The 57,671-nt window shown below is 71.8% G+C and carries 48 protein-coding genes (2 of these 48 only partly in view); 19 read left to right on the forward strand and 29 right to left on the reverse strand.

The window, feature by feature from the left end; genetic code table 11:
- From ACIBSV_RS39585 to ACIBSV_RS39610, 6 genes are all read right to left on the reverse strand, one after another.
- Nucleotides 1-1,270 carry the 5' portion of a replication-associated recombination protein A gene (locus tag ACIBSV_RS39585; protein WP_395871931.1) on the reverse strand. Its footprint begins 95 nt before the window's first position, so the window shows 1,270 of its 1,365 coding nt (coding positions 1-1,270); it begins with the start codon at nucleotides 1,268-1,270; the stop codon falls past the left edge of the window.
- A gap of 935 nt (nucleotides 1,271-2,205) precedes the next feature.
- Entirely contained in the window at nucleotides 2,206-3,018 is an 813-nt protein-coding gene (locus tag ACIBSV_RS39590; RefSeq protein WP_395871933.1) for a vWA domain-containing protein, read from the reverse strand.
- 106 nt (nucleotides 3,019-3,124) lie between these two features.
- Nucleotides 3,125-3,637 (reverse strand): hypothetical protein, encoded by a 513-nt coding sequence (locus ACIBSV_RS39595; RefSeq protein WP_395871935.1) that lies wholly within the window; start codon nucleotides 3,635-3,637, stop codon nucleotides 3,125-3,127.
- Between the two features lie 762 nt (nucleotides 3,638-4,399).
- The gene (aspS, locus tag ACIBSV_RS39600) at nucleotides 4,400-6,202 is read right to left on the reverse strand and encodes an aspartate--tRNA ligase (protein ID WP_395871937.1); all 1,803 of its coding nucleotides are present in this window, start codon (nucleotides 6,200-6,202) and stop codon (nucleotides 4,400-4,402) included.
- Nucleotides 6,199-7,458, reverse strand: coding sequence for a histidine--tRNA ligase (hisS, locus tag ACIBSV_RS39605; RefSeq protein WP_395871938.1), 1,260 nt, complete (start codon nucleotides 7,456-7,458; stop codon nucleotides 6,199-6,201). The genes aspS and hisS overlap by 4 nt, the downstream gene beginning before the upstream one ends.
- Before the next feature lie 14 nt (nucleotides 7,459-7,472).
- A complete protein-coding gene (locus ACIBSV_RS39610) occupies nucleotides 7,473-8,168 on the reverse strand; it encodes an MBL fold metallo-hydrolase (RefSeq protein WP_395871940.1) in 696 nt (231 codons plus the stop codon).
- A 313-nt stretch (nucleotides 8,169-8,481) separates the two neighbouring features.
- Here ACIBSV_RS39610 and ACIBSV_RS39615 point away from each other — a divergent pair, with 313 nt between their 5' ends.
- The 3 genes from ACIBSV_RS39615 (at nucleotide 8,482) to ACIBSV_RS39625 (ending at nucleotide 11,686) form a co-directional block, all read left to right on the forward strand.
- On the forward strand, nucleotides 8,482-9,318 hold the full coding sequence (locus ACIBSV_RS39615; protein WP_395871942.1) for a peptidylprolyl isomerase: 837 nt from the start codon (nucleotides 8,482-8,484) through the stop codon (nucleotides 9,316-9,318).
- Nucleotides 9,319-9,423: 105 nt separating this feature from the next.
- Nucleotides 9,424-10,653: a DUF349 domain-containing protein gene (locus tag ACIBSV_RS39620; RefSeq protein ID WP_395871944.1), complete on the forward strand. Its 1,230-nt coding sequence runs from the start codon at nucleotides 9,424-9,426 to the stop codon at nucleotides 10,651-10,653.
- Between the two features lie 427 nt (nucleotides 10,654-11,080).
- Nucleotides 11,081-11,686, forward strand: coding sequence for a DNA-binding response regulator (locus tag ACIBSV_RS39625; RefSeq protein WP_395871946.1), 606 nt, complete (start codon nucleotides 11,081-11,083; stop codon nucleotides 11,684-11,686).
- 29 nt (nucleotides 11,687-11,715) lie between these two features.
- Here the strand turns inward: ACIBSV_RS39625 and ACIBSV_RS39630 are convergent, their stop codons facing one another.
- Nucleotides 11,716-12,984, reverse strand: a complete 1,269-nt coding sequence (locus tag ACIBSV_RS39630; RefSeq protein WP_395871948.1) for a sensor histidine kinase — start codon at nucleotides 12,982-12,984, stop codon at nucleotides 11,716-11,718.
- Between the two features lie 358 nt (nucleotides 12,985-13,342).
- Between ACIBSV_RS39630 and ACIBSV_RS39635 the strand changes: the two genes are divergently transcribed.
- The 14 genes from ACIBSV_RS39635 (at nucleotide 13,343) to ACIBSV_RS39700 (ending at nucleotide 29,293) form a co-directional block, all read left to right on the forward strand.
- On the forward strand, nucleotides 13,343-14,176 hold the full coding sequence (locus ACIBSV_RS39635; protein WP_395871950.1) for a phytanoyl-CoA dioxygenase family protein: 834 nt from the start codon (nucleotides 13,343-13,345) through the stop codon (nucleotides 14,174-14,176).
- A gap of 93 nt (nucleotides 14,177-14,269) precedes the next feature.
- Complete coding sequence (locus tag ACIBSV_RS39640) at nucleotides 14,270-15,133, forward strand: isocitrate lyase/phosphoenolpyruvate mutase family protein (RefSeq protein WP_395871952.1); 864 nt, start codon at nucleotides 14,270-14,272, stop codon at nucleotides 15,131-15,133.
- Complete coding sequence (aepY, locus tag ACIBSV_RS39645; RefSeq protein ID WP_395871954.1) at nucleotides 15,112-16,272, forward strand: phosphonopyruvate decarboxylase; 1,161 nt, start codon at nucleotides 15,112-15,114, stop codon at nucleotides 16,270-16,272. The genes ACIBSV_RS39640 and aepY overlap by 22 nt, the downstream gene beginning before the upstream one ends.
- Before the next feature lie 13 nt (nucleotides 16,273-16,285).
- Complete coding sequence (locus tag ACIBSV_RS39650; protein WP_395871956.1) at nucleotides 16,286-16,867, forward strand: TetR/AcrR family transcriptional regulator; 582 nt, start codon at nucleotides 16,286-16,288, stop codon at nucleotides 16,865-16,867.
- A 234-nt stretch (nucleotides 16,868-17,101) separates the two neighbouring features.
- Complete coding sequence (locus ACIBSV_RS39655) at nucleotides 17,102-17,983, forward strand: aminotransferase class IV (protein WP_395871958.1); 882 nt, start codon at nucleotides 17,102-17,104, stop codon at nucleotides 17,981-17,983.
- Entirely contained in the window at nucleotides 17,980-18,780 is an 801-nt protein-coding gene (locus ACIBSV_RS39660; RefSeq protein WP_395871961.1) for a transketolase, read from the forward strand. Before ACIBSV_RS39655 ends, ACIBSV_RS39660 begins: the two co-directional genes overlap by 4 nt.
- The gene (locus ACIBSV_RS39665; protein WP_395871963.1) at nucleotides 18,773-19,774 is read left to right on the forward strand and encodes a transketolase family protein; all 1,002 of its coding nucleotides are present in this window, start codon (nucleotides 18,773-18,775) and stop codon (nucleotides 19,772-19,774) included. The genes ACIBSV_RS39660 and ACIBSV_RS39665 overlap by 8 nt, the downstream gene beginning before the upstream one ends.
- An 11-nt stretch (nucleotides 19,775-19,785) precedes the next feature.
- A complete protein-coding gene (locus ACIBSV_RS39670) occupies nucleotides 19,786-21,033 on the forward strand; it encodes a hypothetical protein (protein WP_395871964.1) in 1,248 nt (415 codons plus the stop codon).
- Nucleotides 21,030-21,854, forward strand: a complete 825-nt coding sequence (locus ACIBSV_RS39675; protein ID WP_395871966.1) for an SDR family NAD(P)-dependent oxidoreductase — start codon at nucleotides 21,030-21,032, stop codon at nucleotides 21,852-21,854. Before ACIBSV_RS39670 ends, ACIBSV_RS39675 begins: the two co-directional genes overlap by 4 nt.
- Nucleotides 21,854-22,339, forward strand: a complete 486-nt coding sequence (locus ACIBSV_RS39680; protein WP_395871968.1) for a 4'-phosphopantetheinyl transferase superfamily protein — start codon at nucleotides 21,854-21,856, stop codon at nucleotides 22,337-22,339. The genes ACIBSV_RS39675 and ACIBSV_RS39680 overlap by 1 nt, the downstream gene beginning before the upstream one ends.
- Nucleotides 22,333-22,629, forward strand: coding sequence for an acyl carrier protein (locus ACIBSV_RS39685; RefSeq protein ID WP_395871970.1), 297 nt, complete (start codon nucleotides 22,333-22,335; stop codon nucleotides 22,627-22,629). The genes ACIBSV_RS39680 and ACIBSV_RS39685 overlap by 7 nt, the downstream gene beginning before the upstream one ends.
- Nucleotides 22,629-25,766, forward strand: coding sequence for a hypothetical protein (locus tag ACIBSV_RS39690; RefSeq protein WP_395871972.1), 3,138 nt, complete (start codon nucleotides 22,629-22,631; stop codon nucleotides 25,764-25,766). Before ACIBSV_RS39685 ends, ACIBSV_RS39690 begins: the two co-directional genes overlap by 1 nt.
- Before the next feature lie 87 nt (nucleotides 25,767-25,853).
- The gene (locus ACIBSV_RS39695; RefSeq protein WP_395871974.1) at nucleotides 25,854-26,912 is read left to right on the forward strand and encodes a glycine cleavage T C-terminal barrel domain-containing protein; all 1,059 of its coding nucleotides are present in this window, start codon (nucleotides 25,854-25,856) and stop codon (nucleotides 26,910-26,912) included.
- A gap of 20 nt (nucleotides 26,913-26,932) precedes the next feature.
- Entirely contained in the window at nucleotides 26,933-29,293 is a 2,361-nt protein-coding gene (locus ACIBSV_RS39700) for a beta-ketoacyl synthase N-terminal-like domain-containing protein (RefSeq protein ID WP_395871976.1), read from the forward strand.
- A gap of 514 nt (nucleotides 29,294-29,807) precedes the next feature.
- Here the strand turns inward: ACIBSV_RS39700 and ACIBSV_RS39705 are convergent.
- The 10 genes from ACIBSV_RS39705 to ruvC form a co-directional block, all read right to left on the reverse strand.
- Nucleotides 29,808-30,581, reverse strand: a complete 774-nt coding sequence (locus ACIBSV_RS39705; RefSeq protein WP_395871978.1) for an ABC transporter permease — start codon at nucleotides 30,579-30,581, stop codon at nucleotides 29,808-29,810.
- Nucleotides 30,571-31,476, reverse strand: coding sequence for an ABC transporter ATP-binding protein (locus ACIBSV_RS39710; RefSeq protein ID WP_395871980.1), 906 nt, complete (start codon nucleotides 31,474-31,476; stop codon nucleotides 30,571-30,573). Before ACIBSV_RS39710 ends, ACIBSV_RS39705 begins: the two co-directional genes overlap by 11 nt.
- A 1,107-nt stretch (nucleotides 31,477-32,583) precedes the next feature.
- The gene (locus tag ACIBSV_RS39715; RefSeq protein ID WP_395871982.1) at nucleotides 32,584-35,328 is read right to left on the reverse strand and encodes a RelA/SpoT family protein; all 2,745 of its coding nucleotides are present in this window, start codon (nucleotides 35,326-35,328) and stop codon (nucleotides 32,584-32,586) included.
- 154 nt (nucleotides 35,329-35,482) lie between these two features.
- A complete protein-coding gene (locus ACIBSV_RS39720) occupies nucleotides 35,483-36,025 on the reverse strand; it encodes an adenine phosphoribosyltransferase (protein WP_395871984.1) in 543 nt (180 codons plus the stop codon).
- Nucleotides 36,025-37,197: a protein translocase subunit SecF gene (gene secF, locus ACIBSV_RS39725; protein ID WP_395871986.1), complete on the reverse strand. Its 1,173-nt coding sequence runs from the start codon at nucleotides 37,195-37,197 to the stop codon at nucleotides 36,025-36,027. Before secF ends, ACIBSV_RS39720 begins: the two co-directional genes overlap by 1 nt.
- A complete protein-coding gene (secD, locus tag ACIBSV_RS39730; protein ID WP_395871988.1) occupies nucleotides 37,197-38,900 on the reverse strand; it encodes a protein translocase subunit SecD in 1,704 nt (567 codons plus the stop codon). Before secD ends, secF begins: the two co-directional genes overlap by 1 nt.
- A gap of 237 nt (nucleotides 38,901-39,137) precedes the next feature.
- Nucleotides 39,138-39,593: a preprotein translocase subunit YajC gene (gene yajC / locus ACIBSV_RS39735; protein ID WP_395871990.1), complete on the reverse strand. Its 456-nt coding sequence runs from the start codon at nucleotides 39,591-39,593 to the stop codon at nucleotides 39,138-39,140.
- Nucleotides 39,594-39,743: 150 nt separating this feature from the next.
- Nucleotides 39,744-40,832 (reverse strand): Holliday junction branch migration DNA helicase RuvB, encoded by a 1,089-nt coding sequence (gene ruvB, locus ACIBSV_RS39740; RefSeq protein ID WP_395871992.1) that lies wholly within the window; start codon nucleotides 40,830-40,832, stop codon nucleotides 39,744-39,746.
- A gap of 100 nt (nucleotides 40,833-40,932) precedes the next feature.
- Nucleotides 40,933-41,541 carry a Holliday junction branch migration protein RuvA gene (gene ruvA, locus ACIBSV_RS39745; protein WP_395871994.1) on the reverse strand — a complete coding sequence of 203 codons (609 nt, stop codon included), beginning with the start codon at nucleotides 41,539-41,541 and terminating at the stop codon, nucleotides 40,933-40,935.
- Nucleotides 41,542-41,613: 72 nt separating this feature from the next.
- Nucleotides 41,614-42,162, reverse strand: coding sequence for a crossover junction endodeoxyribonuclease RuvC (gene ruvC, locus ACIBSV_RS39750; protein ID WP_395871996.1), 549 nt, complete (start codon nucleotides 42,160-42,162; stop codon nucleotides 41,614-41,616).
- A 301-nt stretch (nucleotides 42,163-42,463) separates the two neighbouring features.
- On the opposite strand from ruvC, the gene ACIBSV_RS39755 reads away from it, so the two are divergent.
- Nucleotides 42,464-43,765, forward strand: a complete 1,302-nt coding sequence (locus ACIBSV_RS39755) for a mannosyltransferase family protein (RefSeq protein ID WP_395871998.1) — start codon at nucleotides 42,464-42,466, stop codon at nucleotides 43,763-43,765.
- Between the two features lie 86 nt (nucleotides 43,766-43,851).
- On the opposite strand, the gene ACIBSV_RS39760 is transcribed toward ACIBSV_RS39755, so the two are convergent.
- From ACIBSV_RS39760 to pgsA, 7 genes are all read right to left on the reverse strand, one after another.
- Nucleotides 43,852-44,607: a YebC/PmpR family DNA-binding transcriptional regulator gene (locus ACIBSV_RS39760; protein ID WP_395872000.1), complete on the reverse strand. Its 756-nt coding sequence runs from the start codon at nucleotides 44,605-44,607 to the stop codon at nucleotides 43,852-43,854.
- A 75-nt stretch (nucleotides 44,608-44,682) separates the two neighbouring features.
- On the reverse strand, nucleotides 44,683-45,294 hold the full coding sequence (pdxT, locus tag ACIBSV_RS39765) for a pyridoxal 5'-phosphate synthase glutaminase subunit PdxT (RefSeq protein WP_395872001.1): 612 nt from the start codon (nucleotides 45,292-45,294) through the stop codon (nucleotides 44,683-44,685).
- Nucleotides 45,295-45,410: 116 nt separating this feature from the next.
- Nucleotides 45,411-46,355 carry a pyridoxal 5'-phosphate synthase lyase subunit PdxS gene (pdxS, locus tag ACIBSV_RS39770; protein ID WP_395872003.1) on the reverse strand — a complete coding sequence of 315 codons (945 nt, stop codon included), beginning with the start codon at nucleotides 46,353-46,355 and terminating at the stop codon, nucleotides 45,411-45,413.
- Between the two features lie 87 nt (nucleotides 46,356-46,442).
- Nucleotides 46,443-46,979, reverse strand: coding sequence for a hypothetical protein (locus ACIBSV_RS39775; protein ID WP_395872092.1), 537 nt, complete (start codon nucleotides 46,977-46,979; stop codon nucleotides 46,443-46,445).
- A 377-nt stretch (nucleotides 46,980-47,356) separates the two neighbouring features.
- Entirely contained in the window at nucleotides 47,357-48,478 is a 1,122-nt protein-coding gene (locus ACIBSV_RS39780) for a glycosyltransferase family 4 protein (protein WP_395872005.1), read from the reverse strand.
- Nucleotides 48,475-49,401 carry a phosphatidylinositol mannoside acyltransferase gene (locus tag ACIBSV_RS39785; protein WP_395872007.1) on the reverse strand — a complete coding sequence of 309 codons (927 nt, stop codon included), beginning with the start codon at nucleotides 49,399-49,401 and terminating at the stop codon, nucleotides 48,475-48,477. The genes ACIBSV_RS39780 and ACIBSV_RS39785 overlap by 4 nt, the downstream gene beginning before the upstream one ends.
- On the reverse strand, nucleotides 49,398-50,102 hold the full coding sequence (gene pgsA, locus ACIBSV_RS39790; protein ID WP_395872009.1) for a phosphatidylinositol phosphate synthase: 705 nt from the start codon (nucleotides 50,100-50,102) through the stop codon (nucleotides 49,398-49,400). Before pgsA ends, ACIBSV_RS39785 begins: the two co-directional genes overlap by 4 nt.
- A 290-nt stretch (nucleotides 50,103-50,392) precedes the next feature.
- On the opposite strand from pgsA, the gene ACIBSV_RS39795 reads away from it, so the two are divergent.
- On the forward strand, nucleotides 50,393-52,552 hold the full coding sequence (locus tag ACIBSV_RS39795) for an elongation factor G-like protein EF-G2 (RefSeq protein WP_395872010.1): 2,160 nt from the start codon (nucleotides 50,393-50,395) through the stop codon (nucleotides 52,550-52,552).
- Between the two features lie 271 nt (nucleotides 52,553-52,823).
- On the opposite strand, the gene ACIBSV_RS39800 is transcribed toward ACIBSV_RS39795, so the two are convergent.
- The 5 genes from ACIBSV_RS39800 to thrS form a co-directional block, all read right to left on the reverse strand.
- Nucleotides 52,824-54,164 carry a hypothetical protein gene (locus ACIBSV_RS39800; protein WP_395872012.1) on the reverse strand — a complete coding sequence of 447 codons (1,341 nt, stop codon included), beginning with the start codon at nucleotides 54,162-54,164 and terminating at the stop codon, nucleotides 52,824-52,826.
- A 290-nt stretch (nucleotides 54,165-54,454) separates the two neighbouring features.
- Nucleotides 54,455-55,708 (reverse strand): glycosyltransferase 87 family protein, encoded by a 1,254-nt coding sequence (locus ACIBSV_RS39805; protein ID WP_395872014.1) that lies wholly within the window; start codon nucleotides 55,706-55,708, stop codon nucleotides 54,455-54,457.
- Complete coding sequence (locus tag ACIBSV_RS39810) at nucleotides 55,705-56,052, reverse strand: thiol-disulfide oxidoreductase DCC family protein (protein WP_395872016.1); 348 nt, start codon at nucleotides 56,050-56,052, stop codon at nucleotides 55,705-55,707. The genes ACIBSV_RS39805 and ACIBSV_RS39810 overlap by 4 nt, the downstream gene beginning before the upstream one ends.
- Nucleotides 56,053-56,212: 160 nt before the next feature.
- Entirely contained in the window at nucleotides 56,213-56,773 is a 561-nt protein-coding gene (locus tag ACIBSV_RS39815; protein WP_395872018.1) for an HIT family protein, read from the reverse strand.
- Between the two features lie 79 nt (nucleotides 56,774-56,852).
- Nucleotides 56,853-57,671: the 3' portion of a threonine--tRNA ligase gene (gene thrS, locus ACIBSV_RS39820; RefSeq protein WP_395872020.1), read on the reverse strand. 1,161 nt of this gene lie beyond the right edge of the window; the window shows 819 of its 1,980 coding nt (coding positions 1,162-1,980); its start codon lies beyond the right edge, outside the window — the gene reads right to left on this strand; the stop codon is at nucleotides 56,853-56,855.

Here is a 57,671-nt window from a genome sequence, read left to right on the forward strand (position 1 = left end):
CGTAGTAGGTACGGCCGTGGATGGCGTCGGGGGCGTACTGCTGCGCGGCCACGCCGCCGGGGACGTCGTGGGGATAGACGTACCCCTGGGCGTGGCCGAGTTTGGCGGCGCCCTTGTAGTGGCCGTCGCGCAGGTGCGGCGGTACCGGACCGGCCAGGCCCTTGCGGACGTCGGCGAGCGCGGCGTCGATCGCCAGGTACGCCGCGTTCGACTTCGGTGCCAGGGCCAGGTGGATCGCCGCCTGGGACAGCGTGATCCGCGCCTCGGGGAAGCCGATCAGCGCGACCGCCTGCGCGGCGGCCACCGCCACCTGGAGGGCGGTGGGGTCGGCCATCCCGATGTCCTCGCTCGCCGAGATCATCAACCGCCGGGCGATGAAGCGCGGGTCCTCCCCCGCGTCGATCATCCGCGCGAGGTAGTGCAGCGCCGCGTCCACGTCGGAGCCCCGGATCGACTTGATCAAGGCGCTCGCCACGTCGTAGTGCTGGTCCCCGTCCCGGTCGTACCGCACCGCCGCGCGATCCACCGCGCTCTCCAGCGTGGCCAGCGTGATCGTGTCCTCGCCCTTGTCCGCCGCCGATCCCGCGCCCGCCTCCAGCGCGGTCAGGATCCGTCGCGCGTCGCCACCCGCGATGCGCAGCAGGTGCTCCTCGGCATCCGGGTCGAGGGTGAGCGTGCCCTTGAGCCCGCGCTCGTCGGCGAGTGCGCGGTGCACCACCTCGCGCAGGTCGTCGTCGGTCAACGACTCCAGGGTCAGCAACAACGAGCGGGAGAGCAGCGGGCTGATGATCGAGAAGTACGGGTTCTCGGTGGTCGCCGCGATCAGGGTCACCCAGCGGTTCTCCACGGCGGGCAGCAACGAGTCCTGCTGGGCCTTGGAGAAGCGGTGGATCTCGTCCAGGAACAGCACCGTGTCGCGCCCCTGGGCACCCGCCTGCCGCCGCGCGTCCTCGATCACCGCGCGTACTTCCTTGACGCCCGCCGTGATCGCAGACAACTCCACGAAACGCTGCTTGGTGACGTGGCTGACCACGTAGGCGAGCGTGGTCTTGCCGGTGCCGGGCGGCCCCCACAGGATCACCGAGGACGGCGCGGTGACCCGGCTCTCCGACGACACCAACCGGCGCAGCGGCGATCCCTCACCCAACAAATGCCGCTGACCGAGCACCTCGTCCAGATCGCGCGGTCGCATCCGCACGGCAAGCGGCGCGAGCGAGGGGTCCTTGGCCTGCCGGGCCTCGGCGGCAGCGGTAAAGAGATCGGAATCCACTCCCCGACCCTAACCCCCACCCCCGACGCCCGACCGTCCCGGGAGCTCCCCACCGCACGCCCCGGAGCCCCCACCGACCGCCCCACCGCACTCCCCACGACACGCCGCCGCCGCCGAACGAGAAACGGCGCACCGCCGCCGCCGAACGAGTAAACGGCGCACCAGGAGACGGTCGGCACACCAACAGGCGGCGGAGCGCACCCACCCAACAGCCCCGTGCCCGCCGCCCGACACCACCGCCCCGACTCGGGACCACCACACGACACCGCGCCCCGCGCCACTGCCGCCGACTCTGGACCGGCCAGGGACACGGCCCGGAGCCCCCACCCGACCGCTCTCGCACACAACGCGCCGTCGCCGAGCGGGAGGCGGCGCAGCAACGAGCGGTAGGCAATCTCGTCGGGCGGCACTGCGCCCTGCCGCCCGAGCCCCTGGCCCCGCCACTCGACACCGCACCCGCGCAGCACCGGCATCCAACCGTCCCGGGACACGGCCCCAAGCGCCCGCCGACCGGCCCCACCCGCACCCACAACGACGCGCCGTCGCCGGGCGGAACGCGGCGCACCAAGCGCCAAGCACTCACGAGACAGTCAGCGCGCCCGCCGGGCAGCATTGCGCCTCGCCGCCCGATACCACGGCCCCACGACTCGACACCACACCACACGCCACCGCGCCGACGACCCCCGACCGGCCGACGCGGGACGCCACCCGGAGCGCCCAACCGCCGGCCATGCGCCTTCGCCGAGCCAGGCGCGGCACCAAAAAACAACCGGCGCACCCACCAGGCAGCATCGCGCCTCACCGCCCGAGACCACGAAGCGACACCGCGCCCCGCACCACCGCCACACGATCTCCGCCGACCCGCCCAGCCCAGCCCAACCGCGCGGACGCAGCCCCCATCGCCCGTGCGGCTCACCTCCCCCGAAGGGCTCGGGTCAGCGCAGTACCCCGGCCGCCTTGGCCGTCTGGAGCCATTCGGGGAATTCGTTCATCAGGTTGTCGAAGAGTTCGGCGTCGGGCATGCGCCTCGGGTCCGCGCCCGCCTCGAAGAAGCCCGCGTTGTCGACCACGCGGTGCTTGGGCGCGGGCAGGTCGTCCAAGCGGTGCAGGAAGCGGAACTCGTCCCGGCCGAAGCCGATGAACTGCCAGAAGATCGGCAGCCCGGCCGCCTGGCAGATCGCCTTCTCGGCGGCCTTCGCGTTGTTCGGCGCGCCGTCCGTCTGGAAGATCACGAAGGCCGGATCGGTCGCCCCGCACGACCGGTAGTGCGCGATCACCGCTTCCATCGCCGACACGTAGTCCGTGGTGCCCATGTGGCCCAGCTTCTTGTGCAGCGCTGCGATCCGGCCGCCGTAGTTGTCCAGCGAGATCTCCTCGGCCTCGTGCGCCTTCGTGTCGAAGAAGATCACCGGCACCGAGCCGTCGTCGTCGAAGTGCGCGGCAGCGGCCAACACCCGGTCGGCGAGCGCCTGTACGCTGCCGTTCTTGTAGAACGGCGCCATGCTGCCGGAGCGGTCGAGCACGAGGTAGACGGCGGCGCGCACACCCGCGAGCCGGTTCTTCTCCAGGCTCACCCCGGCCGCCTTGTACAGGCTGACCAACCCGGGTGCGGAGCGCTCGATCTTGGCCAGCGAGACCGCCGAGCCGCTCCCGCTGCGCACGGTGGCCGGGGGTGCGGCGGCGGGCGGTGCGGCGGCCGTCGAGGAGTCCGGGTTCGACTTCTTGCGACCGAACAGCGAGAAGGGCATGGCGAGGGCTCCCAGCAGTCGAACGAGTCGGGTGGCCGCCCCCTCCCGGGGGCTTCACCGGCCTACGCTCCCAGATCGCCCGCCCCCACGAACAGGGGCAGATCCCTCAGGAATCGGCCATGTCGCAGCCCACCCGTAGCTTCCGCAACCCGTCCGGCGTCAGCCCGGGCGGCACCACCACGACATCACCGATGTCGCCGGCCCACATCACCTGCGGCCCGAACGCCTCGGCCAGCGCCACCACCGCCCGTTCCGCCGCGCCCGGTCCCGGGGCCCGGAAGGTCAATCCGGACACCGGCTCGTCGGCCCCGATGCGTTTCCGCTCGCCCGCGACCGCGACCGCGAACCCGCCCAGGTGGTCGCCGTCACCCGCTCCGGGTCGCTCCGGCAACGGGTTCGGCACCTCCGCGCCGTCCACCCACAGGGTGAACCAACAGCGCGCGGACAGCCCTTCGCCCCGCAACACGGCCAGTACCTCGCCGACTCCCGGGTAGGACACGGCACGTGCCTCCTCCAGCAGGTCGGCCGGCACCGGCGTGCCGAACGACTCGACGAACTCCAGGCCACCCTCGCCATCGGTGAACCAGCGCAGCGGATTGATGTGCACGGTGTGGCTCATGCGACCTCCCCTTTCGAGCCCGAAACCCGGCCCACCCCAGCATCCCGCTCGGCTCCGACATCCGCGCCGCCGGCGACGCCCCCACCGGCGTCACCGCCGCCGGGCGCAACGGGCCCACCACCTGCGCGTGTTCCACCGCCCACGCCGGCCGTCCGCGCCGACAAGCCACCCCGCACGACGCCCCCGGCCCCGCTCCCCCGCTCCGCCGTCGCGGCCCGCCGTCGGCGCGACGCGAAGTACCACTCCTGCCACTCGCGCGTGCCCTCGATCGCCCGCACCCGCGCCATCGCGTACAACCTGGTCGGCGGCGACCCGCGATATCGCATGTTGGCCACCGTGCCGTCCGGCTCGGCCAGGAATCGTGCGATGGCGCCCTGCGTCCAGCCGCGCCCCTGCACGACGGACCGCGTCACGTACTCCGCCGGCACCCGCCGCTTCGTCAAATCCACCGCCATGTCGGCCTCCCCGAGGTCATCCGAACCGGTGCGGCACCGGCTCGACTTCCAAGGTAGGCAGACCCGGGTCCGTGCGCTCCGACCCTGTGCAGAAGCGTTTCGGCTACCCCCACGAGTCGACAAAGTCCGGCAACGCCGAAGGGCGGCCGAGCCATTGGCTCGACCGCCCTGATCCCCGCACGTGCGGGGCCGACGGGAGGGCGGACAGGATCCGAGACGTCATCGCCGGACCATCCCCGCACGGAGCATGCCGGAGGGCGGGGCCACTCGCACGCCCACCGTCCCGACGACATCCACCCGCCGGCGGTTACGCCTTCTCCGCACCCTCGCCCGGGACACCGTCACCGGAGTCCGACTTGGCCTTCGGCTTCGCGTCGATCCCCGCCTCACGCCGCTGCTGCACCGTGATCGGCGACGGAGCCCCGGTCAACGGGTCGCCACCGGAAGCGGTCTTCGGGAAAGCAATCACGTCCCGAATGGACTCGGTTCCGCCCAAAAGGGCCACCAACCGGTCGAGACCGAGCGCGATCCCGCCGTGCGGCGGCGGCCCGTACGCGAACGCGTCCAGCAGGAACCCGAACTGCGACTGCGCCTCCTCCTCCGACATCCCGATCGCCGCGAACGCCCGCTCCTGCACGTCCCGACGGTGGATACGGATCGAACCGCCACCGATCTCGGTCCCGTTCAGCACGATGTCGTACGCGTTCGACAGCGCCTCGCCCGGATTCTTGTCGAAGCCGTCGAGCCACTCCGCGGTCGGCGCGGTGAAGGGGTGGTGGATCGCGTGCCATCCCTGGTGGTTGCCGGCCGCGTCCTCGATCGGCTCGAACATCGGGAAGTCGACGACCCAGAGGAAGTTCCACCGCGACTCGTCGATCAGCGAACCCCGACGCGCGATCTCCAGCCGGGCCGCGCCCAGCAGTTCCAGCGAGGCCGTACGCCGACCCGCCGCGAAGAAGATGCAGTCGCCCTTGGCCGCGCCGGTCGCCTCGACCAGGCCGGCCAGGTGCTCCTCGGACAGGTTCTTGGCCACCGGGCCGCGCAGTTCGCCGGTCTCCGCGTCCACCAGCACGTACGCGAGCCCGCGCGCGCCGCGCGCCTTGGCCCAGTCCTGCCAGCCGTCGAGCTCCTTACGGGTCTGCGCGGCGCCGCCGGGCATCACCACCGCGCCGGTGAACTCGGCCTGGAACACCCGGAACGAGGTGCCCTCGAAGTAGGCCGTCAGGTCGACCAGTTCGCAGCCGAAGCGGGTGTCCGGCTTGTCCGAGCCGTAGCGCGCCATCGCCTCGGCGTAGGCCAGTCGGGGCAGCGGCAGCGGGATCTCCACGCCGTGCACCTCGCGCCACACGCGCGCGATCAGCTTCTCGGTCAGCGCCAGGATGTCCTCGGCGTCGCAGAAGGACATCTCGACGTCCAACTGGGTGAACTCGGGCTGCCGGTCGGCCCGGAAGTCCTCGTCCCGGAAACAGCGCGCGATCTGGTAGTAGCGCTCCATGCCGGCGACCATGAGCAGCTGCTTGAACAGCTGCGGCGACTGCGGCAGCGCGTACCACGAACCCGGCTGGAGCCGCACCGGCACCAGGAAGTCGCGGGCGCCCTCGGGCGTGGACCGGGTCAGGTACGGCGTCTCGATGTCGAGGAAGTCGTGGTCCTCCATCACCTCGCGGATCACCCGGGTGACCTTGGAGCGCAGCCGCAGGTTGCGGGCCATCGGCGCGCGCCGCAGGTCGAGGTAACGGTGCTTGAGGCGCACCTCCTCGTTGACCGTGCCCGGCGTGTACTCCTCGATCGGGAACGGCAGCGGGGCCGCCTCGGAGAGGATCTCGAAGTCGTCCACGACGACCTCGATCGCACCGGTGGGGATCTCGGTGTTCTCGTTGCCGTCGGGGCGCACCCGCACGTCGCCGGTGATCCGCACGCAGAACTCGGAGCGGAGGTTGTGCACGGTCTCCAGGTCGCGGAAGACCACCTGTACGGTGCCCGACGCGTCCCGCAGGTCCACGAACGCCACGCCGCCGTGGTCGCGCCGCCGGGCGACCCACCCGGCGAGCGTCACGGTGTGGCCGGCGTGCTCGGCGCGGAGCGTCCCGGCGTCATGGGTGCGGATCACTGAAGCTTCTCCTTCAAGACGGTGACGACCTGGTCGAGCGGGACCGGGGTCTGGTCCCCGTTCGACAGGTCCTTGATCTGGGCGACGCCCTCGGTGAGGTCGCGGTCGCCGACGACGATGGCGTAGCGGGCGCCGGATTGCGACGCGGCCTTCATGGCGCCCTTGAGCTTCTTCCCGCCGAAGGCCATGTCGGCGGGGATGTCCTCGATCCGCAGCTGGGTGATCATGCCGAACACCGCGCGGCGGGCCGCGTCGCCGATCGCGACGCCGTAGACGTCGCAGTCGGCCGGGGTCTCCACGGTCTGGCCCTCGGCCTCCATCGCGAGCATCGTGCGGCCGATGCCCAGCGCCCAGCCCACCGAGGGCAGGTCGGGGCCGCCGAGGTCCTCGGAGAGGCCGTCGTAGCGCCCGCCGCCGCCGATCGCCGACTGCGCGCCGAGGCCGTCGTGCACGAACTCGAACGTGGTCCGGTTGTAGTAGTCCAGCCCGCGGACCAGCCGGGGCGTGTCCTCGTAGGAGATCTCCAGCTCGTCGAGCATGCCGCGGACGAACGTGTGGTGTTCGGCGCACGCCTGGCACAGGTGGTCGGTGATCAGCGGGGCGTCGGCGATCAGCGCCTGCACCTCGGGGCGCTTGTCGTCGAGCACGCGCAGCGGGTTGATCTCGATCCGCGCGTGCGTCTCCGCGTCCAGGTCGAGCGCGCGCAGGAACTCCTGGAGCTTGGTCCGGTAGACCGGACGGCACTCGCGGCAGCCGAGCGAGTTGAGCAGCAACCGGAAGTCGCGCAGGCCCAGCTTCGTGAAGCCCTCGGCGGCGAGCGCGATCATCTCGACGTCGACCAGCGGGTCGTCGCTGCCGATCGCCTCGGCACCGACCTGGGTGAACTGGCGGGTGCGGCCCGCCTGGGGGCGCTCGTAGCGGTAGTACGAGCCGAAGTACCACAGCTTGACCGGCAGCCGGCCGGCGTACAGGTTGTGCTGGAGTACCGAGCGCATCACGGCCGCGGTGCCCTCGGGGCGCAGCGTCAGCGAGCGGCCGCCGCGGTCCTCGAAGGTGTACATCTCCTTGGTCACGATGTCGGTGGACTCGCCGACGCCACGCAGGAAGAGGCCGGTCTCCTCGAAGGTGGGGGTCTCGATGTACTGGAAACCCGCGTCGCGCAGCTCCAGGCCGAACTGGATCCGGATCCGGTTGAACGTCTCCGAGTACGGCGGAAGCATGTCGAAGGTGCCCTTGGGGGCGTTGAAGGTACTCACGGTATGAAAATCCGTCACATTCCTCGGTGCGGTCCCGCGGGCGGCGTCAGCTCTTGCAGATAAGGGTTGCTCGCGCGCTCGCGGCCGATCGTCGTCTGGGGGCCGTGGCCGGACAGCACGACGGTCTCGTCCGGCAGGGGCAGACACACCCGGGACAGCGAGCGCAGCATCTGCGCGTGGTCGCCGCCGGGCAGGTCGGTGCGTCCGATGGAGCCGGCGAAGAGCAGGTCACCCGAGTACAGGATGGGCGGGATGTCCGCGCTTCCCTGGGTGCCGAACGCCACCGACCCCTGTGTATGGCCGGGCGCATGATGGACCGTCAGTTCGAGGCCGGCGAGGTCGAGCACGGCGCCGTCGGTGAGCAGGCGCACGTCCTCGGGTTCGGTGAAGGTCATCCCGCCGAACAGTTGTTGCCCCACGCCCAGCGACAGGCCCTTGGCCGGGTCGGAGAGCAGGTCGCGGTCGTCGGGGTGGATCCACGCGGGCACCTTGTGCTCGGCGCAGACCGGCACCACGGAGAACATGTGATCGATGTGCCCGTGGGTCAGTACGACGGCCACCGGGCGCAGCCGGTGTTCGCGGATGATGTCCTGTACGCCGTCGAAGGCGTCCTGCCCGGGGTCGACGATGACGCATTCCTCGCCGGCGGCAGGGGCGACCACGTAACAGTTGGTCTGGAAGGACCCTGCGGGGAACCCGGCGACGATCACGTTCGTCCTCTCGGTCTCGGGGTCTTCCGGCGGCGGGGCAAGCACGGAAGTATGCGGCGGACGTGGGAATCAGGTACGAGACTACCGGCGCGCGGGGGCGGATCGCGAACCGGTTCAGGGGGTGCGTGCCTAGACTGTGCGCGAGCTGCGGTCGGTTCCGGGCCTGTGGGATCACCGCAGGTCGGGGCCGGTGCACGGATCCCGTCACGGCCGCCGGTTTCCGGTTCCGGCGCCGGGAGCCCTCGCCCGCTGGTCGGGTGTCCCGGGTCGAGTCCATCCACATCGAGTCCGTTCGAATCCAGGAGAGCACGCGGTGGTCACCAAACAGCAGCGCCAGCGGCAGCTCGCGCGCGAGAAGTTCGAGCGCCAGCAGGAGCGACGCGGAACCGCGCAGGCACGTCGGCGCAGGCGCAACCAGGTCATCGCCGCGGTCGCCGCGGTGGTCGTCGTGGCCGGTGGCGGCGCCTGGCTCGCGGTGGCGGCGGGTGATGACGACGACAAGAAGACGACGAACGCGTCGGACACGCCGTCCACGCAGCCCTCGGCCCCGCAGTCGCCGGCTCCCGAGCCCAAGCCGAAGACGTGCGCGGCGCCGGCTCCGGGTGAACCGACCAAGGAGCAGTTCCCCACCGAGCCGGCGATGTCGATCGACACGAACGCGGCGTACACGATGACCCTCAAGACCACGTGTGGCGAGGTGAAGGTCGCGCTGGAGGCGAAGAAGGCGCCGCACACAGTGAACTCGTTCGCGTTCCTGGCGGGCAAGAAGTTCTTCGACCACACCAAGTGCCACCGGTTGACCACGGGTGGTCTGGCCGTGCTCCAGTGCGGCGACCCGACGGGCACCGGCACAGGTGGGCCCGGCTACAAGTTCGTGGACGAGAATCTGGGTACGGCGGGCCCGGACGGCTCGGCCGCCTACCCGGCGGGCACCGTGGCGATGGCGAACTCGGGCCCGGGCACCAACGGAAGCCAGTTCTTCCTGGTCACCGCGGACAGCAAGCTTCCGCCGAACTACACCCCGTTCGGCAAGGTCACGGCCGGGATGGACGTCCTGGCGAAGATCGCCGCCGCGGGCACCGAGGACGGCGGCTCGGACGGCGCGCCGCGCGAGAACGTCGTCCTCGACAGCGTGACCGTGGCCAAGTAGCAACCGACCGGACGCATGTTCCACGGCGACTCCCGGGGCACGGCCCGGCCCGTGCCCCGGGGTCCTGTGTAAAGTGCGCCGCATTCAGCATCGAAGGAGGCCGCTGTGAGCAGCGACCCGTGGGGCCGCGTGGACGAGCAGGGAAACGTCTTTGTCAAGACGGCGGACGGTGAGCGCTCCGTCGGTTCGTGGCAGGCGGGTTCCCCGGACGAGGCCCTGGCCTACTTCCGGCGCAAGTACGAGGGGCTCGCCGTCGAGGTGGAGTTGCTCGCGCGGCGGGTACGGACCACCGACCTCGCTCCCAAGGACGCCCACCACGCGATCGAGCGCCTGCGCGCGAGCATCGTCGACGCGAACGCGGTCGGCGATCTCGAATCGCTCGTCAAGCGCCTGGACGCGTTGGTGACCGTGGTGGACTCCAAGCGCGAGGAGCGCAAGGCCACCCGCGCCAAGGCGCAGGAGGAGGCGCAGGGCGCCAAGGAGCGGATCGTCGCGGAGGCCGAGCAGCTGGGCCAGAGCACCGATTGGCGGCCGGCCGGCGAGCGGCTGCGCGCGCTGGTGGACGCCTGGAAGGCCGTGCCGCGGCTGGACCGCAAGGCGGACGACGAACTGTGGCACCGGTTCTCGCAGGCCCGGTCCAATTTCGCCAAGCGCCGCAAGGCGCACTTCGCGGAGCTGGACGGTCAGCGCGACAGTGCCAAGCGAGTCAAGGAGAAGCTGGTCGAGGCGGCCGAGGCGCTGTCCACGTCCACCGACTGGACCGACACCGCGGCGCGCTACCGCGATCTGATGAACGACTGGAAGGCCGCGGGCCGGGCCCAGCGCGATGTCGAGGAAGAGCTGTGGCAGCGCTTCCGGGCCGCGCAGGACGTGTTCTTCGCGGCCCGCAGCGAGGTGTTCGCCGAGCGCGACTCCGAGCAGCGGGAGAACCAGGCCGCGAAGGAGGTGCTGCTCGTGGAGGCCGAGACGATCGTGCCGGTGACCGACGTCAAGGCGGCGCGGGCGGCGCTGCGCTCGATCAACGATCGCTGGGAGGCCATCGGCCACGTCCCGCGCGACGCCCGGCCGAAGATGGAGGCCCGGCTGCAGAGCGTGGAGCGGGCGATCCGCGAGGCCGAGGAAGAGTTGTGGAAGCGCACCAACCCGGAGGCGCGGGCGCGGGCGCAGGCGGCGGTGGACCAGATCCAGGCGTCCATCGACAAGCTGACCCAGCAGGCGGAGAAGGCCCGGGCGGCCGGGAACGAGCGCAAGGTGCGCGAGGCCGAGGAGTCGATCGCGGCGCGCGCGGAGTGGCTGGCCGAGGCGAACAAGGCGCTGGAGGAGTTCTCCGGCTGAGCCGGAGAGGTGTTCCGGCTCGGCCTCTCCGGCTCGGTCGGGGAGCCGCGCGCGTGACGCGCGTACGCACACGCTCCCGCGTGCGCGCGGTCGCGAGGCGGACGATGTGACGGGGGAGCCGCCGCGTCCGCGCGGCGCCGCGACGAGGAACGGGCGGATCCGGGTATCGGCGAGTTGCCGACCCGGGTCCGCCCGTTTTCTCGTGTACGGCGTCGCGCGGAGGCCCGCGGCGTGCTCGGAGCGGCCCCGCGCCGGTGTTCGGACGCGGTCGGCGATCGGGTTCGTTCGTCGGCGTTCGATCCGTGTGCAATTTGCTCTATTGGGCCGCCGAACTCCTCCTGCATAATCGGCATCTTGATACGGGGGATCACCGACGAACTTCGACGCCGGGGAGATCGGTGTCGGGATTCGGGATGAGGGGGAGTCCTTGATCAAGGTCCTGATTGCCGAGGACATGAAATTACTGCGCAGGGCGCTGGTGTCGTTGTTGAGTCTGGAGCCGGACATCGACGTGGTCGCCGAAGTCGAGTCCGGTACCGACGTGGTGCCGCGCGCTCGCGCGGTGCGTCCGGACGTCGCGGTGCTGGACATCGGCCTGCCGGGTATCGACGGGATCGAGGCCGCCGCGGCGCTGCGCGTGGCGCTGCCGGAATGTCGCACGCTGATCCTCACCGGCATGAACGCGCCGGGCCATCTGCGCCGCGCCGCGGCGGCGAACGTGTCCGGGTTCCTGCTCAAGAACTCGGACCCGGATCGGTTCAGCGGCGCGATCCGCGAGATCGCCGCCGGTGGTCGGGTGATCGACGCCTCGGTGGCGCTGGCCGCGATCGACGGTGGTCCCTCGCGGTTGACCACCCGCGAATTGCAGGTGCTGCGCGCGGCGGCCGACGGCAATCGGGTCGCGGACATCGCCGACCAGATGTGGGTGTGCGCGGGCACCGTGCGCAACCACCTGAACTCGGTGGTGGCCAAGCTCAACGCGCGTAACCGGGTGGACGCGATTCGGATCGCCCGGGACGAGGGGTGGTTGTGACCCGTCGGGTCGCGTAGCGCGTTCGCGCCTCAGCCGGCGACGGGAGTTCGGGCCGGCTCGCACGGTTCCCCGGTGGGGTCGGGGACCGTGCCGGCGTCGGGGACCGCGGTGGGGTCGGCGACCGCGGCGAGGTCGGGAAGCGCGGCGGCCTCGGCGAACACGGCGGGGTCGGGGAGCACCGCGAGGTCCGGGGGCACCGCACGGTCGGCGGCCGCCGCGGGATCCGGAGCCAGTGGAACCAGCGCGACCAGACGGAACCAGCCGCCGCCGTCGGTACCCACGTCCAACCGCCCGCCGATGCCCTCGACCCGCGCGGCCAGGCTGGCCAGCCCGGTACCGCCCTGACGATCCGCGCCGGTTCCCCGGGGGCGGACGACGCAGGCCCCGTCGTTGCCCACCCCGAACCGGACGAATTCTCCGTCGCGTTCGGCGCTGATCACGCACTGGGTGGCCGAACTGTGCCGCATCATGTTGGCGAGCCCCTCGCGCAACACGGTGGCCAGCACCGTCTCGGTGGCCCCGTTCAGTGCCTCGACGCCGATCCGGGTGGTGGCCCGCACCCCGATCGAGGCGAGCAGCGACTCGGCCGCGGCCACCTCGGCGACCAGCGACATCCCCCGGTAGCGGTGCACCACTTCGCGCATGTCGGTGGCGGCCTGCTGGGTGATGGTCACGATCTCCGCGAGCTCGGTGCGCGCCTGCTCGACGTCGTGCGTGAGCAGGCGCGCGGCCAGCGAGGTCTTGACCCCGATGGTGGCCAGGCTGTAACCGAGCAGATCGTGCAGGTCGCGGGCGAACCGGTGCTGCTCGCGCACGATCGCCTGCCGGGCCAACTCCAGTCGGGACCGGTGCATTTCCGCGAGCAGTTCGGTGATGCGCATCAGCGCGTACAGCACGAGCCCGGTCGAGGTGCTCGCCACCACCGCGTAGGGCACGTCGTCGTAGTCGTCGGCCAGGTGAAACGTCATCACCCCGGTGGCGATCATCAGCGTGCCGAACGCCCACCAGGCGCGCTTCTGCGGCAGGAACAGCAGCAGCGAGCCCGCCAGGAATCCGGGCGCGGCGGTCCAGGTCCCCGGGCAAGCGAACGAGGGAATCAGCGCCAACACCGCCTGGCAGAGCAGGAGTCGGTGGCCGGGGCGGGGTAACCACCGCAGCCGGCCGGGCAGGGAATGCGCGCATTGGATCACCGCGACCGCGGTGACCGCGACCAGTGCGGCGGCCATTCGCCAGGCCGCGACCGGGAATGTGATCAACGACAGCACCGAAGCCGCGTGACAACTCAGGAGAACCACCACCGTGATCACGGTGGGAATGCGAAGAGCGCGGGAGTCCACGGAGTTCACCGGAACCTGAGCGGCGTGAGGCAAGAGACGGCCCTCTTCGATCGCGACTGCTGCATGGTGATGGCGACTGCTGGAAGAAGTTCCGGGACCCGATTCCGGGCCCATCCGCCGATGCTACAACGCGGGAATCCGCGGATGTCCCCGTGCGGAGAGACCGGGAAAGATGCGGAAAGCGGATATGGATCATGTGTTTCGCATGGGTACCCCGCCCGGAACACACGCCCGGCGTGGTGGACCGACACTGGCCGCCGTCCTAAACGGCTGTGAAGCTGAGGGCAATGCGCGAACACGACCGAACGGAGGCCCACCGGTGGGGGAATCACCCGAGGGAATACTCGGGAGCCTGCGCGAGCAGTGGAATCAAAACGGCTATATTCACATCAGAAAGGCGCTTTCCGCCGCCGACGTGGAACGCGCCTTGGCGGGCGTCGACTTCGCGGTCCGGCAACAGGACCTGGTGCGCACCGCGCACATCAGCTATCGCAACGACCAGGAACATTCGGTACGGGTGCGCAACGCCGCCGCGGCGAGCCCGGCGCTGCTGGAACTGGTCGACCATCCCGGCGTGTTGCCGACCCTGGTCGAACTGCTCGGGCCGGATCTGCACGTGCTGGGCAGCGAGGCGTTCGTCCGCGAGGGCGGCGACGCGCCGTTGGAGGGCTGGCACACCGACGGCGGCGCTTCGCTGATGGGGATCGTGCTGGATCCCGCGAGCCGGGCACTGCAACTGAAGGTGCAGTACTTCCTCACCGACGTCAGTCGGCCCGACTCGGGGAACTTCACCGTCATTCCCGGTAGTCACCGCATCCGCCCGGAGCGGCTGGACGACGACTGCTACCTGCCCGAGCCCAACGACTACTGGCGGCGCGGCGAGATGCCGCCGAACGCGGTGCAGATCCTGGCCGAGCCCGGCGACGCGGTGGTCTTCCCGTACAACCTGTGGCATGCGGTGGCGCCGAACTCCGCTGGCAGGACCCGCCGTTCGGTGATCATCCGGTACGGGCACCTGTGGTGCCGACCGCTCGACTTCCACCGCATGCCCGCCGAGGTGGTGGCCTCGATGACCGAACGTCAGCGACTGATGTTCGGCGAACTCGGCGACGAGGCGCATCCCACCGACTTCTACAAGCTCGTCATGCGATGAGGCCGGTTCGCGCCCGGAGCACCCGCCGGCCCGAACCGCCCGGCGCCTCCCCCGCCCCCTGCCCGACCCTTCGAACCGGATAGGAGATCGTCAGTGCTCAGGACTGCTCTCGCAGCGCCGTTCCGGGCGGTTCTCGATCAACACGACCTGGTGCGCGTCGCCGGCGCGCACGACGCGCTGGGCGCGGTGTTGGCCCAGGAGGCCGGCTTCCAGGCCGTGTGGTCCTCCAGCCTGGAGGTGTCCGCGGCCCGGTGCCTGCCGGACGCCAGTCTGCTCGGGATGACCGAGTACCTCGAAGCCGCCGTCAACATGCAAAAGGCGCTGTCCATCCCGGTGGTCGCCGATTGCGACACCGGGTACGGCAACAATCTCAACATCGCGCACATGGTGCACGAGTACGAGGCCGGCGGCATCACGGCGGTGTGTGTCGAGGACAAGATGTTCCCGAAGATCAACAGCTTTGCCGCCGTCGATCACACGCTGCTCGACATCAACACCTTCGCGCGCAAGATCGAGGTGGCCAAGAACGCCCAGCAGACCCCGGACTTCTTCCTGATCGCCCGGACCGAGGCGTTGATCAGCGGACTCGACGTGGACGAGGCGCTCAAGCGCTGCTCGGCCTACGCCGACGCGGGCGCGGACGCGGTGCTCGTGCACTCCAAGATCCGCACCAGTGAGCAGATCACCCGTTTCCTGGACGGCTGGAGCGGCGCGGTGCCGGTCGTGGTGGTGCCCACCACCTACCCGGACTGGGACGCGAAGGCGGCCGCCGCGGCCGGCGTCTCGGTGGTCATCTACGCCAACCAGGGCCTGCGGGCCACGGTCAGTTCGCTGCGCGACACCTACGGCGCGATCTTCCGCGAGGGCAGCTCGGTCGAGGTGGAGGATCGGATCGCGAGTGTGCAGGAGGTGTTCCGGCTGCAACGGCTGGATGCGTGGAAGGCGTTGGACTGGTGATCGGGTCGGACGACTTCTGCGCCGCGCTGGCCGACTTCGGCGTGGAGTTGGTGACGGGCGTGCCGTGTTCGTACTTCTCCGCGCCCATCGCGCGGTTCACCCGCGAGGGCCGGTACGTGCCGGCCGCGAACGAGGGCGCGGCGCTGGCCATCGCGGCCGGGGCCGCGGTCGCCGGCACCCGGGTCGCGGTGGTGGCGCAGAACTCGGGGCTGGGCAACCTGATCAACCCGTTGACGTCGCTGCTGATGACCTACGACATCCCGGCGTTGGTGTTCACCAGTCTGCGCGGGTGGCCGGATCCGGCCGGAGACGAACCGCAGCACGCGGTGATGGGCGCGGCCACGCACGAGGTGTTGGACGCGATCGGGGTCGCCCACCGCACGTTGCGGCGCGGCACCGACGCGGTTGGGCTGCGCGCCCTGTTGGCCGAGGCCGGCAAGGAACTGGAGGCTGGGAACTGCGTGTTCGTGCTGGTGGAGAAGGGCGCGGTGGAGGTGCCGGAGGGCGCGGCGGCGGACGGGTCCGCCGAGGGGCCCACGCTCACCCGGGCCCGGGCGCTGCGCGCGATCACCGCCCACACGCGGGGAATCGCGGTGGTCGCCACCACCGGGTACACCTCGCGCGAGTTGTTCGCGGCGGGTGACGCGCCGACGCACTTCTACATGCAGGGCTCGATGGGGCACGCGTCGGCCTTCGCGCTGGGTCTGGCGCTGCGTCCGCCGGGTACCGAGGTGGTGCTGCTCGACGGCGACGGCGCGGCTCTGATGCACCTGGGCACGATGTCCACGATCGGCGCGGCGGCTCCACCGGGGCTGATCCACGTGGTGTTGGACAACGGCGTGTACGAGTCGACGGGTGCGCAGGCCACCACGTCCGCCGGCACCGACTTCGCGGCGATCGCGCGGGCGACGGGGTACGCGTCGGCGGTGGTGTGCGCCGACGGCGCGCGGATCGACGCCGCGATGGCCGCCGCGCGGGCGGCTCCGGGGCCGCATCTGCTGGTCGTGCCGATCGGCCGGATGGCGGGTCCGGCACCGCGCCGGGCGACCTCATCGATCGGCGCGCGGGACATCCACCACCGGCTCACCGCCGCGTTGGGCGCCGGGCCGCCGTGGGCGGATCACGCCGATCGGCGGTGATACCTTGAGGCCCATGGGTCGCCCGCGCACTATCGACCGCTCCGCCATTCTTCGGGTGAGTCTCGAACTGGCCGACGAGCAGGGGCTGCAGGCCGTGACCCTTCAGGCGGTGGCCCGCCGGCTCGGCGTGACGGCGATGTCGCTCTACGGGCACATCGCGAACAAGGCGGCCCTGCTCGACGGCATCGTCGAGGAGTTGCTCTCCGAGTTCCCATTGCCGGACGCCGAACTGCCGTGGGACGAACGACTGGCCCGGATCGGGCGGGCGGCCCGGGATTCCGCCCGGCGCCATCCCGACGTGTTCCCGCTGCTGCTGACCCGCTCGGCGGCCACCCCGGGCGCGCATCGGGTGCGGCAGGCGGTGTTCGCCGCGCTGTTGGACGCGGGCCTGTCGATCACCGAGGTCAATCGGGCCGAGCGGCTGTTGAGCACGATGGTGGTCGGGTTCGCCACGAGTGAGGTCAGCGGTCGGTTCGGGCAGTCGGCGGCGGACATCGAGGCGGACTACGCCTACCTGGAGGACACCCTCCGCAAGCTGATCACCTCGACCACCGCGCCGGGCGTGGTGCCGGAGGTCGGCGACACCACCGGCTGATCCCGGCCGGGGTCCGAACGGGTCGAATCTTTTCCCTTGCCTTTCCGGTGGGTGGATTCCGCCTGCCCGCATGCCATGGAAGTCCCGCCTCGAATATCGACCGGATATCGCCGAAGCGGCGTTGACACCATGGTGCGTACAGTTATTCTATACGCCATATAGTTATTAGTTATCCTTCGCGTAAGGATATGGGGGTGCTGGATCGTGCACCAGGAATGTTGGCGTGACGGCCGTATGACCGAACTCGACGAGGTTCGGTTGTCCATTGATTCGGCCGCGTTGCGCTATGCGCAAGTGGTATTCGACGGGTGTGCCGCGGTGGCCGATTCCACCGGGACCGAACTGCGCATTCTCGACCTGGGCGCGCACCTCTCGCGTTTTCGCCGTTCCTGCGAGGGCCTGGGTTTCGCGCTGTCCTGGTCGGCGCGCGAGTTGACCGACGCGGTCGTCGAGGTGACCCGGCGCCACGACGGGCGCGGCGCGGTGGGCATCCGGCTGTTCGCCTACGCGGAGGGCGAGGGCTTTCTGGACGACGAACCGCCGGGGGTCTGCGTCTTCCTGCGCCCCCTGGACGGCTACGCACCGAACCGACCACTGACCCTGGCCACCACCGGCGAACCCCGGCCCGCGCACACCGACCTGCCGCGCTGGGTCAAGGCGACGGCGCACTACGCCGGGGCCCGGCGCGCGGTGCTGCGGGCCCGCCGGGCCGGCCACGACGACGTGCTCTTTCGCAACGAGGCGGGCCGGATCACCGAGACCTCGCGGGCCAGCCTGCTCGTCCTGGCCGGTGACCGGTTGATCTCGCCGCCGGTCGAGGAGGGCGTACTCCCGGGCGTCACACGGGAGTTGCTGGGCATGGTGGCCAAGGGCGCGCTGGGCCTGACCCCCGAACACCGGCCGCTGGAGCCGGCCGAGGTGATCGGCGCCGACGGCGTGGTGTTGTGCAGTTCCTCGCTGGGCGCCGCCGTCGTCGGCGCGATCGACGAGCACCCCCTGCCGCACGGCGCCGCCGGCGCCCTGGTCGCGGCCTTCGACCGGGCCGCCCGAGGAGGGACCGCGCACCTGGACGACGTGGTCACCTCGGTACGGCTCCTGAGCACGGGAAGACGATGAGCGGCCACCCCGAACTGGACGCGACCGCGGCCCGGTTGCGTCTGGAGACGATGCGGATGATCGCGGCGGCCGGCGCCGGCCACCCCGGCAGCTCACTGTCCGCGATCGAGATCCTGACCGTGCTCCACTACCACACCATGCGCCACCGACCGGCCGATCCCACCTGGGCCGAGCGGGACCGGTTCGTGCTCTCCAAGGGGCACGCGGCACCCGCGCTGTACGCGGTGCTGATCGACCTGGGCATACTCCCGCGCGCGTCGGCCGGCACGCTGCGCGCGCTCGGCTCGCCGCTCCAGGGCCACCCCGATCCACGCACGCGCGGCATCGAGGTCGGCTCCGGCTCACTCGGTCAAGCCTTCTCGGTCGCCGTGGGAATGGCCCTGGGCCTGGCCAAACGCGAAGTCGGCGCCCGGGTGTTCGCCCTGCTGGGCGACGGCGAGTGCCAGGAGGGCCAGGTGTGGGAGGCGGCGATGTGCGCGGCACAACTGGGACTGGCCGGCCTGACCGTGATCGTGGACGCCAACGGCATCCAACACGACGGCCGCACGCGCGACATCATGGGCGCCGCTCCGCTCACCGCCAAGTGGCGCGCCTTCGGCTGGGAGGTCGTCGAGGTCGACGGCCACGACTGCGCCGCGCTGATCACCGCGCTGGCACCGGCGCCCCGCCCGCGCGCGGTGATCGCGCGCACCGTCAAGGGACGCGGCGTCTCGTTCATGGAGGACGACCCGAACTGGCACTCGGTCGCCGATCCGGGCCGATTGGCCGAGGCAGTCGAGGAGTTGAGTCATGCGTGACACGTTCGGCGAGGCGTTGCTGCGCGCCTGCGAGGCGGACGAGCGGCTGTTCGTCCTGGACGGGGACTGCTCGCACTCCACCCGCAGCGGCCGGGTCGCCGACCGGCTGCCCGGCTCGTTCCTGAACACCGGCATCGCCGAGCAGAACATGATGGGCATGGCGGCCGGCCTCGCGCTGGCCGGCTTCCGCCCGGTCGTCTCCGGGTTCGCCTCGATCCTGGTCGGGCGCGCGGCGGAGCAGATCCTGCTCTCGATCGGCTGGCCCGGGCTGCCGGTGACCATCGCGGGCCACTACGCGGGCATGTCCGGCTCGCTGGAGGGCGCCCCGCACCACGCGATCACCGACCTGGGTTTCATGCGCTCGGTGCCCGGGATGAACGTATGGGTGCCCGCCGACGACGCGGACGCCCGGGTGCTGGGCGGCGAGGTGCTCGCCGGGATCGGCCCGGCCGGCGCACCGCCGCTCCCGGGTCCGAACTACATCCGGCTGTGCCGCAACCCGGTGCCGCCGGTGGCCGGTGGCCCACGCGGGCCGGGCGACCTGCGGGTGTGGGATCACCCGGACCCGGAGGTGGTGTTCGTGGCCTGCGGGGTGGCCGTGCCCGAGTGCGTCGCCGCCGCGGGGCTGCTGGCCGAGCGCGGAGTCCCGGCCCGGGTGCTCGGGGCGCTGCGGATCAAGCCCTTCCCCGACGCCGAGGTCTACGACCTGGTCCGCGCCTGCTCGCTCGTGGTGACGGTCGAGGAGCACACCACGGTCGGCGGTCTGGGCGGCGCGGTCGCCGAGCTGATCGCGGCGCGCGGCGGCCCGCGGGTGCTGCGTCTGGGCATCGCGGACACGTTCACCGAGACCGGGCCCTATCGGCAACTCCTGGACAAGTACGGGATCGAGGCGGCGGCGATCGCCGCCGCCACGCACGCCGCCCGGCACGCCGAGCCGGGCACGGGCGCGGCCGGACCGCGCGCCGAACTGTCGATGTCGACCAACACGTGGTGAAGGAGCGGACTGTGCGAGCGATACGCGAGGTCGGGGCCCGAGCGGTGTTCGACTCCAACGGCATTCCCGCGATCGAGGTGGAGATCCGCGCCGACGGCGGTGACCGGGCGGCGGAACTCGCGCCCCGGGGCTCGACCACCGGCGAGTTCGAGGCGTACGTCCTGGAGGACGCGGCGGCGCTGCCCGCGCTCGCCGCGGTGGCCCCGGCGCTGGCCTCGGTCGCCGACCTGGTGCGGCCGGCGCTGATCGGCCTGGACGTGTGCGATCAGCGCGCCGTGGACGCGGCCCTGCGCGCGGTGGACGGCGGCGCGTACTTCCGCCGGATCGGCGGCAACGTCGCGGTGGCCGCCTCGATGGCCGTCGCGCAGGCGGGCGCGACGGTCACCGGGCGCCCGCTGTACCGGCATCTCGCCGAGACCGCGCCCGCTCGGCTGCCGGTGCCGATGTTCAACGTCGCGGACGGCGCGGTGGGTTCGAACACGGTCTACACCGAGTTCCTGCTGCTGCCCACCACCGCGGAGCCGGCCGTGGCGCTCGAGCAGGGCGCCCGGGTGCGCGCGGCGCTGGCCGCCCGGCTCGCGAGCAAGGGGCACCGCTGCTCGGACAGCACCCAGGGCGGCTGGTCGGTGGACCTGGGCGGCTGCGAGGCGACCATGGAGATGATCGTCGCCGCCGCCGAGGACTGCGGACTGGCCGGCGGGCACGACTTCCACCTGGGCCTGGACCTGTCCGGCGCGGAGTTCGCCCACCCGCCGGGCTACGCCTTCCCGTGGCTGGAACGCCCCTTGTCGGTCGAGGAGTTGACCCGGCGCTATCTCGACTGGGTGGACCGGTATCCGCTGACCTTCCTGGAGGACCCCTTCGAGCCCGCCGACGAGGGGGCCTGGCGCGGGCTGCGCGAGCGGCTGGCGGGCCGGGCCGCGGTGGTCGGCGACGACCTGTTCGCATCCGCCGCCGAGCGCATCGACCGCGGCGTCGCGGCCGGGCTCGCCGACGGCGCGCTGATCAAGCCCAACCAGGTCGGCACCGTCACCCAGGCCCTGGACGCGCTGGCCTGCGGAGCTCGACACAAGATCACCACCGTGGTCTCCCAGCGCAGTGGCGAGAGCGCGAGCGCCTTCATCACCCACCTCGCGGTCGCCGGCGGCGCGGCCTGGCTCAAGGCGGGTGGGCTCTCGCGCATGGACCGGGTCGCCAAGTTCAACGAACTCCTGCGCATCGCCGAGGAGTTCACTCCCACCGACGGGCCACGCGGGTGAGCGCCCCGGCACCCGCCGCCGGCGCCACCCGCCCGCGTCACGCACCATGGCGCACCGCGCTGATCACCGGTGCCACGGCGGGCATCGGTCTGGCCTTCGCGGACCTGCTCGCCCGGGACGGCACGCACCTCGTGCTCGTCGCGCGGGACGGCGACCGACTGGCCGACGTCGCCGACCGGCTGCGCGCGCGGCACCCGGTCGCGGTCACCACGATCGCCGCGGATCTGCGCACCGACGCGGGCCTGGCCCGGGTCGAGGACCGGCTGCGCGACGGTGAGGCGCCGATCGACCTGTTGGTGAACAACGCCGGGACGGGCACCCGCGGCGCGTTCCACACGCTGCCGGTGCAGGCCGAGTTGGACGTGGTCGCGCTGAGCGCGGTCGCGGTGGTCCGGTTGTGCCGCGCGGCGCTGGCCCCGATGGTCGAGCGCGGCTCGGGCTGGATCGTCAACGTCTCCTCGCTGGCCGGGTTCCAGCCCGACCCGCTCACCGCGACCTACGGCGCCGCCAAGGCCTTCAGCCTGAGTCTGAGCGAGGCGCTGTACGACGAGGTGCGCGGCTCCGGTGTGCGGGTGACCGCGCTGTGCCCCAGCTTCACCGCAACCGAGTTCCACCGTCGTGCCGGCATCGACGTCAGTCGGGTGCCCGCGCGGGCGTGGCTGCCCGCCGAGCGGGTGGCCCTGGCCGGGCTGCGCGCGGTCGAGCGCGGTCGACCGGTCTGCGTACCGGGCGCTCCGTATCGGCTGCTCGCCGCGCTGTCCACCGTCGCTCCGCGCCGGTTGGCCCGGTTCGGCTCGCGCGTATTCGCCGGGGCCCGGTGATGCCCGGCGTCGGCACGGCCGACCGGATCGGCGTGGACGCGGTCCGCGTGGCCCGCCTGGCCCGCGCCGGCCGCGCGGACGAGCTCGTGGCGCGCGCCGTGCTCGGTCCCCGGGAGTTGCGCTGGGCGCTGGCCCGGCCCGCTTCGCCGGTGCGGCTCGCGGCGGGTATCGCGCTCAAGGAGGCGGCGATCAAGTGCGCGGGCGGGCGCCGCGCCGGCTTCGCGTGGCACGACATCCGGATCGATCCGGTCCGGATGGGCCGCTGCGACTGCGGCGACCGCGCCGAGGCGCTCATCCGCGGCCTGTTCGCCGACCGGCCGAGGCCGGCCACGGTGCGCGCGCCCGGCGTACCCGCGTGTTGCCCGGCCGGGCGTGGCGCGAGCGCGGCGTGGGGCTGCGGCGAAGGACTCGTGGTCGCGGTGGTGCTCACCCGCGACCCGGTACCGAGCGAGGACATCGACACGGAAGGGAGCGCGGCGTGCTGACAGCGGCGCAGGCACAGGTCCTGGAGCGGGTACGGGAGCGGCAGACCCTGTGCCGCGAGATCAAGGAGGTGATCGTCGAGCGGCTGGACCTCGACCTGGATCCGGAGTGGCTCACCGACGACCAGGCGATCCTGGGACGCGGCCTGGAACTCGACAGCATCCACGTGATCGAGGTCGTGGTCGGTATCGAGTGGCAGTTCAAGGTGAACATCACCGACGACGAACTCGACCGGTTCGGCTCGGTCAACATGCTGGCCGACTTCATCGAGTCCCGCCGCGAGGACGCCTGATGCCCGGCCCCGGCGAACACGTGGCCGAGGTCGTGGTCGCGCCGGTCTCCTCGGTGGACGCCGGCGCCATGGCCGCGTGGATCAACGCCTTCCACTGGAACCCCGGACCGCTGGGCGGCGCACCGCTGTCGGCCGCCGACTACACCGCCTTCGTCACCGAGCGCGGCGCGGTGGAGACGTTCGTGGCGCTCGCACAGGGCCGTGTGGTCGGCTCACTCGCGCTGTACCCGGTCTCCGCGCTCAAGGCCGGACAGGGCTCGGTGGTGTGGATGGACACCTTCGCGATCGATCCGGGATTCCGGCTCGGCGCGGTGCCCATCCGGCTGTTCGTCGAGGCGTTCGCGTACTGCGTGGCGCACGGCTACGACCGGGTCGACTGCAACGCCTCGCCCGCGAACCCCTCGATGGTCGCGATCGTGCGCCCCGGCGGCTTCCGACAGGCCTCCACCGAGCCGTGCGGCGACGACCGGCTGGAATTCCGCTCCCACCTGCCGTACCTCTACCGCTTCGTCATCGAGGCCCTGGGCCTGGGCGCCCGGGTGGCGGAACTGGCGCGTGTCTGGACGGACTTCGGCTCCAGTCCGTGGGTGCCCGGGCGCGCCCCGCGCAACGCCGCCGAGGATGTGGGCGACTACCACGGAGCGCCGACGTTCCGGTACTCGATGGTCGGCTCGGGCGCGGAGAGCGTCTTCGTCGTCGACCTGGCCCACGACCGGGTCTGCGCGCTGAACTGGGACGGTCTGGACATCGACTTCCACCCGACGGCCCCCGCCCGCCGGGTGCCGGTCGGCGGCTCGGCCGCGTTCACCCACCGCATCGCCAACCGGGGCACCCGAGCGCTCACCCTCGTCCTGGAGGTGCGCCGGCCCGGCGACACCGCCCCGGCGTCGGTGCGTGAACTCGCCCTGGCGCCGGGCGAGGTGGTCGAGGGCGAGACCGCGTTCGCACCCGAGCACCCGGGCGAGCAGGAGGTCGAACTGACCGTGCGCACCGACGTATCGCACGCCGGCCGGGCACATCCGGCCCGGCTGACCCTGCACAGTTGGGTGCGCGCGGTCGCCCCGGCGGTCGCCACTGACCCGCGCCCACCGCGCCGGGATCTGCCGTACCTGGACGAGCGGGACGACCGGTGGGTGCTGGGCAATCGTTGGTTGCGGTTGGCCGTGGATCGGGCAACCGGGACCTGCGAGATCGAGCCGACGCGCGAACGCGGACCCGCCATCCGGGAGTTGTGGCCGGATCTGGGCCCGCCTTTCCCGGCCGCGCTCAAGACCCCGCCGCGCCGCGACGTGCGCTGCGTGCGGGCGGACGTGGTCGACGGCCGGGCGGAACTCGCCTTGGAGGCGGCGGCGAACGTCTGGTGGCAGCGACACGGGACGGCGTACGCGGCGGCCCGGCCGGACCTGGGACTGGCCCGGGCCCGACTGCGCCGCACCCTGCTGCTGGGCGGCGACCAGGTCGTCGAGGTGCGCACCGAACTCATCGACGCGGAATCGGAGTTGCTGAGCGCGGTGGCGACCGGCGACTGTCTGCTGCGGGTGCATCCGTGGGCTCGCGGGCGGTCGTTGACGATGAGTGTGCCGTTGAGCGAGGGGGTGTTGCGCGCACCGGTGGTGTACGAGCGCTTCCCCTTCGGGATGCACTCGTTGGAGATGATGGGCTCGGCCGACCTGCCCCGCGATCCCGGCCGCTACCGGGAGCGGTGGACCGCGTTCACCGACGACGACGGGCGCAGTGTGGGTCTGGTCTGGGAGCGGGCCGCGCAACTGCGGTTCGGGTTGCAGTGGATGCCCTCGCTGCTGCTGGCCGCCGACCCGGGCGCCCCCGACGAAGGCGTGGCGCGCTTCCCCCGCTACGCCTTCTTCTGCGGTCCCGGGGACGAACGCGCGGTGCGCGAGGCATGGTCGGCGGTGACCGACCCCGCCGAGCAGGTACCGGTCACCGCCCGGCCGCCGCTCTCGGCCCCGGTCCCGGTACACATCGCGCTGGATCCGACCGCCGAGGTCGAGCCGGGCGCGGGCGCCGCGGACGGGCCGGGTGCCGTGCGGCTGCGCGGTCGGCTCACCGTGTTCTCCGCGCGGGCCCGACGCGGCCGGCTGACCGCGGCGGTCGGCGACGGGCCGGTCCGGACGCTGTTCGAGGGCGACGCGGACGGCGACGCCGAGCGGTCGTTCACCGGGCGGATCGAGCTGCCACCGGGCCCCGGGGGCCCGTTGCGGGTACGGCTCGCCTGGGTCGAGGAACTCGCCCGGCAGCGGGCCACGTGCGATGTGCTGCCCGTGGCGCGCGCGGCCGCTCCGGTGTCGGCGGTGGAGACCGGCGACGTATGGGTCCTGGGCAACGGCGAGTTGACCGCCCGGATCGCGCCCAACTTCGGCGGCGCCGTGGTCGGTCTGCGTCGAGACGGCGGCGGCGAGTTGTTGCGCTCGACCTATCCGCGCACCCGGCCGATGGGCATCGTGCCCAGGGCGCGCGGGGGCATCGGCGTGTCCACGGTCGCGCACCGCGCCGACCCCAACACCAGCGTCGCGCGAGAGGAGTTCGCGTGGACTCCGGTGCGCACCGCGACCACGGGTCTGCGCGCGGCCGGCCTGGACTGGGCCGGCATCCGACTCACCGGCAATCTGGACCTGGCCGGCTCGACCGTGGGTCTGGACATCGACTACCTGATGCCGGCGGGTGCTCCGCTGCTGATGGTGCTCACCCATCTACGCGACGACGCGGGCGTGTTCGGCCCGCCACCGGACATCTGCGTCGCGGTGCACGCGGCGCAGGACCCGCCGTGGTTCTTCCGGGGCCTGCGCGAGGGAGCCGAGTTCGAGTACCACCCCGCACCGCACGGGTCGAACCGGCCGATCGCCGGCTCCTCCGGCATCGGCGCCCTGGTCCCGGCCGCGGAGACCGGCCCGACCGGGCCCGGCCTGCTTCTGGCCGCCCCGCCGGGCGCCGAGGTGCTCGGCTTCCGGGACGGGGACGACTGGTCGGTGCGCGCGCTGGTCCGGGCCGGATCGCCTGCGGCGGGCGACGCGGTGACCGCGACGTGTCTCGCGGTCCTGGACGCGCCGCGCCCGGTGCCCGCCGGGGTGCTCGCCACGATCGCCGAGGCGGTCCGGGCCGCCGCCGCCAAGGCCGGGTGAGCCGCCGCCCACGCGCCCGCACCTCCAGCGGGTCCTTGTGCCGAACCCCCCATGAGACGAGAGGACATCACTGTGCCGGCTACACCGATGCGGACCGTCACGATCGGGCACGCGGTAGTGCCCTGGACGTACGCCGACGACGAGCGCGAGTACCACGCGCTCCGGCACGAGGCCGCGATCTTCGAGTTGAACTCCACCGGTCTGATCGCGCTGCCGGCCACGGGGAGCGCCCAGGCGTTGCTGCGTACCCTCGTACCCAGCGACCTCAAGGCGGTGTTCCCGGGCCAGTCGGCGACCTCGTTGTTGCTGGACGCCGAGGGGCACCCGCTGGACACGATCACGGTGTACCGGTTGCGCGAACGCTGGCTGATCGAGACCGCGTTCGGCCGGGGTCCGGACACGCTCGCCCACTTGACCGCGGCCGCCGCGGAGGGCTCCGAGGGGATCGATCCGGTGGACGTGCGGCCGGAGTTCACCACCTTCGGCCTGGAGGGCCCCTACGCGTGGCGGGTGTTGCGCGCGTTGTTCGGTGACGGGGTGACCTCGGTCCCGCTGGGCGGCATCGTGCACCGCACATGGCGGGACGCGCCGGTGTTGATCGCGCGCAGCGGCTACACCGGGGAGTACGGCTACAAGGTGTTCGTGCCCCCGTCACTGGGCGCCGAGTTGTTCGACGCCGCGGTCGAGCGGTCCGCGGTGCCGGCGGGGTATCGCACCCTGGAAGCGGCCATGATCGAGGTGCGCCAGCCGCTCCCGCATCGCGAGGTCGGGCCCGAGGACACCGTGTCGGGCTGCGGCTACAACTGGCTGGTCGACCTGGACCAGCCCGACTTCGTCGGTCGCGACGCGGTGTTGGCCGAGTTCAAGACCGGGCCGGCCGTACGCACGGTCGGGCTGACCATGCCGCGCGGAGCGGAACCGCCCGAGCACGCCGAGGTGTCCGTCGCGGGACTGACCATCGGGCACCTCGTGCACCACACCGACAGCCCGGGCCTGGGGCGCACCCTCGCGCTGGCCCGGGTGAGCGCGGAGTGGGCGGCGTCCGGCTTCGACTGGGAAGTCGCCGGGACGCACGGCCCGATCCCGGCCCGCTCGGTGTCCTCGCCGTACCTGGTCCCGCTGAGCTGGTCCACATCGATCGCGTGAGAGGCGGCCCCATGGACCCCATGGACAAGGACACGGAATCCGCCGACGACCGCCCTCGCGGGGTAGGCGGCGATCGGCGCGTGGCCGTCACCGGACTGGGCCTGGTGTCCGGATTCGGCGTCGGCGTCAAGCCGTTCTGGGAATCGCTGCTGGCCGGCCGGACCGCGCTGAAGCCGCTTGGCTCGGTGCCCGGCTCGGTCGGCGAGTTGTACGTCACGCGTGTGGACGACCGCGCGCTCGCCGCCGCGACCGGCGGCGAGGCGGTCGAGCGCACCTCGGCGATGCTCGGCGCGGCGGTCGCCGAGGCGCTCGCCGACAGCGGACTCGCCGCGCCGGTCGAGGACGGCGCCCGGCAGGGGCTGGGGATCGGCACCTGCCAGGGCATGTTCCACGCCGAGGGCGCCGAGTTGCCACTGCGCGCGGACCGGCACGTGGTGGACATGTACACCCGGCCCGCCGACCACGTCGCCCGCCGCTTCGGACTGCGCGGGCCGCAGGCGGTGATCTCCACCGCGTGCGCGTCGAGCACCACCGCGCTGGCCTGGTCGGCCGCGCAGATCCGGGACGGCCGGGCCGAGGTGATGGTCGCCGGCGGCGCCGAATCGTTGTGCCTGTTCGCCCTGGCCGGCTTCCACGGACTGCGCGCGACCAGTCCCAACCGCTGTGCCCCGTACACGGTTTCGGACGGAATGAGCATCGGCGAGGGAGCCGCGGTGCTGATCCTGGAGGAGTGGGAGCACGCGGTGCGGCGCGGCGCCACCGTGCTGGTCGAGTTCCTGGGCAGCGGGATGTCCGCGGACGCCTACCACCCCGTGGCGCCGGACCCCACCGCCCGGGGCGCGCTGGCCGCCGCGCGGCGCGCGTTGGCGGCGGGCGGTGTGGGCGCGGAGCGGGTCGACTACGTCAGCGGGCACGGCACCGGCACGGCGGGCAACGACGCGATGGAGAAGGAGGCGATGATCCTGTTGTTCGGCGACCGGGTGGGCTCGGTCCCGATCAGCAGCGTCAAGTCCGCGGTGGGACACACGCTCGGCGCCGCCGGGGCGATCGAGGCGGTCGCGTCGGTACTCGCGCTGCACGAGGGCGTGTTGCCGCCGACGGCGGGCGCGGGCGGGGTGCTCGACGACCGGATCGACATCGTTCCGGACGTGGGCCGGCCGGCCCGGGTGGAGGTGGTGCTGTCCAACAGCTACGCGTTCGGCGGCAACAACGCCTCGATCCTGCTCGCCTCCCCCGGCGCGGTACGCCCCCGGCCCCGACCGCGGCCTGCTCGGGACCGGGCGGTGATCACCGGCGTGGGGGCGGTCGGTCCGGGCGGGGTGGGCCACGCCGCGCTGCTGGCCGCGCTGGCCGGCGATCCGGTCCCGGCCTCGAGCACGGAACCGGTGCGACCGGAGGAGGTGTTGACCGCGCTGTGGCGCCGGATGGACGACTTCACCCGGCGGGCGGTGCTCGCCGCGTCGGAGGCGTTGCGCGAGGCGGGCATCGATCCGCGGGCCGACGACGGGGCGGCCGAGGAGGCCGCGCTGATGTTCGCCACGGCCGGTGGTCCGATGCGCAGCGTCGAGGAGTTCGGCCGGTCGTTGTCCGAACTGTTGGTGCCGGAGCGGCGATCCTCGTTCGCGCGGACCACGATGACCTCCGCGCCCGGGACGTTGGGCATCTGCCTGGGCCTGCGCGGGCCGACCATCACGTTCCTCTCCGGCGGTACGGCCGGTCTCCAGGCGCTCGACCACGCGTGCGGGGCGGTCGCGCGCGGGGAGGTGCCGTACGCCGTGGTGGTGGGCTGCGACGAGATCACCGACGCGGTCCTGGACGCGCAGACCAGGTGGTGGGGGCCGGGCCGGTGGGCGGACGGCGCGGTCGCGGTGGTCGTGGAGTCCGCCGCACGGGCTCGGGCGCGCGGGCGACGCGCACTGGCCGTGGTCGAGGGCACCGGGCAGGCCGGTGGCGCGGACTTCCGGGCCGGGCAGGCCGCGGATCCGACGGCGTTCGTGGCGGCGGCGACCCGGGCGCTGGCGGCGGCCGGGCGCGGGCCGCGCGAGATCGACTGGGTGCTGGCCGCCGGCGCACGACCCGACCGGGTCGAGGCCCGAGCGGAACTGCGCGCACTGGCACGGATGTTCCCGGACTCGACGCCGGTCGGGCGGACCCGGCCGCGGCTCGGCGAAACGATGGCCGCGGGCGGCTTGGTGGACGCGGTCGCGGCCATGGCGGCGATCCGCGGCGGGCTGCGGCTGCCCGTGGACGACGTGCGCGCCTCGTCGGCGGCCGGGTCGGCGCCGGTGCGTCGGGTGCTGATCGACACGGTCGGCTGCGGCGGGGTGATCGCGACGGTGCTCGGCGCGCCGGACGGCGGCGTGGCGGACGGGCCGCGATGAGGGGTGCCGACGGGCGGGCGGTCGACGCGGACCGCCCGCCGGCACCGACGGCGGGTCCGGGGTATCCCCCCGGGCTCGCCGTCTCGTGTTTTCGCGACCGAGGCGGCTCCGGCGTGCTGGTGTTGCTGCCGTTGCCGAGCCGGTATCCCGAGGAGGTGCTGCCGGCCGACCCGCGGACGGTGTTCTCCGCGCGCGAGAGCCTGGATCTGGCGTGCGGGCCGGCGAGTCTGTCCTGGGCGGGCAAGTACGCCGCGAAGCTCGCGGTGATCGCGTTGCTGGGGCTGACCGAGCCGGTGTGGTCGGATGTCGAGATCCTGCCGGACCAGGCCGACTGCCGGGCGCCGGGCGGGCCGTGCCGGGCGCGGCATCGCCCGAGCGTGGTCCTCGGTGGCGCGGCCCGGACGGCGGCGGGCGGGGCCGGTGGCGCGCGGATCGCGGTCACCATCACGCACGAGACCACGGCCGCCGCCGCCCTGGTGGTGTGGGATCACCCGGCCGCCGCCCCGGTCCGGGATCAGCGCGACGCGCGTCGGCCCGCCCACGCGCCGGCCGCGAGCCCGGCGAGCGCGAACCCGGCCAGCACCGTGAGCGAGACCGAAAGGCCGTGTGGGGCCGAACCGTTGAGGGCCGATCGATAGGCGCTCATCGCCCAGTAGCCGGGGGTGAGCGGGCCCAGGTGCCGCATCCAACCGGGCAGCATCGCGGACGGCACCAGCGCGCCGGCCATGATCGTGGTGACCACGGCGGAGATGTCCCCGACGGCGCTCAGTTGGGCGGAGGTGCGCACCAGGGTGGACGCGCCGGTCCCCAGTGCCAGCACGCACAACGGCCACGCCACGCTCACCACCAGGACCAGCCACCACCCGCGGGCCGGCCGCAACCCGAACGCGGCGGCGGAGAAGCCGAACAGCAACAACTGCTGGACGAGCAGGAAGGCGAACATGGGCGCGGCCTTGCCCACCAGGATCTCGCCCAACCGGGCCGGACTGGCCCGGACCCGATCCCAGGTGTGCCACGTGGTGCGCTCGTCGAGCAGGCCGGCGCCCACCAGTTTCAGCACGAACAGCGAGAACATCACCGCCATGCCGGCGGTGGCCTGGGCGGTGCCGTCGGCCATGTCGTCGGGCATCGCGTCGGACAGGAGCACCATCATCGGCCGGATCACGCTGACCAGCACCATCGGAATGACGGTGAAGGCGATCAACGGGCCGGGGTCGCCGGCCATCAGGACGCATTGGTGCCGGGCGACCGCGGAGAACCGGCGAACACCGGCGAGTTCAAGCGCCATTGCGGGTCAACAACTCCCGATACAGGTCGTCGAGGGTCGGCGCGTCCAGGGCGATCGAGCGCAGCCGTGCCGCGTGCTCCGGGTTGGCCGCGAGCAGCCGCGCGGCGGCGGCGGCCGGGTCGATCGCGGTGATCACCACGTCGTCGCCGTCGGCCCTGGTGTCGTCGTCGCGCAGGCCGTGCGGAAAGCACAGTCCGCCGCCGTCGGCGAAGGTCAGCGTGACCCGCCCGGGCAACGCGGCGAGCAGGTCGGCGCGCGCGCCCCGAGCGATCACCCGGCCGTGGTCGGCGACCGCCAATGTCGCGTCGAGTACCTCTAGTTCGGGCAGGTAGTGGGTGGTGTACACGACCGCGGCGCCTTGGTCGGCCATGCTTCGCACGGCGCGCAGGAGCAGTTCGCGGGTCACCGGGTCGGCGCCGACGGTCGGCTCGTCCAGCAGCAGTACGCGCGGTCGATGCAGCATCGCCGCGGCGGCGTGCAACCTGCGCTGCTGGCCGCCGGAGAGGTCCTCGACCGGTCGGGGCAGGATCTCGGTCAGTCCGAGCGCCTCGGCGATCTCCTCGATCCGCTCGGCCAGCAACCTCCGTCCCAGGCCGTACAACCGGCCCGCGTACCGCAGGTTCTGCAGCGCGGTGGTCGGAAACAGCGCCAACTCCTGTGGGGCGATTCCCAGTTCGTGGGGCATTCGGCGTCTTGGGGTGACCGGCCGCCCATCGATGCGCACCTCCCCCGCGTCCACCCGAATCAACGCGGCCACCGCTCGCGCGAACGTCGTCTTCCCGGCCCCGTTGTGGCCCACCAGACCGACGATCTCCCCGGCCTCCACGTCGAGTTCGAACCCGTTCAGCGCGACGACCTCGCCATACCGCTTCCGCAGTCCCAGGACGCTCAGCATGCAGTAACTATATGACGTAAGGAAACTCCGGTCAACGACCCTCGCCCCACCGAACCGCGCCACCGAACAGGGCCACGACGCGCGGGGAAGGCGGCGACCGTCGCGGCCCCGTCGGCGTCGGGTTCGTCGGCGACACGGCGGCACCGGCGGGGCGTACAGTTCCCGGCAGGTGTGGGCCGGAGGCGGGCGGTGAGCGTTGCCGCACCCGCCTTCGCAGGCATGTTCGGGTCATGAACAGGGGCCCCAGGCACGGTGGTTGGGGAACCCGCGGGCGATGGCTACGGGTTGCCTGCGGTTTCCGAGCCGAGGTGCTTTCCGGCCATCGGTCCATCATCATGTGACCCGCAATCACGACGGGTTCGGAACAGGTACGGGGGACCCGCCGCCTCCGCCGCCCCGCCCGTCCCCTCGTGGGAGGGCCCCGATCGCGCCGTGCGCACCGTCACTCCCACCGGATCCGCGACCTCCACCGCCTCCGACCCGCCCTCGATCGCGGCCCGCCCCGGCGAGAGCGCGACCGCGGTCGCCACCGCGGGCGGCGTGGCCGAGGGCGGCGTGTTGTTCGAACGGCAACCGGACGTGCCCGACGGCTACTGCGTCGGCCTGGGCTACAGCAGCACGTGGCGGGGCAGTTGCAGCCTGAGCGCGGGCGTCGTGTACTTCCACGGCGACGGCAACTACATCCAGGGTCAGAAGATGGTTCTGCTCGACCCGGGCCGGCCCAGCGACTTCCGGACCTGCCTGGGCGAGACCCGGCACGCGAACAACAACCAGCTCCCGCTCACCTACCTCGAGGTGGGCTCGGTGATCCGCACCAAGGACTTCGCGAACGGCCTGGTCGGCACGATCCGGATCAACGAGATCCCGTCCGACTCCGGCCCCGGCAAGTACCGGAAGATCTCGATGACCGTCTGGCGCGGCCCGCGCCGCCGACCCGGGCACGCGAGCACACACCGTCGAACCGAGCATCCACCGCACGCCGCCGAACCGAACACCCGCGGCACGCGGGCGAACCGGGTTCACCACCGCACGAGGCGGCGCCGGGATCACTCCCGACGCCGCCTCGTGTACGCCGAGCCCGGCCGCGGGCCGGCAGGGCCCGGTCGACTACTGCTGGCGCCCGCTGGTCACCCGGTACGCGTCGAACACGCCCTCGACCCCGCGCACCGCCTTGAGCACGTGGCCCAGGTGCTTGGGGTCGCCCATCTCGAAGGTGAACCGGCTCACCGCGACCCGGTCCCGGGTCGTGGCCACCGACGCGGACAGGATGTTCACGTGCTGGTCGGACAGAACCCGGGTGATGTCCGACAACAACCGCGAACGATCCAGCGCCTGGACCTCTATGGCCACCAGGAACACCGAGGACGCGGTCGGCGCCCACTCGACGTCGACGATCCGCTCGGACTGCTGGGACAACGACTCGACGTTGCCGCAGTCCTGCCGGTGCACCGAGACGCCGTTGCCCCGGGTGACGAATCCGATGATCGGATCGCCCGGTACCGGCGTGCAGCAGCGGGACAGCTTGACCCAGATGTCGTCGACGCCCTTGACCACGACGCCGGGATTGCCGGTCGAGCGCGGCCGGCGCCGCGTGGTGGTCGGCCGGGTGGCCTCCGCGAGGTCCTCCGACGCGCCCTCCTCGCCGCCGAGCGACTCCACCAGGCGCTGCACGATGGTCTGCGCCGAGACGTGACCCTCGCCGATCGCCGCGTACAACGACGAGATGTCGGGGTAGCGCAGCTCGTGCGCGAGGGTGACCAGAGTGTCGCCGCCGCCGGACATCAGCCGCTGCAACGGCAGGCCCTGCTTGCGCATGGCCCGGGTCAGACCCTCCTTGCCCTGCTCGATCGCCTCCTCGCGGCGCTCCTTGGAGAACCACTGACGGATCTTGTTGCGCGCCCGGGGCGACTTGACGAAGCCGAGCCAGTCGTGACTGGGCGCCGCGGTCTCGCTCTTGGAGGTGAACACCTCGACCAGGTCGCCGTTGTCCAGCCGGCTCTCCAGCGGGACCAGCCGCCCGTTGACCCGGGCCCCGATGGTGCGATGCCCGACCTCGGTGTGCACCGCGTAGGCGAAGTCGACCGGGGTCGAGCCGGCCGGCAGCGCTATCACGTCGCCCTTGGGCGTGAAGACGAAGACCTCCTGGCTGGAGAGGTCGAAGCGCAGCGACTCCAGGAACTCGCCCGGATCCTCGGTCTCGCGCTGCCAGTCCAGCAGTTGCCGCAGCCAGGCCATGTCGTTGGCCGGGTTCTCGCCCTTGCGCGCGGGCTTGGTGTCGGTCTTCGCGGCGCCCTTGGCCCCGACCGCCTCGGCCTTGTACTTCCAGTGCGCGGCAATGCCGTATTCGGCCCGGCGGTGCATGTCGAAGGTGCGGATCTGCAACTCGACCGGCTTGCCCTCGGGACCGATCACCGTGGTGTGCAGCGACTGGTACATGTTGAACTTGGGCATCGCGATGTAGTCCTTGAACCGCCCCGGGACCGGGTTCCAGCGCGCGTGGATGGTGCCCAGCGCCGCGTAGCAGTCCCGCACCGAGTCGACCAGGACCCGGATGCCCACCAGGTCGTAGATCTCGGTGAACTCGCGGCCGCGCACGATCATCTTCTGGTAGACCGAGTAGTAGTGCTTCGGCCGCCCGGTCACCGTGGCCTTGATCCGCGCCGAGCGCAGGTCGCCCTGCACCTGATCGGTCACCAGGGCCAGGTATTCGTCCCGCTTGGGCGCGCGCTCGGCGACCAGCCGCACGATCTCGTCGTACATCTTGGGGTAGAGGATGGCGAACGCCAGGTCCTCCAGCTCCCACTTGATCGTGTTCATCCCCAGCCGGTGCGCCAGCGGGGCGTAGATCTCCAGCGTCTCGCGGGCCTTGCGCTCCTGCTTCTCCCGCTTGAGGTAGCGCATCGTGCGCATGTTGTGCAGCCGGTCGGCAAGCTTGATCACCAGCACGCGCGGGTCCTTGGCCATCGCGATGACCATCTTGCGCACGGTCTCCGCCTGCGCGGCCTCGCCGAACTTGACCTTGTCCAGCTTGGTCACGCCGTCCACGAGCATCGCCACGGTGTCGCCGAAGTCGCGGCGCAGCGCGTCGAGCCCGTAGTCGGTGTCCTCGACGGTGTCGTGCAGCAGCCCGGCCATCAGCGTCGGCGGGTCCATCCCGAGCTCGGCCAGGATGGTGGCGACCGCGAGCGGGTGGGTGATGTACGGGTCGCCACTCTTGCGGCGCTGGCCGCGGTGCCAGCGCTCGGCGGTGGTGTACGCCCGCTCGATCTGGCGCAGGTCGGCCTTGGGGTCGTTGACCCGCACCACCCGCAGCAGCGGTTCCAGAACCGGGTTGTACACGCTGTTGCGCTGTACGCCCAGCCTGGCCAGGCGGGCGCGGACCCGGCTGGGGCCGTCCACCCGCAACGAGCGCGAGCGCTCGGTGCCGCTGCCCCGCGAGGCGCCTTCGGGGGGCGGCGCCGCCTTGGCGACCGGCCGCGGCCCCCTGGCCTCGGGCCCGGCGGCGCCGGCGGCCGGACCGCTGTGGCCGTCGCTGCCCCGGGGGCCGTCGGCGCTCTCCTCCGACGCGATGGCCTGAGCCTCGGCCGGCGCGTCGGCGCGGCTCTCGGCCGGCGCGCGCGTCTCGCCGGAAGCGGCGGCGGGCTGCTCGGCGGGCGCCTCGGCCGCAGCGCGGTCCGGCCCATCGGGCGCCTCGTCGGGGCGGGCACGGGCCGGAGCCTCCTCGGGGCCCCCGCCGCTCACCGGCGGATGGCCCGAGGGGCCCGGTGTGGCACGTGTGGCGTCGTCCGAGGGAGCCGCGTGTTCGACGGCATCCCCCGAGGACGACGCGACGGGCGCGACCTCGTCCGGCAAGGGAACTCCTCCCACAGATGACGGAAATTCCATCGTACTGACCCACGCCCTCACGACTCGGCCATCCGGAACGCCGGCCGCCGCGACGGCGAAGGCCGAAGGCTCCCCACCTGGGGTGCCTCCGGCCTCCGACGACACGCCTTTCGGCGGCATGTCACACGACGATGAACGACTCCAGCGTGCCTTCCGGCAGCACCGGGGCGAGCCGCGCCCGGCCGTTCAGGAAGCCGAGTTCGAGCAGCACCTCGACCCCCACCACCTCCGCGCCGGCCCGCTTCACCAGGTCGATCGTGGCCTCGACGGTCCCGCCGGTGGCGAGCACGTCGTCGATCACGAGCACCCGGTCACCGGGCTCGAACGCGTCCTGGTGCACCTCCAGGGTGGCCGAGCCGTACTCCAGCTCGTAGGACTGCGCGTAGGTGGCGCACGGCAGCTTCCCCGCCTTGCGGACCGGGACGAACCCGGCCTGCGCGCGGTAGGCCACCGGTGCGGCCAGGATGAAGCCTCGGGCCTCGATCCCGACCACCTTGTCCACCCGGCCCCGACAACGCTCGGCCAGCGCGTCGACCAGGGCCGCGAACGCGACCGGATCGGCCAGCAGCGGCGAGATGTCCTTGAACACCACGCCCGGCTGCGGCCAGTCCGGCACGTCCCGGATCCGGCTCTCCAGCAGTTTGCGCAGGTCGTCGTCGGCCATCAACGCTTCCTCTTGCCGCCGGGACGGGTCCGCGCCCGGCCGCGCGAGGCGCCCGCACGGGGTGCTCCACCCTGCGCCGGCACGGTGTCGTCGTCCGATTCCGACTCCGGCTCCGCGCCCTCGTCCACGTTCGGGTGACCCTCGGCCTGGTCCGCGGGAATGCCCGAGACCTCGGCGGCCTTGGCCGCCTTCGCCTCGGACGCGCGGCGCTGAGCCACCTTCTTCGCGAGCTGTCGCATCTCCGGCGACCGCTCCTTGAGGTCGGCCAGGATCGGCGTGGCGATGAAGATCGAGGAGAACGCACCGGCGGCCAGACCCACGAACAGCGACAGCGCGATGTCCTTGAGCATGCCCGCGCCGAGCAGACCGCCACCGACGAACAGCAGCGACGCCACCGGCAGCAGCGCGACCACCGTGGTGTTGATCGAGCGCACCAGGGTCTGGTTCAGACCCGCGTTCGCCGCTTCGCTGTAGGTGAACTTGGTCTGTTTGGTGATGTTCTTGGCGTTCTCCTTGACCGTGTCGAACACCACCACGGTGTCGTACAAGGAGTAACCAAGAATGGTCAACAGACCGATCACCGTGCCCGGCGTCACCTCGAAGCCCACCAGCGCGTACACGCCGATGGTGATCACGATGTCGTGGATCAGCGCGACCAGCGCCGCCACGGCCATCCGCCACTCGAAGGCGAAGGTGAGGTAGATCACCACCAGGATCATGAAGATCACCAGGCCCTGAAGGGCCTTCTTGGAGATCTCCTTGCCCCAGCTGGGGCCGACCACCTGCGTGTTGACCTTGTCCGGCGCGACGTCGAGGTCCTTGGCGATGGCCGCCGCGACCTGCTTGGTCTTGTCGGCGTCCGATTCCGCGATCTGGATCCGCAGGCCGTCGCCGCCGACCTTCTGCACTATGGCGTCGGCGCCGTCGGTGAACGGCTCCACCGCCTTGCGGGCGTCGTTCTGCGAGGCGGTGGTGTGCTCGATCGTGTAGACCGAGCCGCCCTTGAACTCGATGCCCTGGTGCAGCCCGCGGCCGAGCAGACCGCCGACCGCGAGCAGCAGGATCAGCGCGGAGATCGAGTACCACAACTTCTTGCGACCGACGAAGTCGAACGAGACGTCGCCGTGGTGCAACCGGACGCCGATGTTCTTGAGGTCACCGAAGCGACTCATCACGCCTCCTTGACGCCGGCAGCGCGCCCGCGCGGGCGACGGCTGCGGTACGACTGGCGCTGATTGGCACCGAGCGCGACGGGATCGAGGCCGGACCACTTGTGGCCGTCCGCGAAGAACTTGCGCTTGGCGAGGATCGTCATGAGCGGCTTGGTGAACAGGAACACCACCACGACGTCGAGCAGCGTGGTCAGGCCGAGGGTGAACGCGAAGCCCTGGACCTTGCCGACCGAGACGACGTACAGCACGGCGGCGGCCAGGAACGACACCGCGTCGGACACCAGGATGGTGCGCCGGGCACGCGGCCACGCCTTCTCCACCGCGGGTCGCAACGTGCGACCCTCGCGGATCTCGTCCCGGATGCGTTCGAAGTACACGATGAACGAGTCCACCGTGATACCGATCGCGGCGATCGCGCCACACACCGCCGGCAGGTTGAGTGCGAAGCCGATACTTCGGCCCAGCAGACACATGATGGCGTAGGTGAGGGCCGCCGAGACCGCCAGACTCGCGATGCTCACCAGGCCGAGGCCCCGGTAGTAGAACAGCGAGTACAGGATGACCAGGACGATGCCGATCGCACCCGCGATCAGACCGCCCCGGAGCTGGTCACCGCCCAGCGACGCGGACACCGTGGTCACGTCGCTCTTGGTGAAGGACAGCGGGAGCGCGCCGTACTTGAGCACGTTCTCCAGGTCCTTGGCCGAGCTGCGGGTGAAGTTGCCCGAGATCACGGCGCTGCCGCCGGGGATCTCCGACTTCACCGACGGCGCGGAGACGACCACACCGTCCAGGTCGATGGCGAAGCGGTTGGTCGGGTACTTGCCCGCCGCCAGGTCACCGGTGATCTTGGTGAACTTGTTGGTGCCCGCGTCGGTGAACTTCAGCTCGACTTCCCAGCCGCCGACGCTGCCGTTCTGCGGAAGTTGCGCCTTGGACGAGTCCACGTCCGTGCCCGGGATCAGCACCGGGCCGAGGATGTACTTCTCCTGCTCGTCGCCCTGATCGCGGCTGCACGCCACGGTCGGCTGGTCCTCCGGGGCCGGAACCGGGCCGAGGCCGCGGTTCTCCGGGAGGGAGCAGTCCAGGTTCTCGTACTTCGCGCGCAGCTCGGGCGTGATGCCGTTCGCGTCGGCTCCGGCCGGCGGGGTGCTCGCCGGAGGCGTCGCGGGCGGCGTGCTCGCGGGCGGCGTGGACGGCGGCGGGGTCGGGGCGCCGGACGCGTCCTTCAGGTTCGGGATGACCCGACCCTGCGGCTTGCCCGACTCGGCCGCGGGCGGCGTGTTCGCGGGCGGCGTGCTTGCCGGCGGGGCGCTCGCGGGCGGCGTCGACGGCGGCGTCAGCGGCAGCTTGGTACCACCCTGGGGGGTGATCTGCGCGGCCTCCAGAACGGGGCGGAAGAACAGCTTCGCGGTCTGGCCGACCTGCTCCGCCGTCTCCTTCTCGTTCTTGCCCTTGGGGATGCTGATGACGATGTTGCGATCGCCCTCGGTCTGCACCTCCGCCTCGGACACACCGAACGCGTTGACGCGCTGGCGGATGATCTCCACCGCGGTCTGCATGTTCGACTTGTTGACCGCGCCGTTACGGCCCTGGTCGGCCTTGGCGGTGAGCGTGACGCTGGTGCCGCCCGCGAGGTCGATGCCCAGACGTGGGGTCTTGTCCCCGGTCGAGAACATGATCGCGTACAACGCCACGATCACGACCCCGATGAAGGCAAGGACCCGTCCCGGGTGCCCTCGGGAACTCGATTTCGGTGCTGCCACCTTCGCCCAATCTCCCTCTCGATGCCGCCGCGGACGGGCTTGCGCCACGTCCGCCGGCACGGCACGGCGCCCGGCGGAACGCCGGGCGCTTTCGTATCCGGGGTGTCACCCCCGGTCACATGACTGTATTGCTCTGCGGTGGCCCTGGGACCACCGCACCCACCACGAGCCGAACTAGTCCTGCTTGTCGTTCTTGCGCAGCCGGTCGCCCGACTCGGACGCCTTGCTCGCGCCCTCGGTCTTGCCGACGTCCACGGTCTCGGTGTCCTCGGCCTCGGCGGCGTCGGGCTTCTTGTCGAGCTTGACGACGTCGTCGCCGGCCTCGGCGCCGTCTTCGTGCTCGTCGTCGGCCTCGTCGTCCTCGGGCTCGTCACCGGAGGACAGGACGGCGGCGATGGCGCTCTTGACGAAGCGGCAGTGCACGTCGGGCGCGACCTCAAGGATGACGGAATCGTCCTCGACCTCGGTCACCGTCGCGTACAGCCCCGCGATCGTGCGGACCTCGGCGCCCGGGACCAGCGAGTTCTGCGTTTCCATGGCCTGTCGCTGGCGTGCCTTCCCGGGCTTGATGATCAGGAAGTAGAACACCACGACGATGATTACTGGCAGGAGGAGGGTAAGCGGGTCCACGGCTTGAAACGATTCCTTCCCAAGGCCGCTCGGCGGCCCGGACGGTGACACTCGGCCGGCCACGGTGCGGCAGCCTCGGCGGAGTCTAGACGGGTACTTACTACAGGAACAACGACTACCGGCCGCGTGCGTTCCCGACGCGCACCGGCCTCACTCGGTTGCATCCTTACCGGTCACGGCCCCGTTGTCGAACAACACGCTCTGTTGTGTGCCGTGCTGCCCCGGCAGCGCGCCCCGCGGGGGGTTCAGGCCCAGATGCGTCCAGGCCTTGGCGGTGGCCACCCGACCACGCGGCGTGCGGGCCAGGAAGCCGCTGCGGACCAGGAACGGTTCGGCGACCTCCTCGACCGTCTCGGTCTCCTCGCCGACCGCCACGGCCAGCGTGGACAGGCCCACCGGACCGCCGCCGAACAGCGTGGTCAGCGCCTGCAGGACGGCCCGGTCCAGCCGGTCCAGGCCCAGCGCGTCCACCTCGTACACGTCCAGCGCGCGGGCGGCGATGTCCCGGTCGACCTTGCCGTTCGCCCGCACCTGCGCGTAGTCGCGGACTCGGCGCAGCAGCCGGTTGGCGATCCGGGGCGTGCCTCGCGAGCGGCCCGCGATCTCGGCCCCGCCCTCGGCGGACAGCTCGACGTCGAGCAATCTTGCCGATCGGGTCAGCACCCGTTCGAGTTCGGCGGGCGCGTAGAAGTCCATGTGGCCGGTGAAGCCGAACCGGTCGCGCAGCGGCGGCGGCAGCAGCCCGGCCCTGGTGGTCGCGCCCACCAGGGTGAACGGCGGCAGGTCGAGCGGGATCGCGGTGGCGCCGGGGCCCTTGCCGACGATGATGTCGACCCGGAAGTCCTCCATCGCCATGTACAACATCTCCTCGGCGGGCCGCGACATCCGGTGGATCTCGTCGAGGAAGAGCACCTCGCCCTCGGACAACGAGGACAGGATCGCGGCCAGGTCTCCGGCGTGCTGGATGGCCGGGCCGGAGGTGATCCGGATCGGCACGCCCATCTCGGCCGCGATGATCATCGACAGCGTGGTCTTGCCCAGCCCGGGCGGCCCGGACAACAACACGTGGTCGGCGGTGCCGCCGCGGCCCAGCGCCGCGGTCAGCACCAGGGACAACTGCTCGCGCACCCGCTCCTGGCCGATGAACTCGTCGAGGTTCTTCGGCCGCAGCGCGGCCTCGACGGCCTGGTCCTCACCGTCCGCCGCGGCGGTCACCAGGCGTTCGCCGTCCTGCGTCATCGTGTTCCGCCCATGGTCGTGTTCGTGCGGCCTGCGTTCATCCTGCCCGACCCGGGCGACACCGCGGTGTCACACCCGACCGCCGGTCGCCTCCGCCGGTTCACCGGCGGTTCAGGCCGCGCAGGGCCGCCTTGAGCAGCGCGCCGATGTCGGGCGTGGCGGCAGCCTCCGCCTCCGCGGTCACCGAGGCGACCGCGTCGTCCGCCTCGCGCGTCGCGTAGCCCAGGCCGACCAGGGCGGCGTGCAGTTGATCCCGCCACCCCGCGCTCACGGGCGCGCCGACGCCGAGCGCGGCACCGGTGCCGGTGGGCGCGCCGAGCTTGTCCTTGAGGTCCAGGAGCAGCTTCTGCGCGCCCTTGGGCCCGATCCCGGGCACGGCGGTGAGTGCCTTGGCGTCCTTGCCCGCGACGGCGGCCCGCAGCGCGTCCGGGCTGTACACCGCGAGCATCGCCAGGGCCAGCTTGGGCCCCACCCCGTTGGCGGTCTGCAACACCTCGAACGTGCGCTTCTCGTCGTCGTCGGCGAAGCCGAACAGGGTGAGCGAGTCCTCCCGCACCACCAGCGAGGTGGCCAGCCGGGCCGATTCGCCGACGCGCAGCGTGGCCAGTGTGGTGGGCGTGCACTGCACGGCCAGGCCGACCCCGCCGACCTCGACGACGGCGGTGTCCGGGCCGAGGCCGGCAACCGTTCCGGAGACGAACGCGATCACCTGAGTGCTCCTGCTTGGCTAGGGGTACGAGGGCCGGCTGTCGCGGGCCCGGCCGGGGAGGACGGCGGCCGGTCAGCGGCGGGTGCCGCGCGGCAACCGGCCGGCCGGGGTGCGGGCCGCGGCGACGGCCGCCGCGAGCCGGTCGGAGGCGCCGCCGCGCCAGATGTGGCAGATCGCCAACGCGACCGCGTCGGCGGCGTCGGCCGGTTTCGGTGGGCCGTCCAGGCGCAGGATACGGGTCACCATCGCGCCGATCTGGGCCTTGTCGGCACGCCCGCTGCCGGTGACCGCGGCCTTGACCTCGCTGGGCGTGTGCAGCGTCACCGGCAGGCCGCGCCGCGCGGCGCACACGATCGCGACGGCGGACGCCTGCGCGGTGCCCATCACGGTGCTCACGTTGTGCTGGCTGAACACCCGCTCGACCGCGACACAGTCCGGGCGGTGCCGGTCCAGCCACTCCTCGATGCCCCGCTCGATGCCCAACAACCGGGCGTCGATCGCGGCGTCGGCGGGGGTGCGCACCACGCCCGCCTCGACCATCCGCAGTGGCTTGCCGACCGCGCCGTCCACGACGCCGACGCCGCATCGGGTCAGACCGGGGTCGACCCCCAAGACCCGCATGCCGCGCCCCTCTCGTCCCGCGTCGTTTCGCCTTCGTGCGTTGGGCCGTTCGAGTCGAACACCACCCGATACGAACATCTGTTCGCCCTGGCAAACCCTAGTGCAGCGGCGCCGATCCCCTCGGTACCGCCACTCCGTGATCACTCGTTCGAGCGACACGTACGCTTGTCCCGGTCGATAACGCCCCGATGACAGCCCTGTGACGATCCTTCCCCAGGCGGCCCGGTCGCCGCGCGGGAGCCCGCACAGGCGACGCTAGGGTCGGTTGGAGACTGCCCCGCTCGCCGCCCGGAAGGTTTTCATGCCGTCGCCGTCCATGCCGGTCGCCGAGACCCCACCGGCCGTCGAGAAGGGTGCGACCAGGATGCCGGCGGTCCCCGACACCGCCTTCGTCGACGGTCTCCCCGAGCGCCTGCGACTGGGCGTCGTCGACTTCACGCACCGCGCGAAGACCTCCTTCCGACCGGCCCGCACGGCCGTGATCGGGTACCTGATCGCGCGCGCGATCAACCTCGTGGTGCTCGCCGTGATGGCGCTGGCCGCCGGGAAACCGTTCTGGTCCATGGTCGGCTCCTGGGACGGCGTCTGGTTCCGCGACATCGCGGACTTCGGCTACGTCGACAAGATCCCGGTGTCCCCGGCGGGCAAGCCGTACTGGAGCAACGTCGAGTTCTTCCCCGGCTATCCGTGGGCGGTCCGCCTCGTCGGCGACATCACCGGCCTGTCCGCGCTCAACGCCGGCATGGTCGTCACGCTGCTGGCCGGCGTGGTCGCGGCCTGGGGGCTGTACGCGCTCGGGCGCGAACTCACCGGCAGCCACCGGGTGGCCACCCTGTTCGCGGTGTTGTGGGGCGTCGCACCGGGCTCGATGGTGCTCACCATGGTCTACTCCGAGGCCCTGTTCGTGGCGTTCGCGTCCTGGGGCCTGCTGGCCGTGGTCCGTCGGCAGTGGACTTTGGCCTGTGTCCTGTGCCTGTTCGCCGGCCTGACCCGCAACACCGCGTTCGCCCTGGTCGCGACCCTGGGCGTGGCCACTCTGGCGATCGCGCTGCGGCGCCGCGAGGACGGCGCGCGGGTGGGGTTGTTGGCCCCGGAGACCCGGCGCCCGGTGATCGCCACGCTGATCTCGCCGCTGGCGTGCGTGGGCTTCATCGGCTGGGTGGGCTGGCTGGCCGGTCGCCCCGACGGGTGGATCTGGATCCAGGACAAGGCCTTCAACCTGCGGATGGACTGGGGCATAAGCACCGTCCAGTGGATGAGCAAGTACCTCACCCACCTGGGCCGACCGATCTACGTGGTCTGCACGTTCGTGATCATCCTGTCCGTGGCGCTGATGATCTGGTCCTTCCGCGACCGGCGGATCCCCCTGCCGGTGCACGTGTACGGCGCCGTGGTGATGTTCCTGGCGCTGACCACGAGCAACGGCTGGTTCTTCCACTCCAAGCCGCGCTTCATGCTGCCGGCCTTCACCATCGCGCTGCCGCTGGCCCGACTGATGGCCAAGTGGCCGCGCGGCGTGGTGATCGCGGTGCTGGTCGCCGGGGCGGCGTTCTCCGGGTGGTACGTGAGCTTTCTGCTGTACGTGATAAACACCAACCCGTAGCGCTCGCGAAGATACCCGAACGCGCGTGGGGCCGGCGGCAGTTGCCGCCGGCCCCACGCGCGTTCGGGTATCTCGACCGAGCCACCCTATTCGGCGTTGACCCGCTCCATGACCTCGTCCGAGACATCGAAGTTCGCCCAGACGTCCTGAACGTCGTCGCTGTCCTCCAACGCCTCGATCAGCCGGAAGATCTTGCGCGCGCCCTCTTCGTCCAGCGCGACCGAGACGCTGGGGATGAAGTTGGCGTCGGCCGAGTCGTAGTCGATCCCGGCGTCCACGAGCGCGGTCCGCACCGCGACCATGTCGGTCGCCTCGCTGACCACCTCGTAGGACTCGCCGAGGTCGTTGACCTCCTCGGCGCCGGCGTCGAGCACCGCGCCGAGCACGTCGTCCTCGCTCAGGTCGTTCTTCGGCACGATCACGACACCCTTGCGGGTGAACATGTACGACACCGAGCCGGGGTCGGCCATCGAGCCGCCGTTGCGCGTCATCGCGACCCGAACGTCCGACGCCGCGCGGTTGCGGTTGTCGGTGAGGCACTCGATCAGCACCGCGACACCGTTCGGTCCGTACCCCTCGTACGTGATCGACTGGTAGTCGGCGCCGCCGGCCTCCGCACCGGAGCCGCGCTTGACCGCACGGTCGATGTTGTCGTTCGGGACCGAGGACTTCTTGGCCTTTTGAATGGCGTCGTAGAGCGTCGGGTTGCCGGCGATGTCACCGCCGCCGGTGCGCGCCGCCACCTCGACGTTCTTGATCAACTTGGCGAAGAGCTTTCCGCGCCTGGCGTCGATGACGGCCTTTTTGTGCTTGGTGGTCGCCCACTTCGAGTGGCCGGACATCCGCCTCTACTCCTTCGGGTCGCGGGTGCGCTGCACGGGCCTGTACAGGCTGGAAGATCCTACCGGCGCGAGCACTCAGAGCGTGGCACGGACCATGTCCACGAAGTACGCGTGCACCCGCCGGTCGGGGGTCAGCTCCGGGTGGAAGGACGTGGCGAGCAGGTTGCCCTGGCGCACCGCGACGATCCGGTCCGCGTACGGCTCGGCGGTCAGCCGGGCGAGCACCTCGACCTCGGCACCGACCGACTCGACCCACGGGGCGCGGATGAACACGCCGTGGATGGGGTCGCCGCCCGCCAGGCCCTCGAACGGGACGTCCGCCTCGAACGAGTCGTTCTGCCGACCGAACGCGTTGCGCCGCACGATCATGTCGATCCCGCCGACCGTCTCCTGGTCCTCGCGGCCGTCCAGGATCTTGTCGGCGAGCATGATCATGCCCGCGCACGAGCCGTAGACCGGCATGCCGTCCGCGACCCGCTCGCGCAGCGCCGGAAACAGCCCGAAGGACACCGCGAGCTTGGACATCGTGGTCGACTCGCCGCCGGGTATGACCAGCGCGTCGAGCTCGGCGAACTCCTCGACCTTGCGCACCGGACGCGCGATCGCGTCGAGTTCGGCCAGCGCGATGGCGTGTTCGCGGACGTCGCCCTGGAGGGCCAGGACACCGATGATGGGAGTGGTGGACACGTCAACCTCGTCCGGTCGTAGGTACCGAGCCGGGCCCGAACGCGGTCGCGTTCGGGCCCGGCACACAGCTTTCCGAGTGTTCGAGTGCTTCGAAGTCGTCGGCGGGGCGGGAACTACTACCAGCCGCGGCCGGCGTAGCGCTGCTCCGCCGGGAGGGTGTCGATGTTGATGCCGACCATCGCCTCGCCCAGACCGCGCGAGACCTTGGCGATCACGTCCGGGTCGTCGAAGTGCAGCGTCGCGTCCACGATCGCCTTGGCCCGCTTGGCCGGGTCGCCGGACTTGAAGATGCCGGAACCGACGAACACACCCTCGGCGCCGAGCTGCATCATCATCGACGCGTCGGCCGGGGTGGCGATGCCGCCCGCGGTGAACAGCACGACCGGGAGCTTGCCCGCCTCGGCCACCTCCTTGACCAGCGCGTACGGCGCCTGGAGGTTCTTGGCGGCGACGAACAGTTCGTCCTCGTCCAGCACGGAGAGCTGCTTGATGTCCTTGAGGATGGTGCGCATGTGCCGGGTGGCCTCGACCACGTTGCCGGTGCCGGCCTCGCCCTTGGAGCGGATCATCGCCGCGCCCTCGGTGATCCGGCGCAGCGCCTCGCCCAGGTTGGTCGCGCCACACACGAACGGGGTGGTGAACTTCCACTTGTTGATGTGGTTCGACTCGTCGGCCGGGGTCAGCACCTCGGACTCGTCGATGTAGTCCACGCCGAGCGACTGCAGGACCTGGGCCTCGGCGAAGTGGCCGATCCGGGCCTTGGCCATCACCGGGATGGACACGGCGCCGATGATGCCGTCGATCATGTCCGGGTCGGACATGCGCGCGACGCCGCCGTCCTTGCGGATGTCGGCCGGCACGCGCTCGAGCGCCATGACGGCGACCGCGCCCGCGTCCTCGGCGATCTTGGCCTGCTCGGCGTTGACGACGTCCATGATCACGCCGCCCTTGAGCTGCTCGGCCATGCCGCGCTTGACCAGGTCGGTGCCGGTCTGGGGGCTTGCGGGGGTGGTGGACACGGATGACCTCACACAGATGCGAACGACGACGGTTGGCTCCATCGTACGGGTGAGGTGGATCCTAATGTCATGCCACCCCGGCGAAATACCCGGGCCAATCTGTCCAGGGTGGCCTTTGCGTGGCTCCCGTCAGGACCCACCGGGCTGCAATGTGCGCGGCTCCTCGTCGTCCATCTCGAAGGTGACCGGGTACGGGGCATGGCCCGCCAGGCGCAGATAACGCACCAATCGGTGTCGGCGCACCGCACGGGCGCCGCGGACCGCGTCGTTGTGGAAGCGCCGTGCCATCGGCACCCGGCGCACCGCGGTCTGCAACTCGGCGACCAGTTCCGCGCCGCCGGGCCGGGCCCGCAGGTCGTCCGCCTGGGCCGGGTCCTCGAACAGGATCCGCAGCGCGCGGGTCAGGTCGCTCTCCGCCACCTCGCGCTCCTCCTCTGCGGCGTTGCGCGCCTCGTGCGCGGCGCCGGCCAGCACGAGCGAGGAGGCCGGATCGAGCAGCCCGGACGTGGCGATCTCCTGCGCGACCGCGGAGCGCCGCAACAGCTGCGCGTCCAGCGCGGCCCGGCTCGAGTCCACCCGCGCGTGCAGGCGGTCGAGCCGCCCGGCGGTCCAGCTCAGATAGACACCGATCGCGAGCACCGCGAGCAGAATCCAGATGACAGTCATCACCCGGCGACCCTAGTACCGCCGGCCCGACCAGCCCGACAGCCCGGCCGGCGTTCGCGGCCACCCGACCAAGCAACCGAACAGCCCGGCCGGCGCTTGAGGCCACCCGTCAACCCGACCAAGCGACCCGACAGCCCGGCCGGCGTTTGAGGCCATCCCAGCCCGGCCGGCGCTTGAGGCCACCTTTCAGCCCGACCAAGCAACCGAACAGCCCGGCCGGCGCTTGAGGCCACCCGTCAACCCGACCAAGCGACCCGACAGCCCGGCCGGCGTTTGAGGCCACCCTTCAGCCCGGCCGGCGTTTGAGGCCAACCCAGCCCAGCCGGCACTTGAGGCCAACCCAGCCCAGCCCGGCCTGCGCGTAAGGCCAAGGCCAACTACGCCGCGGGCGCCCCCGCGGTGACCGTCTCGTACACGCCCAGGATGTCCGTACCGACGGTCTCCCAGTCGTACCGCTGCACATGCTTGCGCCCGATCTCGCGCAACGCGTCCCTCCGCACCGGATCGCGCAACAGCGCGACCGCCGCGGCGGCGAGCGCCGAGGCGTCCTCCACCGCGAACAACTCCCCCGCCCGCCCGCCGTCGAGCACCTGTCGAAACGCGTCCAGGTCGCTCGCCAGCACCGGCGCGGACGCCGACATCGCCTCGACCAGGATGATCCCGAAGCTCTCGCCGCCGGTGTTGGGCGCCACGTACACGTCCACGCTGCGCAACAACCGCGCCTTGTCCAGGTCGCTGACCATGCCCAGGAAGGTGACCTGGCCGCGCAACGCCTCGGGCAGGTCCTCCACCGCCTCCTCGGCGTCGCCGCGCCCGGCCACCAGCAGTCGCACCCCCGGGAACGCCTCGACGATCCGCGGGAACGCCTCGATCAGCGTGGGCAGTCCCTTGCGCGACTCGTCGATCCGGCCGATGAAACCGATCGTGGGCGCCTGCGCGGTGCCCTGCCACGCGGGCTCCACGGGGGCGTCGGCGAAGAAGCCGACGTCCACACCGTTGGGGATGACCACCGCGTCGCCGCCGAGATGCTCGACCAGCGTGCGCCGCGCGTACTCGCTGACCGCGATCCGCGCGCTGATCTTCTCCAGCGCGGGCTGCAGGATCGGGTAGGCCGCGATCATCGCGCGCGAGCGGGTGTTGGAGGTGTGGAAGGTGGCCACCACCGGTCCGGACGCGGCCCAGCACGCGAGCAACGACAGGCTGGGCGTCGCCGGTTCGTGGATGTGCAACACGTCGAAGTGGCCGTCATGGATCCATCGGCGCACCCGCGCGGCGGACAGGAAGCCGAAGTTGAGCCGGGCCACCGAGCCGTTGTAGCGCACCGGTACGGCCCGCCCGGCCGGCACCACGTAGTCCGGCAGCGGGGTGTCGTCGTCCGCGGGGGCCAACACCGAGACCTCGTGCCCGCGCGCGATCAGGTTCGCCGCGAGGTCACGTACGTGGTACTGGACACCACCGGGCACATCCCACGAGTAGGGGCATACGACGCCGATCCTCACTTGGCCTCCCCGATCCGGGCGAGCCGGCCGGCGTCCAGGTCGGCGAGCCACAGCGGCTGCAACATGTGCCAGTCCTGCGGGTCGCCGGCGACCCCCCGGGCATAGGCGTCCGCGACCTGCTGGGTCATGGTCGCGATCTTCTCCCGGCGGGTGCCCTCGGCGGGCACCTCGATCTCCGGGTGCAGCGTGGCGCGCATGACCGCGCCGTTCCACGCGAGGGTGACCGGAATCAGCGCCGCGCCGGTCTGCACGGCGAGCGCGGCGGGCCCCGCCGCCATCCGGGTCGGCTCGCCGAAGAAACTCACCGGCACCCCGCCGGCGGTCAGGTCACGGTCGGACAGCAGGCACAACAGCCGGCCCTCTCGCAGCCGGCGCGCCAGTGTGCCGAAGGTGTTGCCGTCGCCGCCGGTGAGCGGCAGCACCTCCATGCCCAGCGACTCGCGATAGTCCAGGAAGCGCTTGTACAGCGACTCCGGCTTCAGTCGTTCGGCGACGGTGGTGAACGGATAGCCCATGAGCGTGATCCACGCGCCGGCGTGGTCCCAGTTGCCCATGTGCGGCAGCGCGAAGATCACGCCCTTGCCGCGCGCGCTGCACTTGTCGAGCAGGGTCAGATCGCACTCCATCCGGGCCAGCACCGTCTCGCGGTCCCAGACCGGCAGGCGAAACGCCTCCTGGTAGTAGCGCAGATAGGACCGCATGCTCATCCGGGAGAGCGCGCGCACGCGCTCGGGCGTGGCCTCCGGGCCGAGCACCCGGCGCAGGTTGGCCTCCAACTGCAGGACGCCTTTGCCGCGCTTGCGCCAGACGGCGTCGGCGATCCGCCGGAAGATCGCCGTGGCGACCGGTTCGGGCAGGCGCTTGACCACGGACCAGCCCAGGGCGTACCCGGTGTCGGCCAGCCGCTGCCCGACTTCGGTCATCCCTTGTCACCTCCGGGCAGCGCGTTGTCGATCGCGGACGCCGAGCGGCGCACCGCGATCATCCGCTGGAAGACGGTGATCAGGCTGCCCACCGCGATGAACCACAGCGCGGCCTCCTGGATGTAGGGCACACCCAAACCGTCGAGACCGGTCGCCACCAGCGAGATGACCAGTCGCTCGGCACGCTCGATCAGCCCCGAGACATCGCAGGCCAGGCCCAGGCTCTCGGCCCTGGCCTTGCAGTACGACACGACCTGGCCGGACCCGAGGCAGACGATCGCCAGAATGCACATGCGCAGGTTGTCGCCGTCGCCGGCGAACCAGATCGCCAGCGCGCCGAAGATCGCGGCGTCCGCGACCCGGTCCAGGGTGGAGTCGAGGAAGGCGCCCCACTTGGTCGAGCGGCCCAACTGACGTGCCATGTTGCCGTCGACCAGGTCGGAAAAAATGAACGCGGTGATCACGAGCGTGCCGGTGAGGAACCAGCCGATCGGGAAGAACACCAGCGCCGCGACGACCACCCCGAGGGTGCCGATCAGCGTCACCGTGTCCGGACTCACGTTGTGGCGCAGCAAAAAGCTCGCGAACGGGGTGAGCACACGCGTGAAGAAGGCACGAGCGTATTTGTTGAGCATCGCCTTCCCGAAGGATTGCCGGGGCGGCGGGGGATCCGAAGGACTCGACCCGCCTGGTGCGCCCATCGTACTGACGCGGTCGCGCCTCCCGAGCCCCCCGTCGTCCGGGCGTGCCGTACCCGGGCGCGCCGCGTTGGAGAACAGCCCGTACGGCGAGGACACTTGTACTCGGTCGGACGTCGGGGCAATGCTGCCGTTCAGGAATCGATTTGCGGACGTTGGCGTACCGACGACCGACAAGAGCCTGTCCGTCCGATCTCGGCGGACCCGTCGGGATCGACCGGACAGGCCCTGGCACCTGTGCGTCCGGAGACGTCGACGACGACCGCACGACATGGACAACCAGGAGGTGGCACATGGCGGACAAATCCGGAGCTAGCGCCGGAACCGTCGGCAGGGTAACCGCGCCGGCGAGCCCGGACTCGGTGCGCAACGTGGTGCTGGTGGGCCACACGGGGGCGGGCAAGACGACATTGGTGGAGTCCCTGCTCGTGGCGACCGGGACGATTCCCCGGGCCGGTCGCGTCGAGGACGGGACGACCGTGTCCGACTTCGAGGACATCGAACACCGCCAACACCGCTCGGTGGCGCTGTCGCTGTCCCCCGTCGAATTCGACGGCGTCAAGATCAACCTGCTCGACACCCCCGGCTACGCGGACTTCGTCGGCGACCTGCGCGCGGGCCTGCGCGCCGCGGACGCCGCGCTGTTCGTGGTCTCGGCCGCCGACGGCGTGGACGGCTCGACCCGGATGATCTGGGACGAGTGCGCCGCGGTCGGCATGCCGCGCGCGATCGTGATCACCAAACTCGACCAGGCGCGCGCCGACTTCGACGAGATGGTGCTGATCTGCCAACGGGTGTTCGGCGACCCCGACGCGGACACCGTGCTCCCGCTCTACCTGCCGCTGCACGGCGAGGACGAGAGCGTCGCGGGCCTGATGGGCCTGCTGACCCAGCGGGTGTACGACTACTCCTCCGGCACCCGCGAGACACTCGACCCGGACCCCGAGCACCTGCCGCTGATCGAGGACGCCCGCAACCGGCTGATCGAGGGCATCATCGCGGAGAGCGAGGACGAGTCCCTGATGGACCGTTACCTCTCCGGCGAGCAGATCGACGTGGACACGCTGATCACGGACCTGGAGACCGCGGTCGCGCGCGGCTCGTTCTACCCGGTGCTCGCGGTCGCGCCGAACGGACTGGGCACCATCGAACTCCTGGAAGGCATCGTCCGCGCCTGTCCGGCACCGCCCGAGCACGAGGTGCTGCCGGTGACCACCCCGGACGGCAAGCCGCACGACCCGCTGACCTGCGACCCCGAGGGCCCACTCGCGGCGGAGGTGGTCAAGACGACGTCCGACCCGTACGTGGGGCGGATCTCGCTGGTCCGGATCTTCTCCGGCACCCTGCGCCCGGACATGACCGTGCACGTCTCCGGCCACGGCATGGCCGACCGCGGCCACGAGGACCACGACCTGGACGAGCGGATCGGCGCGATGTCGATCCCGCTGGGCAAGCAGCAGCGTTCGCTCAACCGGGGCATCGCCGGCGACATCGTCGCGATCGCCAAGCTGACCCGGGCCGAGACCGGCGACACCATCTCGGACAAGGACGATCCGCTGCTGATGGAGCCGTGGATGATGCCCGACCCGCTGCTGCCGGTCGCCATCCGCGCGCACAGTAAGGCCGACGAGGACAAGCTCTCCCAGTCGCTCGCGCGCCTGGTCGCCGAGGACCCCACGCTGCGCCTGGAGCACAACACCGACACCCATCAACTGGTCCTGTGGTGCATGGGCGAGGCGCACGTCGAGGTGCTGCTCGACCGGCTGCGCAGCCGCTACGGGGTCGCGGTGGACGCGGTCACGCACAAGGTGTCGTTGCGCGAGACGTTCGCGGAGAAGGCCAGCGGACGCGGTCGGCATGTGAAACAGTCCGGCGGACACGGCCAGTTCGCGATCTGTGAGATCGACGTCGAGCCCCTGCCCGGCGGCTCCGGCTTCGAGTTCGTGGACAAGGTGTTCGGCGGCTCGGTGCCACGCAACTTCATCCCGTCGGTGGAGAAGGGCGTCCGGGCGCAGATGGAGAAGGGCGTCGCCGCCGGCTACCCGATGGTGGACCTGCGCGTGACGCTGACCGACGGCAAGGCGCACTCCGTCGACTCCTCCGACATGGCCTTCCAGATGGCGGGCGCGCTGGCGCTGCGCGAGGCCGCCGCGAGCACCCGGATCCACCTGCTGGAGCCGGTGTCCGAGGTGCGGGTCACCGTCTCCGACGAGTACGTCGGCGGCGTGCTCAGCGACCTGAGCTCGCGCCGCGGCCGGGTGGTGGGCACCGAACCGACCGGCTCGGGCCGCACCCTGATCCGCGCCGAGGTCCCCGAGATCGAGATCAGCCGCTACGCGATCGACCTGCGCTCGATCAGCCACGGCACGGGCCAGTTCGCCCGCGCCTACTGCCGGCACGACCCGATGCCCCCGCAACTCGCCGCGAAGGTCACCGCCGACACCGACGCCTAGACCCCACGAGCCGATCCGGTCCGGCGGCCGGGCGCACCCCGTCGCGGCCGTCGGACCGGCTCGTGCGCCGCCGGATCGTCCCGTACGGGGATGCCGGGGCGCTTCGGCGGCGCACTGGGGGAGCCGTGCCGGTGGGGCGCGGTACGGATGGGGGGTCGGCCGACCCGGGAGTGCGCCCGTCCAAAGGGTGTCGTGCCGCGTGGGGCGCGGGGCGAGCCGCTCGCCGGGCCCGGGGCCGGTCGCGCGGGTCGGCCGATCGTGCCCCGCCCGCTCAGGGGATCGGCAGCGCCCGGTCCAGCGCGACCAGCGACAGCAGCACGGTCGCCGACGTCCACGCCAGCGGGGCCACCGAGGCCGGCTTGCCGTGCGCGTCGACCTTCTCCGGCAACGATCCGGCCGCCGTGCGATGGTCGGCGAGCCAATCGAGCCGGCTGCGCGCCCCGGCCCGATCCCCGCTCGCCGCGCTGAACAGCGCAAAGGACGCGGTCTCCGGGGTCCAGGCCGCGGTGGGATCGCCGCCCCAGCGCTCGCCCGGCAGGATCCCGCCGTTGGGCAGGGTCAACAATTCGGCGGATCGGCGGACGGCGCCGGTGACGCCGGCGTCCGCGCGCGCGAACGGCGGGCCCAGCCACGTCACCGCGGTGTCCGCGCCGCCCTCGGCCGACGCCGTGCGCGGATAGCCGTGCGGCCCGAATTCCTCGCGGACCGCACGATCGAGTCGCGTCGAGGCGCCCGTCCAGCGCTGCTCCTCGGCCCCGCTGCCGGTGCGCCGCGCCAGGTCGGCGGCCGCCCGCAGCCCCGCCGACAGCGGCGCGGCGGTGCCCAGGGTGACCTGGTCGGTGCGGGTCTCCCAGTAGTCCGAACCACGCGGCGGCAGCCCGTCCGCGCGCAACCGACCGGCCACCGCGTCACCGGCCCTGCGCACCGTCGGCCACAACTCGGCGAGCGCGGCCGCCGTCCCCGGAGCCCGGGGGTCCTGGTGGACGTACCAGAACCAGACCGCCCACGGCACCCAGCCGTTGCCGTCCAACTGCGCCGCCCGCTTGTCGCCGACCGGTCCCCCGTCCAGGCGGTAGCGCGCCTCCCAGGTGCCGTCGGCCCGTTGCAGCGCGGCCAGTCGGCGCAGCACCGCGAGCGCTTCCCGGTCGTGGCCGGTGACGGTGAAGGCCGCCGCGACCCACGCGGCGTCGCGCGGCCAGACGTACTTCCAGATCCCGAACCACGCCGCGGCGACCGAACCGTCGGGCTGGGTCAGTACCCGCATGTCCAGCAGCGCGCGCTCGGCCATCGCCCGGAAACGCGGGGTGTCGCCCGGGACGCTGCCCTGCGCGAGCCAGGCCCGCTCGGCGTCGGTGGGCGGTACCGGCGGCGCGTCGGTGGGCAGCGCGATCGGTCCCTCGGGGCCGGGTATGACGCCGCCGAGGAGCAGCGGCCGGGTCGTGGGCGGCGGGGGTGCCGCGCCGCCGACGGTGACGACGATGCCGATCGCGACCAGCAGACCGACCGCGGCGAGGCCGATCGAGCGGGCCCTGCCCGGGAAACGGAACCTGCCGAGGCCGCGGGCCTGGTCAGGGGAGGTATCGCCGTCGGCGGACCGAGCCTTGCTGCCCATGCGTGCCGTCTCCGCCCCCGGCCCCCTCGCCGCCTCGCCGGCGACCGGGCCGCTCCCCGTTCGGCTCAGTCTAGGCATGATCGGATCATCACTCGAACCGTCGTGCGGCCCGCGCCGAGCCCACCGCCCGGCCACTCCCCCACGACTCGGGCACCGGTGCGCGAACCGGGCGCGGCAACGATCGGGGCGACCACCCGCAGCGCCTTCGCCCACATCGCGCCCGCCTCGCCGTACGACCCGCGATCACCCGCCGTGGCGGCTGGAACGGATCACCTGAAAGTACGACGAGTCTACGAAGAGGGATCCGGGTCGGGCTCGGCGGCCGGGGTCAAACCGGTCGAACAGGTGAAATGCCGGCGATCCGCGACCAGCGCCCAGGCGGCCACGGCCAACCCGGCCACGGCGACGAGCACGTACGCGTTGCCCACGATCAATTGCCAACCGTGCAGGTCCAACTCGGCGCCGTCACCGAACGGCACCGTCCACACGATCCCGCTCGGCAGCACCCCGGACACCCGGGCGCGCTCCATCGGATAGGCCGCGGCGACCGCGAACACCGCCGCGAGCACACCCCAGGCCGGCCACGAGCGGGTACGCCGGACCCGGTCGGCGAGCACGATCACCAGCGGCAGCGCCCATACCCAGTGGTGCGTCCAGGAGATCGGCGACACCAGCAGCGCGGTCAGCGCGCAGAACCCCATCCCGGCCAGGGCCGCCCCGCGTCGCGCCGCCGCGACCGCGAGCGTCATGCCCACCGCCGCGACCAGGACCGCCAGCAGCGGCCACAACCATCCCGGCGGCGACTGCGCGCCGAACTGGCGGGTCACCGCGCCGTGCACGGACTGGTTGCCGGGGAACTGGGCCAGCCCGATCCGGGCGTCATCCAGGAACAACCCGCCCCAGTAGTCCGCGCATTCGCGCGGCAGCACCGCGAACGCCGCCGCGAAGGTACCGACGAACACCCCCAGCGCGGTCAGCCCCTCGCGCACGCGCCCGGTCAGCAGGAGGTACGGGATGAAGATCGCCGGGGTGAGCTTGAGCCCGGCCGCCAGACCGACGCCGACCCCGGCGAACCGCGCGCCGCGCGGGCGCGCGAAGTCGGCCAGCACCAGGACCAGCAGCAACAGGTTGATCTGCCCGAAGCGCAGGTTCTCCTGGACCGGCTCGGTCCACAACAGGGCGGCGGCGCTCAGCGCGGTCGCCCGTACCCGGTCGTCGCCGCGCAGGCCGAGGATCCCCCACGCGAGCCAGGTCGCCGTACCGAGCAACGCCAGGTTGCCCACCACCCCGAGCACCTCGACCGCGCCCCACGGCAACCACGCCAGTGGCGTGAAGGTCAGCCCGGCCCACGGTGTGTAGGTGAACGGCAGCCGTCCCGGCCGGATCGTGTACAGCTCACCGTGGCCGGCCAGCACGTCCACCCCGCCCTGCCGATACACCTTCAGATCGCCCAGCCACCACATGTCGGCGGACCCGAAGGTGCCCAGCAGGAGATACGCGGTCAGCGAGCACGCGGCCACCGCGAGAGCCGCCCGGCGGGTCACCCTGCGGCGTTGACGGTGTCCGGCCGCAAGTGGGCCGGCATCGCGCACGCGGGAGTGCCGCCGGGCATGCGGTCACGGTTGTCCGCGACCAGGCGGTACACGCCGTGCGCGGCGATGCTCACCGGCTGCACGCGCAGCGCGGCACCGGCGAGGGCCCACGGGCCGCCGGCGTTCATGAACAGCTTGGCCACCGCGTGGTGTCCGCCGTAGACGGTGCCGATGGGGGTCACCCACAACACCTCGTGCTCGGCACGGTGCTGCTCGACCCCGAGCTCCTCCAACTCGGCGAACTGCCAGGCCACCACGTCGGCGTCGAACGGGATGTGTTTCTGCGCGAACTCCACCGACCGGGTACAAAAACCGCAGTCGCCGTCGTACACGAGAACCGGTCGTGCGCTCAAAGCTCTTCTCCTTGACAACAGCCGCTTGGATCCTGCCACCGGGCCCGGGCACGCCCACCGCGCCCGCGGCGGGTCCGCGCCCCCGGAACGCCGACCGCCCCGGTCAGTCGACCGGCCAGGCGGCGGCCAACATCTCGCGCGTGTCCGCGAGCAGTTGCGGCAGCACCTTGGTGTGCCCGACGACGGGCATGAAGTTGGTGTCGCCACCCCAGCGCGGCACCAGGTGCTGGTGCAGGTGCGCGGCGATCCCGGCCCCGGCGACGTGGCCCTGGTTCATCCCGATGTTGAACCCCTGCGCGCCGGACACCTTGCGCAGCGTGGCCATCGCGAGCTTGGTGAACCGGGCGAGTTCGATGGTCTCCGCGTCGTCCAGGTCGGTGTAGTCCGCGACGTGCCGATAGGGCACCACCATCAGGTGACCACCGTTGTACGGGTACAGGTTCAGCACCGCGTAGACCTGCTCGCCCCGCGCGACGACGAGCCCGTCGACATCGCTCAGCGCCGGAATCCGGCAGAACGGGCACCCGTCGTCGGGGGTCGGCCCCGACGGCTTGTTCTCACCCTTGATGTACGCCATCCGATGGGGAGTCCACAGCCGGGCAAAGGCATCCGGCCCCCCAACCCCATCCTGGATCTCGGGCTCGCTCGTCATGCCAGGAAGCATATGCCGTGGGCCGGGAAGGGCCGCGACCCGGTAACCGCGCGCTGTCGCACGGTCCCGGGCCGCGGTCGGTGACACCACGTCAGATCTGGATGCGGTCCTGGACGGCCTTGACGATCTCGGCCACCGCGTCGTCGATCGCGACACCGTTGTTCTGCTCGCCGCTGCGGTAGCGGAAGCTCACCGCGCCGGCCTGCACGTCCTCGTCGCCCGCCAGGAGCATGTACGGGATCTTGAACTTGTTGGCGTTGCGGATCTTCTTCTGCATGCGGTCCGCCGAGTCGTCGATCTCGACCCGGATGCCGTGCGCCTTGAGCTTGGCCGCGACCTCTTCGAGGTAGGGCACGTGCTCCTCGGTGATCGGGATGCCGACCACCTGGACCGGCGCGAGCCACGGCGGCATCTTGCCCGCGTAGTGCTCGAGCAGCACCGCGAAGAAGCGCTCGATCGAGCCGAACAGCGCGCGGTGGATCATCACCGGCTGCTGCCGGGTGCCGTCGGAGGCGGTGTATTCGAGGTCGAACCTCTGCGGCAGATTGAAGTCGACCTGGATGGTCGACATCTGCCAGGTGCGGCCGATCGCGTCCTTGGTCTGGACCGAGATCTTCGGGCCGTAGAACGCGGCGCCGCCCGGGTCGTCGACGAGCTCCAGACCCTGCTTCTGCGCGGCCTGGCGCAGCGTCTCGGTGGCCTCGGTCCAGTTCTCATCGGTGCCGATCGACTTCTCCGGATCCCTGGTGGACAGCTCCAGGTAGAAGTCGTCGAGGCCGTAGTCGCGCAGCAGGTTCAGCACGAAGGTCAGCAGCGAGTCCAGCTCGTCCGCCATCTGCTCGCGCGTGCAGTAGATGTGCGCGTCGTCCTGGGTGAAGCCGCGTGCGCGGGTCAGCCCGTGCACCACGCC

This window comes from Embleya sp. NPDC050154, from assembly GCF_044460165.1.
GTDB lineage: Bacteria > Actinomycetota > Actinomycetes > Streptomycetales > Streptomycetaceae > Embleya.

Bases quoted from the DNA above. Each gene is read 5' to 3' on its own strand.
- ACIBSV_RS39590 (WP_395871933.1), bottom strand. From the start codon at position 3,018: ATGCCCTTCTCGCTGTTCGGTCGCAAGAAGTCGAACCCGGACTCCTCG.
- ACIBSV_RS39595 (WP_395871935.1), bottom strand. From the start codon at position 3,637: ATGAGCCACACCGTGCACATCAATCCGCTGCGCTGGTTCACCGATGGC.
- ACIBSV_RS39650 (WP_395871956.1), top strand. From the start codon at position 16,286: ATGGGTCGCCCGCGCACTATCGACCGCTCCGCCATTCTTCGGGTGAGT.
- ACIBSV_RS39655 (WP_395871958.1), top strand. From the start codon at position 17,102: ATGACCGAACTCGACGAGGTTCGGTTGTCCATTGATTCGGCCGCGTTG.
- ACIBSV_RS39660 (WP_395871961.1), top strand. From the start codon at position 17,980: ATGAGCGGCCACCCCGAACTGGACGCGACCGCGGCCCGGTTGCGTCTG.
- ACIBSV_RS39665 (WP_395871963.1), top strand. From the start codon at position 18,773: ATGCGTGACACGTTCGGCGAGGCGTTGCTGCGCGCCTGCGAGGCGGAC.
- ACIBSV_RS39680 (WP_395871968.1), top strand. From the start codon at position 21,854: ATGCCCGGCGTCGGCACGGCCGACCGGATCGGCGTGGACGCGGTCCGC.
- ACIBSV_RS39690 (WP_395871972.1), top strand. From the start codon at position 22,629: ATGCCCGGCCCCGGCGAACACGTGGCCGAGGTCGTGGTCGCGCCGGTC.
- ACIBSV_RS39695 (WP_395871974.1), top strand. From the start codon at position 25,854: ATGCGGACCGTCACGATCGGGCACGCGGTAGTGCCCTGGACGTACGCC.
- ACIBSV_RS39700 (WP_395871976.1), top strand. From the start codon at position 26,933: ATGGACAAGGACACGGAATCCGCCGACGACCGCCCTCGCGGGGTAGGC.
- ACIBSV_RS39705 (WP_395871978.1), bottom strand. From the start codon at position 30,581: ATGGCGCTTGAACTCGCCGGTGTTCGCCGGTTCTCCGCGGTCGCCCGG.
- ACIBSV_RS39710 (WP_395871980.1), bottom strand. From the start codon at position 31,476: ATGCTGAGCGTCCTGGGACTGCGGAAGCGGTATGGCGAGGTCGTCGCG.
- ACIBSV_RS39720 (WP_395871984.1), bottom strand. From the start codon at position 36,025: ATGGCCGACGACGACCTGCGCAAACTGCTGGAGAGCCGGATCCGGGAC.
- secF (WP_395871986.1), bottom strand. From the start codon at position 37,197: ATGAGTCGCTTCGGTGACCTCAAGAACATCGGCGTCCGGTTGCACCAC.
- ruvB (WP_395871992.1), bottom strand. From the start codon at position 40,832: ATGACGCAGGACGGCGAACGCCTGGTGACCGCCGCGGCGGACGGTGAG.
- ruvC (WP_395871996.1), bottom strand. From the start codon at position 42,162: ATGCGGGTCTTGGGGGTCGACCCCGGTCTGACCCGATGCGGCGTCGGC.
- ACIBSV_RS39755 (WP_395871998.1), top strand. From the start codon at position 42,464: ATGCCGTCGCCGTCCATGCCGGTCGCCGAGACCCCACCGGCCGTCGAG.
- ACIBSV_RS39760 (WP_395872000.1), bottom strand. From the start codon at position 44,607: ATGTCCGGCCACTCGAAGTGGGCGACCACCAAGCACAAAAAGGCCGTC.
- pdxS (WP_395872003.1), bottom strand. From the start codon at position 46,355: ATGGAGCCAACCGTCGTCGTTCGCATCTGTGTGAGGTCATCCGTGTCC.
- ACIBSV_RS39775 (WP_395872092.1), bottom strand. From the start codon at position 46,979: ATGACTGTCATCTGGATTCTGCTCGCGGTGCTCGCGATCGGTGTCTAT.
- ACIBSV_RS39785 (WP_395872007.1), bottom strand. From the start codon at position 49,401: ATGACCGAAGTCGGGCAGCGGCTGGCCGACACCGGGTACGCCCTGGGC.
- pgsA (WP_395872009.1), bottom strand. From the start codon at position 50,102: ATGGGCGCACCAGGCGGGTCGAGTCCTTCGGATCCCCCGCCGCCCCGG.
- ACIBSV_RS39795 (WP_395872010.1), top strand. From the start codon at position 50,393: ATGGCGGACAAATCCGGAGCTAGCGCCGGAACCGTCGGCAGGGTAACC.
- ACIBSV_RS39800 (WP_395872012.1), bottom strand. From the start codon at position 54,164: ATGGGCAGCAAGGCTCGGTCCGCCGACGGCGATACCTCCCCTGACCAG.
- ACIBSV_RS39815 (WP_395872018.1), bottom strand. From the start codon at position 56,773: ATGCTTCCTGGCATGACGAGCGAGCCCGAGATCCAGGATGGGGTTGGG.